50 protein-coding genes, 1 pseudogene and 1 riboswitch (1 of these 52 running past the window's edge) are annotated in these 57,671 nt (G+C 35.4%); of the genes and pseudogenes, 7 read left to right on the top strand and 44 right to left on the bottom strand.

Features of this window, described 5'->3' with window-relative positions:
• From JZO69_RS10750 to JZO69_RS10715, 9 genes and pseudogenes are all read right to left on the bottom strand, one after another.
• A protein-coding gene (locus JZO69_RS10750; protein WP_207112874.1) for a hypothetical protein crosses the window boundary here: on the bottom strand, positions 1-858 show its 5' end (the start). The gene continues 1,176 nt to the left of window position 1, outside the view; the window shows 858 of its 2,034 coding nt (coding positions 1-858); the start codon lies at positions 856-858; its stop codon lies beyond the left edge, outside the window.
• Complete coding sequence (locus JZO69_RS10745) at positions 842-1,570, bottom strand: PulJ/GspJ family protein (RefSeq protein WP_207112873.1); 729 nt, start codon at positions 1,568-1,570, stop codon at positions 842-844. Before JZO69_RS10745 ends, JZO69_RS10750 begins: the two co-directional genes overlap by 17 nt.
• A gap of 22 nt (positions 1,571-1,592) precedes the next feature.
• On the bottom strand, positions 1,593-2,279 hold the full coding sequence (locus JZO69_RS10740) for a type II secretion system protein (protein WP_207112872.1): 687 nt from the start codon (positions 2,277-2,279) through the stop codon (positions 1,593-1,595).
• Between the two features lie 485 nt (positions 2,280-2,764).
• Positions 2,765-3,679 carry a helix-turn-helix domain-containing protein gene (locus tag JZO69_RS10735; RefSeq protein WP_207112871.1) on the bottom strand — a complete coding sequence of 305 codons (915 nt, stop codon included), beginning with the start codon at positions 3,677-3,679 and terminating at the stop codon, positions 2,765-2,767.
• 1,332 nt (positions 3,680-5,011) lie between these two features.
• Positions 5,012-5,326 carry a YbaB/EbfC family nucleoid-associated protein gene (locus JZO69_RS10730; RefSeq protein ID WP_207112870.1) on the bottom strand — a complete coding sequence of 105 codons (315 nt, stop codon included), beginning with the start codon at positions 5,324-5,326 and terminating at the stop codon, positions 5,012-5,014.
• A 15-nt stretch (positions 5,327-5,341) separates the two neighbouring features.
• Positions 5,342-7,090: a DNA polymerase III subunit gamma/tau gene (gene dnaX / locus JZO69_RS10725; protein ID WP_207112869.1), complete on the bottom strand. Its 1,749-nt coding sequence runs from the start codon at positions 7,088-7,090 to the stop codon at positions 5,342-5,344.
• Between the two features lie 144 nt (positions 7,091-7,234).
• Positions 7,235-7,357, bottom strand: a pseudogene (locus JZO69_RS16870) (DUF3788 family protein); the annotation flags it as partial.
• A 16-nt stretch (positions 7,358-7,373) separates the two neighbouring features.
• On the bottom strand, positions 7,374-7,652 hold the full coding sequence (locus tag JZO69_RS10720; protein ID WP_207112868.1) for a YiaA/YiaB family inner membrane protein: 279 nt from the start codon (positions 7,650-7,652) through the stop codon (positions 7,374-7,376).
• Between the two features lie 119 nt (positions 7,653-7,771).
• Positions 7,772-9,274 (bottom strand): AcpB/EbpR/MafR family transcriptional regulator, encoded by a 1,503-nt coding sequence (locus JZO69_RS10715; protein WP_207112867.1) that lies wholly within the window; start codon positions 9,272-9,274, stop codon positions 7,772-7,774.
• A gap of 239 nt (positions 9,275-9,513) precedes the next feature.
• Between JZO69_RS10715 and JZO69_RS10710 the strand changes: the two genes are divergently transcribed.
• Positions 9,514-10,533, top strand: coding sequence for an immunoglobulin-like domain-containing protein (locus JZO69_RS10710; RefSeq protein ID WP_207112866.1), 1,020 nt, complete (start codon positions 9,514-9,516; stop codon positions 10,531-10,533).
• Between the two features lie 32 nt (positions 10,534-10,565).
• Here the strand turns inward: JZO69_RS10710 and JZO69_RS10705 are convergent, their stop codons facing one another.
• The 4 genes from JZO69_RS10705 to JZO69_RS10690 all read right to left on the bottom strand — a co-directional run bounded on the left by JZO69_RS10705 (position 10,566) and on the right by JZO69_RS10690 (position 15,271).
• A complete protein-coding gene (locus tag JZO69_RS10705; RefSeq protein ID WP_207112865.1) occupies positions 10,566-11,552 on the bottom strand; it encodes a LacI family DNA-binding transcriptional regulator in 987 nt (328 codons plus the stop codon).
• A gap of 14 nt (positions 11,553-11,566) precedes the next feature.
• Positions 11,567-13,048, bottom strand: coding sequence for a UDP-glucose--hexose-1-phosphate uridylyltransferase (gene galT / locus JZO69_RS10700; protein ID WP_207112864.1), 1,482 nt, complete (start codon positions 13,046-13,048; stop codon positions 11,567-11,569).
• 11 nt (positions 13,049-13,059) lie between these two features.
• Positions 13,060-14,049: a UDP-glucose 4-epimerase GalE gene (gene galE, locus JZO69_RS10695; protein WP_207112863.1), complete on the bottom strand. Its 990-nt coding sequence runs from the start codon at positions 14,047-14,049 to the stop codon at positions 13,060-13,062.
• A 61-nt stretch (positions 14,050-14,110) separates the two neighbouring features.
• A complete protein-coding gene (locus JZO69_RS10690; protein WP_207112862.1) occupies positions 14,111-15,271 on the bottom strand; it encodes a galactokinase in 1,161 nt (386 codons plus the stop codon).
• A gap of 160 nt (positions 15,272-15,431) precedes the next feature.
• Here JZO69_RS10690 and JZO69_RS10685 point away from each other — a divergent pair, with 160 nt between their 5' ends.
• Positions 15,432-15,599: a DUF3042 family protein gene (locus JZO69_RS10685; protein WP_010760505.1), complete on the top strand. Its 168-nt coding sequence runs from the start codon at positions 15,432-15,434 to the stop codon at positions 15,597-15,599.
• A 174-nt stretch (positions 15,600-15,773) separates the two neighbouring features.
• Here the strand turns inward: JZO69_RS10685 and JZO69_RS10680 are convergent, their stop codons facing one another.
• The 9 genes from JZO69_RS10680 to JZO69_RS10640 form a co-directional block, all read right to left on the bottom strand.
• Positions 15,774-16,418: a CPBP family intramembrane glutamic endopeptidase gene (locus tag JZO69_RS10680; protein ID WP_242586732.1), complete on the bottom strand. Its 645-nt coding sequence runs from the start codon at positions 16,416-16,418 to the stop codon at positions 15,774-15,776.
• A gap of 188 nt (positions 16,419-16,606) precedes the next feature.
• Positions 16,607-18,442 carry an FAD/NAD(P)-binding protein gene (locus JZO69_RS10675; RefSeq protein WP_207112861.1) on the bottom strand — a complete coding sequence of 612 codons (1,836 nt, stop codon included), beginning with the start codon at positions 18,440-18,442 and terminating at the stop codon, positions 16,607-16,609.
• A gap of 28 nt (positions 18,443-18,470) precedes the next feature.
• A complete protein-coding gene (locus JZO69_RS10670; protein ID WP_207112860.1) occupies positions 18,471-18,839 on the bottom strand; it encodes a DUF488 domain-containing protein in 369 nt (122 codons plus the stop codon).
• Between the two features lie 138 nt (positions 18,840-18,977).
• Positions 18,978-19,376, bottom strand: a complete 399-nt coding sequence (locus tag JZO69_RS10665; RefSeq protein WP_207112859.1) for a rhodanese-like domain-containing protein — start codon at positions 19,374-19,376, stop codon at positions 18,978-18,980.
• A gap of 15 nt (positions 19,377-19,391) precedes the next feature.
• Entirely contained in the window at positions 19,392-20,363 is a 972-nt protein-coding gene (locus tag JZO69_RS10660) for an ROK family glucokinase (RefSeq protein ID WP_207112858.1), read from the bottom strand.
• Positions 20,364-20,582, bottom strand: coding sequence for a YqgQ family protein (locus JZO69_RS10655; protein WP_010760500.1), 219 nt, complete (start codon positions 20,580-20,582; stop codon positions 20,364-20,366).
• A 16-nt stretch (positions 20,583-20,598) separates the two neighbouring features.
• Complete coding sequence (locus tag JZO69_RS10650; RefSeq protein ID WP_207112857.1) at positions 20,599-21,309, bottom strand: rhomboid family intramembrane serine protease; 711 nt, start codon at positions 21,307-21,309, stop codon at positions 20,599-20,601.
• A gap of 9 nt (positions 21,310-21,318) precedes the next feature.
• Positions 21,319-21,858, bottom strand: coding sequence for a 5-formyltetrahydrofolate cyclo-ligase (locus JZO69_RS10645; RefSeq protein WP_207112856.1), 540 nt, complete (start codon positions 21,856-21,858; stop codon positions 21,319-21,321).
• Between the two features lie 192 nt (positions 21,859-22,050).
• Positions 22,051-22,983 (bottom strand): alpha/beta fold hydrolase, encoded by a 933-nt coding sequence (locus tag JZO69_RS10640; RefSeq protein ID WP_207112855.1) that lies wholly within the window; start codon positions 22,981-22,983, stop codon positions 22,051-22,053.
• Positions 22,984-23,103: 120 nt separating this feature from the next.
• On the opposite strand from JZO69_RS10640, the gene JZO69_RS10635 reads away from it, so the two are divergent.
• A complete protein-coding gene (locus JZO69_RS10635; protein ID WP_207112854.1) occupies positions 23,104-23,643 on the top strand; it encodes an AAA family ATPase in 540 nt (179 codons plus the stop codon).
• A 53-nt stretch (positions 23,644-23,696) separates the two neighbouring features.
• Here the strand turns inward: JZO69_RS10635 and JZO69_RS10630 are convergent, their stop codons facing one another.
• From JZO69_RS10630 to JZO69_RS10600, 7 genes are all read right to left on the bottom strand, one after another.
• The gene (locus JZO69_RS10630; RefSeq protein ID WP_207112853.1) at positions 23,697-25,430 is read right to left on the bottom strand and encodes a Na/Pi symporter; all 1,734 of its coding nucleotides are present in this window, start codon (positions 25,428-25,430) and stop codon (positions 23,697-23,699) included.
• A 292-nt stretch (positions 25,431-25,722) separates the two neighbouring features.
• Positions 25,723-26,442 carry an MIP/aquaporin family protein gene (locus tag JZO69_RS10625; RefSeq protein ID WP_207112852.1) on the bottom strand — a complete coding sequence of 240 codons (720 nt, stop codon included), beginning with the start codon at positions 26,440-26,442 and terminating at the stop codon, positions 25,723-25,725.
• Between the two features lies 1 nt (position 26,443).
• The gene (gene glpO / locus JZO69_RS10620) at positions 26,444-28,279 is read right to left on the bottom strand and encodes a type 1 glycerol-3-phosphate oxidase (protein ID WP_207112851.1); all 1,836 of its coding nucleotides are present in this window, start codon (positions 28,277-28,279) and stop codon (positions 26,444-26,446) included.
• 17 nt (positions 28,280-28,296) lie between these two features.
• Positions 28,297-29,805 carry a glycerol kinase GlpK gene (gene glpK / locus JZO69_RS10615; protein WP_207112850.1) on the bottom strand — a complete coding sequence of 503 codons (1,509 nt, stop codon included), beginning with the start codon at positions 29,803-29,805 and terminating at the stop codon, positions 28,297-28,299.
• Between the two features lie 276 nt (positions 29,806-30,081).
• Complete coding sequence (locus JZO69_RS10610) at positions 30,082-31,554, bottom strand: helix-turn-helix domain-containing protein (protein WP_207112849.1); 1,473 nt, start codon at positions 31,552-31,554, stop codon at positions 30,082-30,084.
• A complete protein-coding gene (locus tag JZO69_RS10605) occupies positions 31,544-32,869 on the bottom strand; it encodes an FAD-dependent oxidoreductase (RefSeq protein ID WP_347401588.1) in 1,326 nt (441 codons plus the stop codon). Before JZO69_RS10605 ends, JZO69_RS10610 begins: the two co-directional genes overlap by 11 nt.
• A gap of 173 nt (positions 32,870-33,042) precedes the next feature.
• On the bottom strand, positions 33,043-33,957 hold the full coding sequence (locus JZO69_RS10600) for an LCP family protein (RefSeq protein ID WP_207112847.1): 915 nt from the start codon (positions 33,955-33,957) through the stop codon (positions 33,043-33,045).
• A 128-nt stretch (positions 33,958-34,085) separates the two neighbouring features.
• Positions 34,086-34,254: riboswitch (M-box (ykoK) riboswitch) on the bottom strand.
• 312 nt (positions 34,255-34,566) lie between these two features.
• Between JZO69_RS10600 and JZO69_RS10595 the strand changes: the two genes are divergently transcribed.
• Positions 34,567-35,064 carry a DUF4303 domain-containing protein gene (locus JZO69_RS10595; RefSeq protein WP_207112846.1) on the top strand — a complete coding sequence of 166 codons (498 nt, stop codon included), beginning with the start codon at positions 34,567-34,569 and terminating at the stop codon, positions 35,062-35,064.
• A gap of 129 nt (positions 35,065-35,193) precedes the next feature.
• Here JZO69_RS10595 and JZO69_RS10590 read toward each other — a convergent pair whose 3' ends face one another.
• The 4 genes from JZO69_RS10590 to JZO69_RS10575 all read right to left on the bottom strand — a co-directional run bounded on the left by JZO69_RS10590 (position 35,194) and on the right by JZO69_RS10575 (position 40,020).
• Complete coding sequence (locus tag JZO69_RS10590) at positions 35,194-35,586, bottom strand: DUF4809 family protein (RefSeq protein ID WP_207112845.1); 393 nt, start codon at positions 35,584-35,586, stop codon at positions 35,194-35,196.
• A 168-nt stretch (positions 35,587-35,754) separates the two neighbouring features.
• Entirely contained in the window at positions 35,755-36,801 is a 1,047-nt protein-coding gene (locus JZO69_RS10585) for a WxLIP family cell surface protein (RefSeq protein WP_207112844.1), read from the bottom strand.
• Positions 36,802-36,884: 83 nt separating this feature from the next.
• Entirely contained in the window at positions 36,885-37,487 is a 603-nt protein-coding gene (locus tag JZO69_RS10580) for a WxL domain-containing protein (protein ID WP_207112843.1), read from the bottom strand.
• Between the two features lie 34 nt (positions 37,488-37,521).
• Positions 37,522-40,020: an adhesive domain-containing protein gene (locus tag JZO69_RS10575; RefSeq protein WP_207112842.1), complete on the bottom strand. Its 2,499-nt coding sequence runs from the start codon at positions 40,018-40,020 to the stop codon at positions 37,522-37,524.
• A gap of 447 nt (positions 40,021-40,467) precedes the next feature.
• Between JZO69_RS10575 and JZO69_RS10570 the strand changes: the two genes are divergently transcribed.
• A complete protein-coding gene (locus tag JZO69_RS10570; protein WP_207112841.1) occupies positions 40,468-41,007 on the top strand; it encodes a DUF924 family protein in 540 nt (179 codons plus the stop codon).
• Between the two features lie 489 nt (positions 41,008-41,496).
• Positions 41,497-42,177 (top strand): hypothetical protein, encoded by a 681-nt coding sequence (locus tag JZO69_RS10565; protein WP_207112840.1) that lies wholly within the window; start codon positions 41,497-41,499, stop codon positions 42,175-42,177.
• A 65-nt stretch (positions 42,178-42,242) separates the two neighbouring features.
• Here the strand turns inward: JZO69_RS10565 and JZO69_RS10560 are convergent, their stop codons facing one another.
• The 8 genes from JZO69_RS10560 to JZO69_RS10525 form a co-directional block, all read right to left on the bottom strand.
• Positions 42,243-43,004: an alpha/beta fold hydrolase gene (locus tag JZO69_RS10560; RefSeq protein ID WP_207112839.1), complete on the bottom strand. Its 762-nt coding sequence runs from the start codon at positions 43,002-43,004 to the stop codon at positions 42,243-42,245.
• Between the two features lie 188 nt (positions 43,005-43,192).
• Entirely contained in the window at positions 43,193-44,104 is a 912-nt protein-coding gene (locus JZO69_RS10555; protein ID WP_207112838.1) for a hypothetical protein, read from the bottom strand.
• Positions 44,105-44,330: 226 nt separating this feature from the next.
• A complete protein-coding gene (gene rpmG / locus JZO69_RS10550) occupies positions 44,331-44,480 on the bottom strand; it encodes a 50S ribosomal protein L33 (RefSeq protein ID WP_002296119.1) in 150 nt (49 codons plus the stop codon).
• Positions 44,481-44,607: 127 nt separating this feature from the next.
• Positions 44,608-46,728, bottom strand: a complete 2,121-nt coding sequence (locus JZO69_RS10545; protein ID WP_207112837.1) for a peptidoglycan D,D-transpeptidase FtsI family protein — start codon at positions 46,726-46,728, stop codon at positions 44,608-44,610.
• A gap of 152 nt (positions 46,729-46,880) precedes the next feature.
• Entirely contained in the window at positions 46,881-48,821 is a 1,941-nt protein-coding gene (gene thrS / locus JZO69_RS10540; protein ID WP_207112836.1) for a threonine--tRNA ligase, read from the bottom strand.
• Positions 48,822-49,191: 370 nt separating this feature from the next.
• Positions 49,192-49,371, bottom strand: coding sequence for a 2-hydroxymuconate tautomerase (gene thmT / locus JZO69_RS10535; RefSeq protein WP_207112835.1), 180 nt, complete (start codon positions 49,369-49,371; stop codon positions 49,192-49,194).
• Between the two features lie 208 nt (positions 49,372-49,579).
• On the bottom strand, positions 49,580-51,052 hold the full coding sequence (locus JZO69_RS10530) for a L,D-transpeptidase family protein (RefSeq protein WP_207112834.1): 1,473 nt from the start codon (positions 51,050-51,052) through the stop codon (positions 49,580-49,582).
• Positions 51,053-51,518: 466 nt separating this feature from the next.
• Positions 51,519-52,370, bottom strand: a complete 852-nt coding sequence (locus tag JZO69_RS10525; protein ID WP_207112833.1) for an aminoglycoside 6-adenylyltransferase — start codon at positions 52,368-52,370, stop codon at positions 51,519-51,521.
• 157 nt (positions 52,371-52,527) lie between these two features.
• Between JZO69_RS10525 and JZO69_RS10520 the strand changes: the two genes are divergently transcribed.
• Positions 52,528-53,109, top strand: a complete 582-nt coding sequence (locus JZO69_RS10520; RefSeq protein WP_207112832.1) for a YdcF family protein — start codon at positions 52,528-52,530, stop codon at positions 53,107-53,109.
• 293 nt (positions 53,110-53,402) lie between these two features.
• On the opposite strand, the gene JZO69_RS10515 is transcribed toward JZO69_RS10520, so the two are convergent.
• The 3 genes from JZO69_RS10515 to JZO69_RS10505 all read right to left on the bottom strand — a co-directional run bounded on the left by JZO69_RS10515 (position 53,403) and on the right by JZO69_RS10505 (position 57,594).
• Positions 53,403-54,485: a WxLIP family cell surface protein gene (locus JZO69_RS10515; RefSeq protein WP_207112831.1), complete on the bottom strand. Its 1,083-nt coding sequence runs from the start codon at positions 54,483-54,485 to the stop codon at positions 53,403-53,405.
• A gap of 128 nt (positions 54,486-54,613) precedes the next feature.
• Positions 54,614-55,351, bottom strand: coding sequence for a WxL domain-containing protein (locus JZO69_RS10510; protein WP_207112830.1), 738 nt, complete (start codon positions 55,349-55,351; stop codon positions 54,614-54,616).
• A gap of 62 nt (positions 55,352-55,413) precedes the next feature.
• Complete coding sequence (locus JZO69_RS10505) at positions 55,414-57,594, bottom strand: hypothetical protein (protein WP_207112829.1); 2,181 nt, start codon at positions 57,592-57,594, stop codon at positions 55,414-55,416.
• Positions 57,595-57,671 lie beyond the last annotated feature (77 nt).

The raw sequence follows: 57,671 nt of genomic DNA, 5'->3' as shown, positions 1-57,671 counted from the left end.
AATTGAATTGCTGTCTTTCCAAAAATTCAAAAAAGTACCATCTTGAAGATCTACTAAAAAATTATTGGAACGTCCATAACTTGTTTCATAATTAATAAAATATTCTGTATATGGAAATAGCGGTTGATTTGATTGATAACGATAAATACGATCCATTTTGCGAATCCAAGTGTCAGCTGTAATCAATTCATCCCCGTTGGCAAGTGTTGGTTGATAATAAACATACCTCCAAGCATCTAATTTTAGAGCCTCAGCTCCTTGCTGTCCTTGTGTCCATTGAAACTCGTACACATAGTCGCCTTTAGAAGATGACTGTTTTTTCTGTCCATTTTTTACAGTTTGCTCCACATTAACCTCTATTTGAAAGGTGGTATTCGTATTGACTATTCCATCTTTTAAATCACTTGCTTCCATCGGCATCCAACCGCTTGCTCCGTTGTCCTCAGAAATAAATTTATATGGATTGATCATCGAAACAGTTGGTTCTGAAACCGTCACGGTATATGAAAAATCTTGCTGTTTCCCAAGATTACTTTTTTGAATGGGCTGATTCTGTAATTCTTTCGTTACCTCAGACATTTTATTATTTAAAACCGTTTTATCTAGTCCCAACTGAAGGTCTCCAGATAGCTTTGTTTCAATCTTTTTTTTGATTGTCATTGAAGCTTCTTGTAACGCATATTCTTTTACATCTTTCATCTTTGCCAGTTGATCCACCGCACTTATTTGCAAAAAATTATTTCTAGCTCTTAGAAAAATCCCCATCATCACAAGACTTACAATCACGATTGCTCCCAGTGCGTAGAGTAAGGCATACCCTGCTTCATCACTTTTCAGTTTTTTACCATCTGCCTTCACCGGGAATCTCTCCTTTCGCTTTTAGCTCATCACGATAAGTAAATTCTGCTTTTCGACTATATAAAATAGCTGCAGCTTCTTTTTCTTCAACGCCGCCTTTTCCAGTTAAATTTATTTCACCATTTTTAACATAGCGGTTAAAATCGATCGTTCCTTTATAAAATAAAATCGTCACACTAGTCTGGATCGTAAAAGTATCTCGATAATTTGGTGTCTTGAATTGTGTTTTCAAGGATTCATGTTTATTTTTTTGCTGAAAAATCTTGATTTTATACTCTTGATTTTTTAAACGATAAAAACGTGCTTCTGAATTTTTCCCACTATCTTTTGTGGCATCCAATATATCAGTAAGCCCGATTTTATTTTTCCCTTGTTCTGTTAAGGCGATTGGTTTTTGATTCGTTGCTTCTGAATCGAAAACACTAATGATTTGATCGGTCTGCCAAGGATTTCCTGAAGAAGCAGCTGTAGGAAACTTACCCAAATATCCAGCTTTTTCATAAAGGCCCTTTTTTTTCGATAATTGGTTTATTTGAGCTACGATATCATTTGCCGTTTGCTGGAATTCGACTTTTTGTCCTTGAATCGAAAATGCTTTCCCGATACTGCCGATGATTGCTCCAAAAAACAGGATTACGATTGAAAAAATGGCTAAGGTCGCAATCATTTCTATTAATGTCAATCCGTCTTCATCTTTCAGAATCCTGCTCATATTTTTCTCCTTCAACTCACTGCTAATAAGTGATCACCCAATTAAATAGTGTGTCTGTCATTAAATGTCCCGTTTTTTCATCATAAATTTCCAGCACCACTTCGACACCGTCCTTACGAGGATCATAGTTCTTTGAAGTATTTTTAAAATTCACTTTACACAGTACAAGATAATTATGCTGATTTACGGTTCCAATATATCTGCCTAAGTAGTTACTTTCTTCTTTCTCTAAAGTTCCTTCTTCTGCATCTTTCCACTTCTTAGGAAGTATGTTTGCTTTATTTGGATAGTTATACTCAATTTTACGTTCCTGTTGCTTTTTCTCTGCTTCATTCGTCTTATCAACTCTGTCAGTCAAATCAATCTCTTGCTCACCATAAATAGGAAGATGTCCACTATTTGTCTGAATCCCCGAATTATCGAGAATTAGATAGTTTCTTCTTATCTTTTGACTGTCTGTCAGATTCTGATTATCCCTAATGCTAAAAACATATTGATTCAATCCAGCTAGATCTTGCGTTTGCCCACGGTAGCCAATCCATTCACGAAGTTCATCACGAATATATTGCGCTTCTTTTTTCTTTTCGTTCAATTCAATCATTTGCTGATTTCGAACCAACATTGATGCTAGCAACATAAACGATGTTCCTAATATAACTACTGCTACTAAAACTTCTATCAGGGTCAAGCCATCTTCATCTTTTACCATTAAAGTGACTCCTTCCTAAAAAAAATAACATATATAATATATAATAATTCCATAAAACCCATACAACTATAGAACTATACAGCACTGTTACAAAATTAACAATCCGTAAAATAACTATGCTATCTAATCAAAAAATAAACATAAAATATAAATTTACCATTATTTTTAAATATTAAAATATAACCCCTTTTAATAAAAATAGGTTTAAAAAACGTTCTACAAAACAATAAAAACAAACGTATCAAATCTTTTAAATTGATTTAAAAACATCATGAGCAAAAAATAATAAAATAGTCACCAGTAAAACAGCTCTTACTAATATTCATTTTTTTACAATAAAATAAAAAAATGAATACAAATTGTTTTTAAATCACTAAAAAAAATTTCTCGATTTTTTTTGCACTATCCCTCTAATATTAAAAAATGATGAGAAAAAAGCAGTTACAACAAAACGTTTTCCGTCTTGTTGTAACTGCTTAAAAAATTTACTCTTTCAAAATCCCTATAGGGAAATCATTCTCATCTATCTTTACAATATTCTTATTAGTATAAGTTAAAATTTTTACCTCTTCTTTTATCGCTTTTAATGTCTGTTCGTCACCAACAAACTCAAGCAAAATAATATATGTTTGGATATTCTTCATATAAAAAGCTTCTCCCGTTATCAAATATCCTAGTAAATTCTTTAAATACTCAATATTCAGCGCTAATCTATAATCTGTTCTACTTATATCAAGAGCTTCCGTATTTTTCAAATATCTCTTCGCTCCAACAAAATCTTTTCTATATATTCTCGAAGTGATTAAATTTATAAGTATTTGACAAACAATTTTTTTCACTTCGTTTGTTCTTGCTGATTCATCTTCAATAGGGATAGTTCTAGAAAGTAAGTATTCTTGCTGACTATTCTTCATCAATAAAATTATATTGCTTATCAGAATGTAATCATATTGCTGATAATATTCCTTAGATTTCAAGTAATTAAATGCTTCATCCAATTCTTGTTCTGTAACAGAATCAATTTCTGTCCAAAATTTTGAAAAGTATAACTTAACACTATAGTAATTAACTAACTCCTTTAGACTCTTTTCTTTATTTTTGATTTTTTCATAGTAAAATATCAATTCTTTCCTTGTTGACTCATTATTAGGGTTTTCAGCACACTTATAAAAAAGTTTTTTCCATTCATCTTGTGTTTTATCTATTAAACATTTTGCGAAAAATTCTTCTGTTGTTAAAGACATTTTATTTAATATCTCAATTAAAGCCTCAACCTTTAAAGATTGCTTACCTTGTTCAATACGTGAAATTGAAGAGCTTTCCATATGGTCATTGACTAATTCTTTTTGCCTAAACTTCAATCTTTTTCTAAAAAAACTGATTGTTTTCCCTATATTCATTCCTACTCCCCCTCAAATCCTTATACGGATTTTTTCTCATGTTTTACCCTAAATAAATCAAAAAAATTAAGTTATTATCATCATTTAACCCGGTTGTGGGAATCAATAAGAAACAGACTTTATTTTTAACTTTTGAAATGATATACTTTACTTAATAAAATTTGTATATTCACAATTTTTATTAAGTATTATAAGGGAGGGAAGAATTTATGTTCAGATTAGGATTAACTATTTCTAGTGTGGTGTCTTTATATCAGTGGATGATAATTATTTAAAATAATTTCCACTTCATACTCAAATCTTGGGGAAGAAAAAATATGAAGTGGCATTACTCTTTTTGGCAATCCCATCGCCATTAACATTTTATCATATATTATTAACACTGTCATCACCACTTTATATTACTTAAGATAAGAATAGTAAAATCCAACCATTTGAACTTCATACTTTCTTAGTAATAAAAGAAGTGATGTTATTAATAAGATAATGATTTATGTTGAATTATCACAAATAAAGATTCGGTCAAATCTTTTAATATCCTTTTTCAAACCATACTTAAAAGTTAGTTAGTCAATAAAAAATAAATAGATATCTTAGTTTAAAAAAGTATGTTCAATATTTTCAAGCTCATTTCATTTTGGTCTAGTACTAAGTATAATATTTATTCTTTTAATCTAATTTATGTAATATAACTTCTTACCTTATCCCTTAATACAGTTACTCTCTCTATAATAAAAAAACTACTGAACCTCTCATTTCTGAGACAACAGTAGTTTTTTTAATTTATAATATCTCCATTATTTTAATTTATAACCCAGAGGTAACTGAACCAGTAACAAAAATTACTTCATAAACTAGTTCCAAGTGACTATATGAGTGCTTCATTTTAAGAATAGGTTAGGTAATGCGTAAGGTGATATGAATGAAGGAACTAAAATGTTTTCCCTATTTTACCACTGCTAGATTTCTATAAAAAGTTGAATTTGGACGATACACCTTTGTCCACTCATTTAAATTTCGTGCTTTAGTATCTTTCATCCATTCAACCCGTTTAAAGATGCCTCATTTGTAACCATTATATCTCCAGCCATAAGTCTACCAGCAACATTTCTAAATTGAGGTGCAACAAAATCAAATGGTTCTGGGATACTTCTATAATGTCTTTACTTTACCACTATTTTTACATTACACAACTCAGTAAGATAATTTTGTGCTAATTTTCCTCTTTTATTTTATTTTTCAGAAAACATTAAAAAAGGTAAAGAAAAACAGTAGAAACAAAACCTAAAATGGTTTGTTTCTACTGCTTCATTTAGCTATTTTATTTATTTCTTAAAATCCTGGCATACCCTTTGCGTATTTACCCATTGTTGCTTCTGTTTCTTTTTCTACTTTAGTCAATGCATCATTTACAGCCATGATCACTAGATCTTGTAACATTTCTACATCTTCAGGGTCAACTACATCTTCTTTGATTGCAATATCTTTCATCTTGCGATCACCAGTAAATGTTGCTGTAACTAGATCGTTGCTTGAAGCACCTACGAATTCTCTTACATTTAATTCAGCTTGTGCTTTTTCCATATCTTTTTGCATTTTTTGGACTTGTTTCATCATGCCTTGCATATTGCCCATGCCTCTCATCATAACTATCGTCTCCTCTTAATCATTTATTACTTCAACGAGCTCTGTGCCAAACATGGCGATTGCTTCGTCTACTACTTGGTTATTTACTTCTTGTGTAGGTTCATTTTCTACTAAAAGATGATTTTCTTCATTAACTGACTGCTCACCATTAGCTTGGTCACTCGGTGTTTCTTTATTTTGACTAATAAAAGATTGACGCAGTTTTGGCCAACTTTCTTTTGTGATACATACCATATCAGGTGCATAATTCACTAGGCGGCTTAAATTGTTATGAACAGCTAACTGCAACTCCTCATCATCCATTGCCCGACCACAGACAATTTCGTAATCAAATGCAATCACTAATCCATTAGGTCCAGCGGCAACTGGTTCGCTCGCTTTCAGCATTGCTCTTTGAGTGACTGACATCATCTGTAATAAGTCATCCCAAACGTTCTTCACATTCAGCAAATGATCTTTTGTCGCTTCATTCAACACTTTATATACAAGCTCAGTTGGGATACGCAGCGCATTTTTATTACTTGTTACTCGGGTTGTTTTAACGGGTTCTACTTCTTTTGCAGCAACACCATTTTTCTTCAATTCTGTTAATTCTTTTTGTAAATGCTCTATTTGCTGTTGCAAGACAGTGATTTCTTCAGTTGCTATCGGTTGTACATCTTCAGAAATTACTGTTGGTTTTTTTACAGATTTGGCTAACTTCACAGTGGCTACTTCTAAATAGATATTGGCATTATTGGTAAAACGAATATCATTTTGTGTATCACTTAAAATTTGGATCATCTGATAAATTTTTTCAGCAGGAGTTTGTTTGGCTAATTCTTTGAAGTTTTCTGTCAGGTTTCCGACTTTTTCTGTCAATAAATTAGGTGCCTGTTGAAACATCAGTAAATCACGACAATATAATAACAGATCTTCTAAAAATCTTCTTGCTTCTTTACCTGAACTCAAGATATTCTCTAAAGTCTCTAACGCTTGCTCCACATCTCCTGTGGTACAACTGGAAATATATTGATCCATCATTTCGTAAGTCAAACTACCAGTAACTTGCATCGCATCTTGCAAGGTCACTTTCTCATCACTGAATGAAATCGTCTGATCCAGAATACTCAAAGCATCCCGCATCCCACCTTCTGCTGCTCTACCAATCACATATAAGGCTTGCTCTTCAAAATCGACATCGATTTCTTTTAAAATATAGCCCATATGATCAACGATATCTTGGGTACTGATTCGCTTAAAATCAAAACGCTGCGTTCTTGAAATGATCGTCAATGGAATCTTATGTGGTTCAGTCGTCGCTAATATAAAAATAACATTTTGCGGCGGTTCTTCTAAGGTTTTTAGTAACGCATTAAAGGCACCTGTCGACAACATATGTACTTCATCGATGATATAAACTTTATATTCAGCTTGCGTCGGTGCATATTTTGCTTTATCACGGATATCACGAATTTCTTCTACTCCATTATTACTAGCCGCATCGATCTCGATTACATCATTCAACCGACCTTCAGTAATTGCAATACAGGTTTCACACTTATTACATGGTTCACCATCTACACTATGTTTACAGTTGATTGCTTTAGCAAAAATTTTCGCCGCACTTGTCTTCCCTGTTCCTCTTGGGCCGGTAAACAAATAGGCATGCGAGGTTTTCTTTTGTATGATCGCATTTTTTAATGTCTGCGTAATTGCTTTTTGACCAACAACGTCATCAAAACGCTGCGAACGCCAGACACGATACAAAGCTTGATAAGCCATAATTTACCCCTCCCTCGAAATTTCACTATCTTCTATTATACGTGATTTTTATGGATAAGGCATTAAAAAAAGCTAACTCATTAAAAAATTCTTTCAAAAAAGTGAGTGGGACATAACTCTTCGAGTCATATCCCACTCACGTAGAATCCGGATAAACGGTGGGAACAGAAGCAATCCCTTCGGAAATAAGCTGAAATTCACAAAAATTTGAAGAGAAATTTTCGTGAATTTCAGCTTATTTCTCGGGATTAAACACTTCTGTCCCATCCTCTCTCTTTATTTATTAAATATGTGTACTAGTTTCTTCTTTTTTTACTAATCCATCATTTGCACGGAACATTTGATTATAACGTTCTTCATCCTCTTGATTGTCTCTGATTACTTTTGAAAGTGTAAATGATGAAGAAATCAATCCAACTGATCCCATCAAATAGTATCCTTTAACCATCAATGGTTCTTTTAAGGTGTATAAGCCAATCAACATCAATGCCACAAAAAAGGCGAATGATCCCCAACTTAGAAAGACAAATGCAGGTGTATTTCTGTATGCTTTCTTTTTCATAATTCTCTCCTTTAAATATAATAATAACTTTTTAAGTATATCATTACCGATTATTAAATGACAATCCTTATTTTAATTTCAAAAAAATAGTTGACTTAAAAAGCCAATTCAAGAACGAATCAAGTATTTAAATACGCGATATCTTTAGGCAAAATCAATCTTCTTTTATCAATAAATTTTCGCAGATCCGTTAAATTTTTGAATGAGGGAATATCTTCGACGATCATATTAATGTCTTTATTGACCATATCCACCGCATAATTTGATACATACAAATCATATTTTTGATTTTTTTGAGCAGAATGGTTAGATACTTGTTCATAAAAATGTGTTTCCTGAATAGAGAGAGTCACTTTATTGCGGAAATTATCTTTTAAAACAGAACTAAGCAACTTAGCATGTTCTTTTCCTAAATCACTTAAAACCAAAACAGATACTTGATGCCTCATTTCATCTGTAATTTTACTAAGGTTTTCCCAGCGAATAGCCATTTCATGAAGGATTCCATCTAAATACATTGTTTTCCAAGGGAATTTCATTTTTGATTCAAGTACGCTTAATGCTTTTGTCACAACTTCAGTAAAAACAAGAAAATTTTGTTTAATTGCCTTACTTGAATACAAATATCGATCATAAACCATAAACTTTTTATAAGGAAACATTTTGTGTTTTGCATAAATGTATTCAATCAACCGAACAATACTCACTCTACTTTGTTCAGAAATCCGAATAGATAATGCATCTTTAATCGTATTAACTAATCCTTCCGCTTGATGAATAACATTTACTTTCTCTTGTTCATTATCCCAGCCGAAATCCCACCAAAAAATAGAATAACAGAAATCTTCGTACCAATTATCTGGAAGAGTTACATTTAACGGTTCTGCGATTGCTTCTACATCTACTTTGTATTCTCTAACATCAATTGCTGTTTTTACAAAACTATCGATTGGGTCTTTTCTAGATTGAATCAAAAAGCCTTGTCTTTCTCTAATAACGGTTACTGCAATCGAATACGCCAGATGAACAATTTGACTATCGTTTAGCTCCAATGCAAAATCCTTATTAATCTTATTTGATAATCTAAATGTTTTCTCTCGATCTAAATGAAATGGCCAATCACGAATGCCATAAACTTCTATAAAGTAACAGGTAAAGAAATAGCGTATCTGTCGTTCATCTTTCCCATGAATAAAGTATGGCGAGCGACTCATTTGAATATTTCGGTCCTTCAAAGCAGAACTGATTAAGTTTGATAAACGATACAAACTTGAATTACTTAAAAATAATTTTTTCTCCCAGTATACAGCAGGCTGCATTGGTTCAAAAAAGATGGATTCTAATAAAGAAAATGCATTTGATTCTTGAATAATTTCTATATAAATTTCATGAATTGATCGATGAGGTGAAGCTATCAACCGAATACCATGTTTTCGTGATGTCTCTATCGTTAGGTAATCTGACCAGCGATCTTCTATATACTGACAATCCAGCATAATTGTTTTTTTTGAGCAATCAATACTCTCGGCTAAATAATCAGAAGTTATCCAACCACTTGGTCCATTAAGTAAATTCAACAACAACACTCTTCGATGCATAGATGGTGACAACAATCTTTCCATGATCTCTCCTCATTTCATTTTTTAGATTTATTCTTCAAAATTTTCCATTAGTTAAGAAATTTTTGAAGAAATCCCCATTTAACAATAATTATAGCATCTTCTTTCGCTTTTTTGAACTAATCTAAAGCGCAACTCAATTGGTTTATTCAAAAACAGCTTTTATTATAAAAGTATAAAAACGCGGATTTAAAATTTATCGATAAATGGAAAATCTCACCACAATTTTGGAGGGATTCTACATGAAAAAAAACACAATCAAACAAACCATTATCATCGGCATCATCAGCATTTTGGGTGTAGCTTTATTTATCGGCGGATACATTTTTACAGATGCAACCAGTCGAGCACACAGCTTAAATACTACGCCTAAAAAAGAAACTATCACCTTAGTAAAAAATATTCCGACAAACAAAGAACTAAGACAATTATCAACTGTTTCTAAAGATAAACAAAGTAAAAAGAAGGTTGCTTCGGTAAATGTTGTTAAAGATACCACTGCTCCTACAATTACTGCACCTGAAGAAACCGTTGAGCAAAACACACAAGTCAATATCTATGAAGAAGTCACTGCTACAGATAATAAAGATGGAGATATTACGTCTAAACTATCTGCTGATGACACCTTAGATACATCCGTTGTAGGCACACAAACTATCACTTTTTCTGCAACTGATACTAGCGGTAACACTGGTGCGACAGAAAGAACATTTCATGTTGTTCCAAAAAGTGAACCTGTCGTTACGCCACAAGTAGAACAATTACCTGTAGAAAAAGAAATAACGCCTGTTGAGCCTGTTCAAGCAGCTCCAGTAAGTGCACCTGAAGTTCCAGCTGAACCTGCATCTGACGCAATGACTATTACAATGAACGGACAAACCATTCCTTACCAAAATGGCGGACAAGGCAGTGGTCAAAGTGTCATTGATTCAAATCCTGGCGGAGTCGCTTCTACATGGGGCGGAGCAGCTGTTCAATCAGGAGACGATGGACAAAACACACATTTTATCGGTCATAATCCTGGCGCATTTTCAACTGTTTTTTCATTGGGTGCAGGAAGTCAAATCGTCGTAACAGATGCAAATGGTACTCCTACCACTTACACCGTTCGGACAATGCTTCAGCTAGATGATTATGGTACAGAAGTAGGAACAGGAACGAACTATTGGGACCTTACTGTAGGGACTGGCGGCGGAGAACGTATTACGCTACAAAGCTGTGTAAATGATGATATCAACTTATTTGTAATTGCATATAAATAATTAAACCTATAAAAAAGAGCATCAACGGGAATTTATCTCGTTGATGCTCTTTCTATTAGTTCGGTCGCTATCGTTATTTTTCTTGCAACTGGAGCATGATCTTGTATGACGGAAAAAATCGTCTCAACAGCCAATTCTCCCATCCATTCCGTATGGACTTTAATCGTTGTCAGAGGTGGACTAACATATTTTGCCACACTGATATCATTAAAACCAATCACTGAAATATCCTCAGGAACTTTATACCCAGCTTCTTGAATCGCTTTTAATGCGCCAACAGCAAGTGCATCACTAGAAGCAAACAACGCACTTGGATAATCAGTCGGATGCTGATCTAAAAATTCTTTCATTACATCATAACCACTCGCAACAGTAAATGCCCCTTTTAAATTAAAGGCTTCATTTAGCAATCCTTTTTGTTTCAAGATTTCTTGAAAAATCGTCAAACGTTTATCTTCTAGTAATTCATGACTTCCACGAGTATATTCTTCACCAGAGATGATTCCGATCTTTTGATGCCCAAGCTGAAGAAAATAAGTTAAAACAGAAGACACACTTTGCTGAAAATCAATGACTAAAGAATTGTACCCTAAAGCTGATGCATCAAAATCGACAAATAAAAGATTCTCCTGGATTTCAAATAAAAAGTCTGCTTGTTCTTTATCAAATTTTCCTAAAGCTAAAATACCATCTGCCTGTATATTGTCAAGTTCCTCTAAAGTACGTTTGATCAATTCAAGCCCCAGTTCTTCTGCTTTTTTTTCGATTCCCAAACGGATAGAAAGATAATAAATATCCTCTAATTCTTCAGCTTCATCATACCACTGAACCAATAAGATTTTTGCCTTCGCGGTTTTAGGGCTTTTTTTATGTTTAGTATAATTCAATTCTTCTGCTGCTTCGAAAACTTTTTGCTTCGTCTCAAGTCCAACTGAAAGTTCAGGATCATAATTTAGCACTCTGGAAACTGTCGCAGGTGAAACGCCTGCTAATTTGGCAATATCTTTGATCGTTGCCATCTTCTCACCGCCTTCTATAAACTATCGATAAATCGTTTAAAGGCTGCTTGACCTTCTGTTGTTCGTTTGTAAACACCAGCATCTGCTAAAACACGGGCAAAGATTTGACCAACTTCCTTTTGAATGATCTCTGTTACATTTTCTTCGTTGAATGAATAAGTTTCCTTCATCTGATCTGCCCAATTTTTATGATAGTCTGCAAGATAGTTTTCCTTGCCTAAAACATAATTTTCTACTTCTTTGAGCTCTTCACCCAAACGAGGTGGCAAGACAGCTAGTCCCATCACTTCTATCAAGCCGATATTTTCCTTTTTAATATGTTGAACCTCTTTATGCGGATGGAAAATACCATCAGGATATTCCTCAGAAACATGATTATCACGTAAAACCAAATCCAGTTCAAACAGCTGCCCTTTACGGCGAGCGATGGGCGTTATTGTATGATGCGGCGTTCCATCTGCTGAAAATGCCCGAATCGACACACTCTCGTCAGAATAATTCCGCCATTTATCTAAAATCATTGCAGCTGCCTCGACTAAATCTTTTGAATTTGGACTTTGTAGACGAATTACGGACATAGGCCATTTTACAATTCCAGCATTCATCAACGGATAATCGCTTAACTCAAAATATTGCTCGATTTCCGCTTTCTCCATCGGAAACACATGACGTCCTGATTGATAATGATCGTGCGTCAAAATAGAACCACCAACGATTGGCAAATCAGCATTTGAGCCGACAAAATAATGAGGCAAGACTTCGGTGATTCTTATCAATCGATGAATGGTTTCTTTTGAAATCACCATCGGACGATGCTCTTCTGACAAAATAATCGAGTGCTCATTATAATATGCATACGGCGAGTACTGAAATCCCCAGCTTTCTCCATCTAAATTCATCCGAATTATGCGGTGATTGGTTCTTGCTGGATAATTTGTTCGACCTTTATATCCCTCATTTTCCATACATAAAAGACATTTAGGATAGTCCACGTGTCTTTCTTGTTGTTGAGCTACAATTTGTTTTGGATCTTTTTCTGGTCTTGATAAATTGATCGTGATCTCTAGTTGACCATATTCAGTTTCAGCTGGAAAAACAATATTTTTAGCAATCGCTCTTGTTTTGATGTAATCATTTTCTTTGCTTAGTTTATAAAAGTAATCTGTGGCATCTGCTGGATCTTTCTCATAATGCTGAGCAAAAAAAGCATTCACAACAGACGGCGGCGGAGTTAAAAAATCCATCAATTGTGCTTCGAGCATTTCTAACTCGGCAGGTTCCTCACTTACGACACCGTTTTTTACAGCTTGAACGACCAATTCGTCCAACAATTCTAAAGATGTTTTTTTCACTTCAGTTGGAGAAATAGATTCCAATGTCTCTTCACCGATCATCGCAAGTACTCGATTCTGTAAATAAAGTCGGTCCAACTCCATCCACCCACCAGCTTGTATCGCTAATGTAACAAAATCTGTAATTGTTTGACTAATTGCCACGATAGTTCCTCCTAATCTTCATATCCTTTTGGATGACTGATATGCCAGTCCCACGCAGTTTTAATAATCTGTTTAATATCTGTAACTTGAGGTTGCCAGCCTAAAATAGTTTTCGCTTTTTCACTCGATGCAACAAGTTTACTTGGATCTCCTGCACGGCGTGGCAAAACTTTAGCTGGAATTTCTTTACCCGTCACTTCTCTGGCAGCTTCTAGCATTTCTTTTACTGAATAGCCTGTGTTGCTACCTAAATTGAAAATATCACTTCTGTTGCCTTTTTGTAAATAATCTAATGCTGCAATGTGAGCTGCAATTAAATCTTCAATATAAACATAATCACGAATACATGTACCATCTGGTGTGTCGTAATCATCCCCATAAATACCTAAATAATCTCTTTGACCCAATGCAGCCTGTAAAATGATTGGGATCAAATGTGTTTCTGGGTCATGATCTTCACCGATTGAAGCATCAGATTTTGCACCAGCTACATTGAAATATCTTAGCGCAACATAACGCATACCGTATGCATTGTCGCACCATTTCATCATTTTTTCCATCATCAATTTGCTTTGCCCATAGGGATTTTCTGGATTTGTCGGCATTGTTTCAACAATCGGCATTTCCTTTGGTTCTCCATAAGTAGCAGCAGTTGAAGAAAAGACAATATTTTTAACGCCAAATTCTTCCATCACTTCTAAAACAATTTGTGTACCATACACATTATTATTAAAATACATCAACGGTTTTTCTACAGATTCTCCAACCAATGAACTTGCAGCGAAATGAATCACACCATCGATCATTTCTTTTTTGAATACATCCTGCATAAATGTTTTGTCTCTAATATCACCTTGATAAAATACAGCATTTTCATGAACAGCTTGTCTATGACCTGTCTGAAGATTATCGACAACCACCACTTCGTATCCTTTATTGATTAATTGATCTACTGCATGAGAACCAATGTAGCCTGCTCCGCCTAAAACCAAAATTGACATGTTCCTACCTCCTTACTTGAATCGATCAAAAAATATACTCGTTTTTTACGGACTCTTTATTCTACAGCTTTCTAGCACCATCATCAACATTTGCAACGTAAAAATCTGCCGGGTAGTGGACCTTTTCTTCATAGGATCGTCCGACTTGATTGATAAAGCTGTCTAATTCAGTTTCTTTTACTAAAGCAATCGCACATCCACCAAAACCAGCTCCTGTCATTCGAGCACCTAGCACACCCGTCTGCTTCTGCGCTGTTTCAACTAATGTATCCAACTCAACGCCCGTTACTTCATAATCTTCTTTTAATGATGCATGGGAAGCATTCAATAATTGACCAAATGTTTTTAGATCATTTTTAACCAACGCTTTTTTGGCTTTGATTGTTCGTTGATTTTCAGTTACAGCATGTTTCGCTCGTTTAATTAAACATTCATCTGCAATGATTTCTTTGTTTTGTTCAAAACGCTCTTCTGTTAGTTCACCTAATGATTGGATCGGTAAGATCGTTTGGAGACGGCTCAATGCTAATTCGCATTCTGCTCGGCGTTCATTATATTTTGAATCTGCCAGTTCTCTGCGTTTATTTGTATTCATGATCACGATTACGTACTCATCAAAATCAGCTGGTACTAATTCATATTCCAATGTATTCGTATCCAATAAAATTGCATGATTTTTTTGCCCCATACCAATAGCAAACTGATCCATAATACCAGAATTTACACCGATAAACTGATTTTCTACACGCTGACCAGTAAGTACTAAATCCAGCATCTTGATATTTAAATCAAATAGATCATTTAAAATCACACCTGTCAAAAGCTCGATCGATGCAGAAGAAGAAAGACCTGCACCATTTGGTATCGTTCCATAAAAAAGAATGTCCATCCCTTGTTCAATCGCATAGCCTGCTTCTCTTAAATAATGGATCATCCCTTTTGGATAATTGCACCAATCGTGGGTTTGGTTGTAGGTTAAATCTGTCAGAGACAATTCAATGATTCCTAACTCTGAAAAATTTTCTGAATAAAATCGAAGCTTTTGATCTGCTCTTTTTCTAGCAACACCATAGGTTCCGATCGTAATAGCTGCTGGAAAAACATGACCGCCATTATAATCTGTATGCTCGCCGATCAAATTAATTCTTCCTGGAGCAAAATACACTTTTTTTGACTCTATTCCAAATACAGCTTGAAATAATTCTTCTACCTCATTTTCCACGTTTGCCACCTCTTTATTCGTTTTAGTAAATTAATTATAAAACATTTACTAAACATTTACAAACTGTTTCATAAATGAGTTACTCATTTCAATCTATTGGATTTTTTTCTTACTTTAGTTCATAATGGAAGTGTGTAAATAACTGAGAGGAGAAATGTATATGAAAAAATTTATTTCAGGTATGCTTGTAGGAACAGCCGTTACTTGTGCTGCAGTTGTCGGATTCGCGGCTACTATCAAAAAAACAGTGCTTGACCCAATCGAAGAAAAAGAAGATATGATCGAGGAAAACCGTAAAAAAGCAATGCGCAAACGCATTTCTCGATAAAATGTAAAGCCAAACAAAACGCTTAAATCTTTTGAAAAAGTAGGAACCCTTTATCACCAACGAGGGTTCCTACTTTTTCATTGACTTACTGAAACGGACTAAAATAAAAGAACAAGCTAAAAATTGCCGAAATTTTAAAGCAATTTTTAACTTGTTTTTTTATCTAGACTATCTTTATTTACCAAATAACATTCCAATAAAACTCAAGCCATCATACAGAAAATGACAGATCCAGCTGACCCATACACTAGATGATTTTTTCCATACATAATTTAAAGCTAAACGGACAGGCATCAACGTAATCAAAAGCTGAGCAATATGAAAACCATATGCAGGAATATGCCAAAGCGCAAACAATACCCCACAGATCAAACTCGCCCATTTAAATGAAACACCTTTAGCTTCAAGTGCTAAGATCAAATTGGTACTTAATAATTCTTCACCTAGCAACATGATCGGGATTTGTGTGAAAATCATCTGTTTTGTCAAGACTTCGCTAATAGAATTTGTAGTTGTTTGCCCGATAAAAGTGTTAAAAATCACGCCAGAAACTACACCTACCGCAAGTACCAACGGAATTCCATACAATAAAACAGTAAATTTAAAATGCTTAAATTGTTCTAAAAAAGAATTTCTTAAAAAAACAAAACCTGCTAAAAAACTAAACGTGGCATTCCAAATAGTTCCTAAAAATTGGACACTGCTTTCTGGAAATAAGGCAGGAATAAATTGATAACTAATCGCGATAAATAGAGTAAATAAGAATAATAACTCCGGACGATTTATCATCTTTGTAGATTGTTCATGTGATTTTGTCATGCTGAAAACCCTCCTTTTTCATACGATCATTACTATGAATCTCCTTTATTTTATAAGAAAATTCTAAACTTTAAAAGAAAGTCGCTTATTTGAGACCAAATAAGCGACACGTTTGAAACCTTAAAAAAAGAGGGAGTGAAACAACTATACTTACTAAATAAATTCCCTTTCTAAAAACTTCCATACTTCTAGTTTTTAAAGATCGTTCCAGCAATCAGATCTGCTTCACGGAGATTCCACGCATCTGTTCCCGGTCTTGAGGTTGCTGCAGTTAACCAATGGACACCTTCTGTCGGAATACCGTAGCAAAACAAGCCTGGTATTATTTCTCCTTCTTTTGACTGTAGCTGATTTGATGCTCGCTCCACTAAAAGTGCACCCGTTCGATAGACTTCACCAGAAGCTAATTTCAATTCATGCAGACTTGCTATTTCATCCCTTAAAAGCTGTTTCACTAAAGGATTCAAACTATACTGATTCGCTGTTTTTGGCAATCTAGCCTCAATTAAAAAATGAGTTTTGTATTTTTTCATAGGAAATTTTTTCGAGTATCCCACATAACTACCTGCTTCAGTCTCTATCTTCATTTCCGGACCAATCAACGTTAGGATTCCAGCTTTGATCAGCGCTTTTAATTCGGCTATTCTTTCTAAAGGAGGACCTATCGATAAAAAAGAATTCAATGGCGTAAACCAATCCCACAACCATTTTTTGCACTCTTCATCAGAAAATAATTCATGATCCAACATAAAACGAACCTCATCACGTAAATCTTTTAAGCTATCTAAAGCAGCCGCAAAAGGTCCTGATAGTGTCCCTTTCTTTGCCATTATCAGATCCCAGTTTAAATACTCGAGAATAAAGTCTTGAAACGATTCCTCTTCTTCTAATTGTTGATCTGGATGCTGAACAGTCGACCAATTCCAAAAATCCTTTTTATTGATTCCGTATTTTTCTAGAACAGATTCAGCCCCTTTGGTTCGGATAAATTCTTCACTGAACCGCGCTTGGTTTACCTTAGGATAATTGGCAGCTACCAATGCTGAATAATAAGCAAATTCCACTTCTTTTTTTAAAAGCTCAAAAAATTGCTCAGCAGAAAATTTTTCTTTTCGCTTAAATTTATTTAAACTTTTTTCTTTTAAAAAACGCGGCTGATACTCTTGTCCATAGCCTTTTTGATTTCTTCCTCTGGCATGATAAGGAATCCCTCGACCAGACCCAGCAATGATTTGAGGTTCTCTTCCAGATGGATGATAAACTAATTCTCCATTTTGTTCTTCAAAAAGCCCACCACGCTCACTGGTCAGTAAAGTAAGGTAATCATCAAAAACTAACCCCAAACCTCGAACCAAGACAGGTTTATTTTCTGTGATTGCTTCAAGATATGCGTCTGCTGCATTTTTAGGGGAAGAATAAAATAATCGATGCTCACTTGCATAAGTCGCCAACTCTTTCTCGCTGCCGATCAATTCATTTTCCTGATGTCCCAACGCTAAAACAATAATATCCACAGTTATTTCCACTGCTTTTGTATAAACTAAAAACTTAGACTCTTGCATCTTCACCGCTCGGACTGTATCTTTGAAAAATTTGACCGATGTTTGTTCCGTCATTCTTGATTGAATATATTCATAGAACCACTTTTGATATAACCCGTAAAAAACGCGTGAACAGTGATCATTTGGGCCCAAACTTTCACATTCTTCCAATAATGCCACTCTGTTTTCAAAATTATGTTTTTTTATAAAACTCACAGCTTCACTTTGTGCCCATTCATATAAGTTTGGCCCTTTAGCTATAGGACCTTTCGTACTTAACGTTTCATCTGTAAATAAAGTAACATGAGAGGCAACTGAATTCATCAGTAAAGATAGAGGCTGATCTTCTCGCCACACCTTTCCTCCTGGACCGTACGGATCAAACATTGTAATTTGAATGACTTGTTCTCCTCTTGACCATTCGACAATTCTTTCTAAAACAGAAAGTCCTCGTGGACCACCACCAACAATTGCAATTTTCATTCTTTCCCTCCTTTCAAACGATTTTATCTTATTTATTTGCCTTTTCATGATCTTCAATCAATTCTTTTAGGACAACAGCATTGTTATATTTTTCCTCTTTTGCACTATAAATCAGAGTGACCGCAGCATGTTCTTTCACTATTTCCAACAATTGTTGAAATACTTCGTTGGCTTCACCAGATTCCAGTTCAGCTATAAATTTTTCTTTAAATTTTGGATATTTATCTGGTTCGTGATTAAACCATTGCCTTAGTTCTTTACTGGGCGCAACCTTTTTCAACCACAAATCCAATTGTTCTTTTTCTTTTGACATTCCCCTAGGCCACAAGCGATCGACCAACACTCGATAACCATCACTACTATCTACTTTTTCATAAGCACGTTTTATTTGAAGCATTTTTGTCACCTCATCTTTATTTTATCGTAATTAATCAAAAAAGAAACCATTTACGATTTTGATGTAGAAACAAAAAACACAGAGAAGTAAACGTCGTCCATCATTGGAACCATCGTTTGCTTCTCTGCGCTTTCTTTATTAAATATTTTTCTTCTTCGTTTTTCCGCTCCAGCCTTCATAGCCGCCTTTTAAAATATAAAGATCTTTATAGCCATTTTTACGTAATTGATTTGCTGTACGAATACTTAATGATTTTTTTTGATCGTAAAGATAGACAGGTTGATCTTTACGAATTGAATTCAATGTTGTTTTGATCGTTGTATACGGCATGTTGCGCGCACCAAGAATATGACCTGCATCAAATGAGTCTTTTTCACGGACATCAATGATTTGAGCTTTTCTCATACCTTCTTTAAATTCTTCTTCTGTGATTGTTTTGGCAGAGCGTTTCGCCATGATTCGAAGATACAATTCATTTGCTCCCATTGCTAATAAAATTGTTACTAAAATAATGTTAATAATCCATAAAACGTTCATTCCAAAATCCCTTTCTTACTCTTTCTCCATAAATTGTAATGCTAATGATGCAGCACCAATAACGCCGGCTTCATTACCTAACTCGGCAAGTTTGACTTGCGTGCTATTACGAACTTCTGGGAAAGTAAATTCTTCAAAATATGTTTGGACACGGCTGCGTAAAAATTCACCTGCAGCAGAAACACCACCGCCAATAACCACACTAGACGGATTCAAGGTATTTCCTACATTACCGATTGCCAGACCTAAGAAATAACACACACGATCCACTACCATCAAAGCAAATGGATCATCCGCTTTTGCATAGTCAAAAACATCTTTACTTGAAACATCTTGACCATCATCGATTGCTTGTTTTAACTGAGAGTCACCCGCATATTCTTCTGACATATGGCGAGCAACTCGAACAACACCAGTCGCACTAGAAACCGTTTCTAAACAACCTCGTTTGCCGCAAGTACATTCAAACCCGCCAGGATCAACGGTTACGTGACCAATTTCGCCAGCACAACCATTCACGCCATGTAATAAATTACCTTCAGCGATAATACCGCCGCCAACGCCCGTACCAAGTGTGATAAAAACAACATCTGGATTGTTTTCACCAGCACCTTTCCAGCGTTCGCCTAAAGCCGCTACATTGGCATCATTATCTAAAACAAACGGAATCCCTGTTGCTTCTTCGATTTGTGCTTTTACATTTTGCTTTTTCGTCCAGTTAAGATTATATGCCCCAACTACTGTCCCTTTTTTTATATCTACACTGCCGGGAGTTCCCATGCCGATTCCGATAAAATCTTCATGCTTCATCTCATAAAGAGAAATGCGGTGATTGATTGATTCGATGATATCTGGCACAATATGTCGCCCTTCATCCAAAATATTGGTTTCAATACTCCACTTTTGCTGAACATCTCCATCAGTTGTTAAAATCGCAAACTTAATCGTTGTTCCGCCTAAATCAATCCCAATCAATTTCTTATCCATTTACTCGGTTCCTTTCTCAGTCGCTCTGCTTTCTTCAATTCGATGTTCTCGTTGCAACACACTTCTCGCATGGAGATACGTGTCTCTATCAATCAAGTGACCTTCATAAATATTTTTTAATTCAATCATCATCAGCTCGATATCATAAATTCTAGCACCTACATAAATGTAAATACCGAATTGTTTAAATAACTGTTGCACATCATATAGCGTTTCCATTAAATGCACTTCCTTATTATACAAGTAAACCGAATTTTTTAAAACCCAGGAGTAGACAAACCACTAATAGAAATACAAAAATGATCCCAGAAATAATTCGTTCATGGATATTAAACTCATCAGAACGATCTGGTACAGCTAAAGCAGAGGCTACTAAAAGCCCGCCGATCAAGCCGCCAATATGTCCCATGATATCCACAGAACTGCTAAATAAATTAAAAATCAAGTTGATTCCGATAAATGTCGCATAGCGCTGAACCATAAACGAGATTGCTGGATTGTTTCTAAAATGACGCCCTAAAATCACAAAGGCTCCAAATAAACCAAATAATGATGTACTCGCTCCTGCAGAAATACTAAGTGGTGAACCAAAAGTAAAACTAACAATATTCCCCGCAATTCCACTTAGTAAATAAATAACAAGATAGCGCCAATGACCATAAATACTTTCAACTTGTGAACCAACATAATAAAGTGTCACCATATTCACTGCAAAATGCAACCAGCCAATATGTAAAAACATTGGGGTAAAGAAACGCCAATACTCCTGTAAATTAAGAATTTCTCCACGAGACATCGCTCCCCAACGAATCAAGACCATACTATTTTCTGAACCGCCAGAAATCTCCATCCCTAGAAAAACAATTGTTGTGATTCCAAGTAAAATATACGTGATCAAAGGCTGCTTCAATATTCTTTTGATTTTCATTTGTGTTTGATAATTCATATATTCCTCCTAGCTGATAAATAATCGTTTCACAGGTAAATCAAAGGATTCTACCTGCCAACTTTCCTGAATCTGTTCACTAAATACCAAACTACATGTTTCTCCTTGATACTGTTGGAGGAAACGATCATAATAACCTCCGCCAAAACCAATACGAAACCCCTCATGCGTAAACACAATTCCGGGTACAACTAACAAATCGATTATTTCAGCCGAAACTTCTGGTGCAGCGACAGGTTCTTCTACGCCAAATGCTGTTTTTTCAAAAATCGTTTCTGGCTCAACCAAATGAAACGTCAACTTTCTATCTTTCGTTGCTATTGGCATCAGCATTTTTTTCCCTTCTGACCAACCTTTAGACAGCAAAATATGGGTATTGAATTCAAAATCCAGCGGCTTGGTAATTGCAATTGTTTGCGCTTTTTCCCAACACGGATCATTGAACAAAGATTGACTGATTTCACGCTCTTTTTGCTCTTTTAGCGTTGGATGGTCATGCAGCCATTTTAAGTTCCTTAATCCCAATTTTCTTAAACGTGCTTTCTCCACATCCAACCCCTCCTAATTTAAAAATATAACAGGCTCCTTTTGTCTCAACAGAGTTTCTCTTTTTTCCGAGAGACAACCCTTTGCCGCTAGAAAGAAAATTACACCACAATCTATCGTTTTATTTACTTTCTTTGCATCTTTTGACCTTACTCTGTAGTTTATAGAAAAATAGTCCAAATAGCAAACAGATTTCTAGTTTTCTATGGTAAAATCTAGTCTTTTTTTCATCCAATTACTGATTGCTTTATATACCTCGTTTTTTTCATCTTCTAACAGAATTTCATGACGTAACTCTGCAAATAATACAAGGGATACATCCTTTATTCCAGCCTTGTCTAAATCTTTTGCGACCTTTCTAGGACCTTTGCCGAAATCACCAACAGGATCTTGCTCACCACTAATAACCAAGATCGATAAATTTTGATCGATCTTCTCTGCCCAGCCAGTACGATTAGCTCCATCAACTAAGCGAAATAGTGTATAGAAACCATTATTTGTAAACGTAAAACCTGTTAACGGATCATTTTCATAGCGTCTAACATTGTCCTGACTTTTACTCAGCCAATTAAATCTACCTGCTTCTGGAAATTGCTTGCTAAAATCACCGAATGCTAATTGATCCAGCCGTTCATTTGTTTTTTCCGGCGCAGTTAAGTTCAACGTATTCGTTAAAGAGAGCGCTACAGGTAGCAAGGTAGCTTTTTTCCCCGTTCCCATAAAAATGGCTCCGCTTATTTCTGGTTTATAGAATTGCAAATAATTACGCAATGCAAAAGAACCCATACTATGCCCCAGCATAAAATGAGGTAGCTTCGGATAATGTTCAGTTATCCATTCCTTGATCTGATGAATATCTTTCAATACAAAAGAAACAGGGTCTCCTTTACCAAAATAGCCATGTTTTGCAGCATCTTTGGTGACAGATTCGCCATGTCCCAAATGGTCATGCCCAACAACGACATAGCCTAGACCATTCAAATATTCAGCAAAATCATGATAACGTTCGATATATTCCGCCATTCCATGAATAATCTGAACAACTCCAATAGCTTCTTGTTCAGGTTCCCAACAGATAAAATGGCTCATTGTTTTTTGATCTGATGACAAAAAAGTATTATGCAGCATATTCGTACCTCTTCTCAATTGATAGTTTTTATTATAAAGTATTCTCAGTAAATGAAATAGTGAAATGAGCGTTTTCTTTTTTATTTTTACAGCCTTAGAACGTATTGAAAGGAGAAACGAATGAAAATCCAACTGATTGGAGCATCTGGTACTGGAAAAAGTACTTTAGGAGAATATATTGCCAAAAAAGAACAAATAAAATGGATCGATACGGATCGCTACCTTTGGAAAGACGATACCTTTACAGAAAATCAACCAATTGCTCAACGCTTAAAAATGTATCAAACTGATCATGAAAAGTTTGAGCAATTTATCGTTTCCGGCTCTGTATTTTCTTGGAATCCTAATGGTTTCGCTGATCGAGATTTATTAGTCTTTCTCACTTTAGATGAATCACTCCGATTCCAACGCTTGATCAAAAGAGAAATAGCTAGAGCTGGAGAAGATTCCCTTTGGCTAGATGAAAACGGTAATCAGACAAATGATTTTTTAGAGTGGTGTAAAACGTATTATATATCGAAAGATTACTCAAAAATCGGAACCTTTGCTGAACACAGTTACCAAATCCAACACTCTAATAGTCCTGTTTTAAAGATAAATAGTGATCAACCATTAGAAGATTTTTATCAAACAATCATGAAGACCCTAAAAAAATACTAATAAAAAAGCCTCTTACAACTTGTTTTTAAACAGCGGTCGTAAAAGGCTTTTTTTTATTCTTGTGGTTGTAATGTAATAACAGGATTTACTGAGTTTTCAACGGTGATTTCTTCTGTTCCATAGCGTTCGCCTAACACATACTTCGCCATGTGAATCGCCCGATCGCTCATTCGTTCTAAATTAGAGGCGGTATCAATAAACAACACACCATCGGCAGCACGACCTTTGCCGCTATTCATGATCGAAATATATTTTTTACGAAGCAATTTAACCATTTGATCAATTTGTTCTTCCCGATTCAACATATGTTCCGCCATTTTTTTATCATCATTTTCAAAAACGATCAAGGAATCACGAATATTCTTCAACACTTTTTCAAATAGATCTACGACATCTTCATCATATAATATCAACGTGTCTCTATCAGAAACTTTGCCGGCTTTTTTCTCTTTGGCTTTTTGTTTTTTTTCAAGATGGATTGCTTCGTTCAGATTTTGAATAATGTTACGACAATGATCGCCAATTCGCTCTAAGTCTTTTGTAAATTCCAACATCATCGTTTGTTCATGACTTTCTGAAATTGTTAACTCTGTAGCTGAAAGCTGGACTAAATACTCTGTCAAACGATTATCCATATCATTGATCGCCGTTTCATACTGATGAGCGTTTTCCTTATCAATAGTATCTTGCTTTTCATAATAGGCTTTCGTTGCTTCAAAAGCCCCTAAGACATATTCACCCATTTGTAACAATTCGATCTTCGCCTGATTCAATGCTAATGTTGCTGAATTTTGAATGATCGATTCATTGAGATTGGATGGTTTAAAATCAATACTTTTGTCTTTTCCTGGAATGATTTTTCGTACAAGCAACTCGATTTTATCAATAAACCAAAATTGAATCAGCAAGTTTGATACATTAAACAACCCATGCGCAACCGCAATCTGCATTGCTGGTTTTAAATGTAACACATCAGAAATACGTACCACGACCGCTGTAAATGGTGTTAGAAGCGTTGTAAAGATAATCGCACCTACTAGATTGAAAATCACGTGAGACGCTGCAGTCCGCTTAGCAGCAACGCTGACGCCTAAAGCTGCAATAACTGCTGTGATCGTCGTCCCAATATTATCTCCAAACAAAATTGGCAATACCGATTCGATTGCTAAGCTTCCTTGACTATACAATTGTTGCAAAATACCAATCGTTGCACTGGAACTTTGTAAAACCATCGTAAGTAATGTCCCGATTCCAACTCCTAAAACAGGATGATGAGATACATCAACCATCAAATCAGCGAATTGAGGTAAATCACTTAAAGGTGCCATACCATCACCCATTAATTTTAACCCGTAAAATAAACAACCGAAGCCAAATAAAATCTGTCCGACATTATTCACTCTTTCTCTTTTTGAAAAGAAAAGTAAAATCGAACCGATACCCATGATCGGTAATGAATACGAACTTAAATTAAATCCGATGATAAAAGCTGTCACAGTAGTTCCTACATTGGCTCCCATAATAACACCGATCGCTTGGCGTAAAGACATAAACCCAACACTGACCAGTCCTACAGTCAGAACAGTCGTACCTGAACTACTTTGAATAATGGCCGTAACGATCAATCCAGCTAACACTGACCGTAGCGGTGTAGAAGTAAACGTATTTAAAATTTCCCGTAATGAATCTCCAGCAGATTTCTGTAGACCATCTCCCATATACTTCATACCAAATAGGAAAATCCCTAATCCTCCGAGAAAAGGAAATAACATTTCTTGATAGGACACACTTTTTCCTCCTTTATTTGAAAAGCTAGATAGTACATATTATTTCCAATGAACTTGTTCAACTCAGACTAAAAATAGGAAAATCTAACTGAGAGTCTTTCCAAAAAATTTAGCTGACAATATTAAAAAATATAAAAACACCTTCTTTTTAAGAGTACAAAAAAACAAGCCTCTTGTAAATAAAAGATTCAATTATTTCACAATAAAGTTATTATGACGTTATTCTTTAACCAACAAAAAAGAAAAAAGAGCTGAAAGCCTATTGCTCTCAACTCTTGACTCTTATATATAATTAAACCATCAGCATGTAAACACCTGACGCTATTGCCGCTCCGATCACAGGTCCTACGATAGGAACCCAAGAATAACTCCAGTCTGAATCACCTTTCGTTGAAATCGGCAATAATTGATGCGCTAAACGAGGACCAAAATCACGAGCAGGATTGATTGCATATCCTGTAGGTCCGCCTAAAGACAAACCAATTGATAAAATCAATGCTCCCACAACTAGTGGATTTAATCCATCAGTAAAACTGTGTTGTGAAAATGAAAGTAAGCCTAATACTAAAACGAAAGTACCAATCACTTCAGTCACCATATTCGCAGGATAATTGCGAATTGCAGGACCAGTAGCAAACGTCCCTAAAATTGCACCTTGATCTTCTGTTACTTGCCAGTGAGGCAAATACGCTAGCCAAACCAAAACTGCTCCCACAACTGCTCCTAGCACTTGAGCGATAATAAAAGGAACAACCATACTCCATTCAAAACTTCCGGTCATCGCCATAGCAATCGTCACCGCTGGATTTAAGTGAGCAGGTCCCATATATCCTGCAACATAAACTGCAATCGTTACAGCCATCGCCCAACCAAAAGCAATCACGATCCAACCAGATGCCGCAGATTTACTTTTCTTTAAATTAACTCCTGCACAGACGCCATCTCCTAAAAGAATCAAAATCATTGTGCCTAAAAACTCACTGAAAATCTGTGTCATATTTGAAGTATCCATTTTACTTCGTCCCTTCTTTTAATGTACTCAAATCAGATTCTGCTATTAATCGGTTTAACTCATTTGTATAATATTCTTCTTGTTCTTTAGACCAACTATAATATCGACTCATTTCAGAAATTACACCTTGCTTGACTTCATCCAACGTATCTCTCATGAAAAGTAAATGATTAGTTCTACGAACGAGATAATCTGCTGGTGTAAGCACCATTTCATTTTCTAAGGCATAATGTAGCGCCAAAGTTTCAGCTAAACTTAAATTTGTTACTGCTTCAGTTGTAGCAATTTTTTCAAAAAGTTCAATCACGTTTGATCCATATAAATGAGTAAGATATTCTGATTCTTCCTGCGACAGCCCTTTTTCAACACCAATTCTAGCAAGTTTATTCAGTTCACTTTCCACATTTGCTACATCGATATCGCCCCCTGAAACGGGGTATGTTTTTGAATCGATCAATTGGAAGTCACAATTAAATTCTTCTTTCAAAATACGTTGAATTTCTTTCAAAGCGCCTTCCGCCATTTTACGATAATCTGTTATTTTACCACCAGATAAGGTCAATAAACCATCCTCTGAGCGCTCTAACAAACTACCACGTGAAACTGCTGAAGGATTTTCTTTACTTTCAGCTAGCGAATCTTCTAAGTGATTTAGGACATTTTCTACATCAAAACGTGTTGCTTCTTGCTTTTTGTATTTATCAACAATATCGATCACTTGATCGAAACTTTCATCAGAGACTTTGCCATTATTACCACCGTTATAATCCGATCCACCATTTTCTGAAATCAACGGTCTAAGACCTGCCCAGCTTGCTTCGATGTCATCGATTGTTATGTGAGCTTTAGGATAATGGCTATTCACGATTTCCAATAAGTAGTCGACATCTTCTTGTGTAACAGTAGGATGTTCATAGTCACCTTTATAATCCGTATCTGTCGTTCCAAAATACGTTTTTTTCTCTCTAGGAACTACGAATACCATTCGTCCATCATGTTTGCCTGTATCAAAATAAGTAGGTTGAGGTACATGTAATTTACTGCTATCCACAACAAGGTGAACACCTTTTGTCGGACGCATTTGCGGTACTAGATTTTCTTTTGTATCTAAACCGCGAACTTTATCTGACCAAGGTCCAGTCGTGTTGATGACGATTTTCGCTTTGATTTCAAACTGTTCACCTGTCAGCAAATCTTCTGCTTTTACACCAATGATTTTACCCTCTTCATTTTGAATAAAGCTAACCGCTTTGACCTTGCTGACCATCAGACCACCGTCAGATGCGGCACGTTTGATATTTTCAATCACGAGACGAGCATCATTGTTTCTAAAATCTAGATAAACGCCACCACCTTGTAATCCTTCACTTTTTAGTTGAGGTTCTCTTTCCAATACTTCTTCTTTTGTTAGTGTATAGTTTTCATACTTTGTGCCGATCACATTCGCCAAACGGTCGTAAAGATCCATCGCTACTTTAACTGAAAACATATTGAATGTGGCTTTTGGTTCGTCATAAATCGGTAAAAGCATGGGATCTGGTTTGGGAATGTGAGGAGCAATTGCCTGAACAACTGCCCGCTCTTGAACTGTATCTGCCACAACTTCTACATCAAAATTTTTCAAATAACGAATTCCGCCATGAACTAATTTAGTTGAACGAGATGACGTACCTTCTGCAAAATCCTGCATTTCGATCAGACCTGTTTTCATACCGGCAGCGCTAGCTTGTAAGGCAACACCAGCACCTGTGATCCCGCCACCAATAATCAGTAAATCTAATTCTTCAGATTTCATTTTTTCAATTGATGCTTGCCTGTTTTTGATTGAAAATGTCATACCACTCACTTCTTCCTTTATTTTGATTTATGTTTGAACATTTGTGTGGCAGCAACTGCTTGTTGCCAACCTTCGTATAAATCGTCCCGCTCTTCATCAGACATTTTCGCCTCAAACACTTGGCCATCTTCATAAAATTCTTTCAACTCATCTAAATCTTTCCAAAAGCCAACTGCTAAGCCTGCTAAAAAGGCTGCACCCAAGGCTGTTGTTTCTAAGTTTTGAGCTTTTTGAACAGAAGTATTTAAAATATCTGCTTGAAATTGCATCAATAAATCATTATTCGCAGCGCCGCCATCGACTTTTAAGATAGGAATAGCGATTCCTGTATCTTTTTGCATTGTGTCAATGATGTCCCGCACTTGATAAGCAACTGATTGCAATGTTGCTTTTACAAAATCTTCTCTTGTTGTTCCTCTCGTTAAGCCAAACACTGCTCCTCTTGCATCTGAATCCCAATATGGTGCACCAAGTCCTGTAAAAGCTGGTACAACATAAACTTCATTTTTGTTATGAGATTCATTTGCTACGGCTTCAGACTCTGCCGCTGTTTGAATCATCTTCAACCCATCACGTAACCACTGAATGGCTGAACCAGCTACGAAGATACTTCCTTCTAAAGCATAGTAAACTTTTCCATTGATTCCATAACCAACTGTTGTTAGTAAATTATTGTTGGAAAGCTGAGGTTTTTCACCTGTATTCATCACAATAAATGAACCAGTACCATACGTATTTTTAACCATGCCAGGTTCAAACGCCATTTGCCCAAACAACGCTGCTTGTTGGTCACCAGCCATACCTGAAATCGGAATTTCACTTCCATAGAAGTGATAATTCTTCGTCAAGCCGTAAACTTCAGAATTCGATGTTGCTTTTGGCAGCATCACACGTGGAATATTTAATATATCTAAAATATCTTGATCCCAATCTAAATCGTGAATATTGAATAACATTGTACGACTGGCATTTGAATAATCTGTTACATGGGTTTCTCCACCCGTTAATTTCCAAACTAGCCATGAATCGATCGTTCCAAATAATAGCTCTCCTTTTTCAGCTCGTTCTTGTGCTCCTTCAACATGATCTAAAATCCAGCGAATTTTTGTTGCTGAAAAGTATGCATCTACAATCAATCCAGTTTTTTCATGAATCATATCGCCATGTCCATCTTCTTTTAGTTGATCAGCGATTGGTGAAGATTGACGAGATTGCCAGACAATCGCATTATAGATCGGCAAGCCTGTTTGCTTGTCCCAAACGACTGTGGTTTCACGTTGATTGGTAATACCAATTCCGGCGATATCAGAAGGTTTAACACCAGACTCGATCAAAGCACCTGCAATCACAGATTGAACGGAATTCCAAATTTCATTTGCATTATGCTCTACCCAACCTGCTTTAGGAAAAATTTGTGTAAATTCTTTTTGAGAACTACCGATATTATTGCCTTTTTTATCAAAAATAATTGCTCTTGAACTTGTTGTTCCTTGGTCGATCGCCATGATGTACTTTTGTTCTGTCATTGTCGTTTCCTCCTAATTTTAAAAGCGTAGTAGGCCTTCTTCCATTTTTATCTTGTTCTTGAGAGGTTAGCCTGTCAAGTTAGCCACTTTTTTTGAAAACGCTTTATATTTTATGTACTTATAATAATCGGAAATGGTTTCATAAAAACGTCATCTTTTTTTTTATTTCAAAAATAAATGAAAGTTTTTCAAGATACGCTTGCTAGATAAGTAAAAAATAATATTGTGACTGGGACATAACTCTACGTGCCATATCCCAGCCACATTTAAACTAACTCATCTTTTACCATGTAGTTCGCGAATTTTCATTCTGATTTGATTGATATCATAAGTCGATCCTAATTCGGATAACACATAAACCTCTTTTACAGATCGATAATTATTTGGCTTCATGACATTTGTGATCATCAAGTCATATGTCCGTTTGGAATCATAAGGCTCAATTGTTAAACCATTCAAATTTTTCAAGCTTAAAACTAATACCTGCGTCATTACTTCTTTATACAGATGATCCATCTTCAAATCAATTCCGATACGTGTTTCTCCGACAATCTCAAAATCAATGGTTGCCAACACACTTAAATACTTCACCAATGACCATTCATGCAAGCTATTTCCTTGTTCATACTTCGTATCAAAGCATTCTAAGCTTTTATCTAAAAGAACATGTGAGAAATCTGCTAATTGATGACTAGAAAGATGCTGTTCTTTTTGCCATATATTTTCCCGATCAAACAACTCCAACTCTCCTTTAAAAAAATACAGTCGGCTATGAATCTGAGAAAAATAATAAAAAATCTTTTTCTCTAATTCTGGGAAAAATTTTTGTGGACGATAATATAATATGACATGCTCCAACACAAACGTATCCGCCAAAGAAGTTGGGGTACGCCGCCCTCGAATCAAACTATACGCAGCAAAATCTGACTGGGCTAAAACCGACATACTCGTTAAAAAAATAAAATGCAGTAAACTTTCTTCTTCATCGATTTCAAGAGGATAACGACTAAAAAAACGGATCACAAATGCGCGCAATGTTTTGAAAAAAGGATCTTGTTCATAGCTTTTACTTTTGCTATATAATTCTTTAAATACTTTTGACTGAACCAAGATTCTTTTTTTACTGATTGTCAGCCACAAGCTAATTTTCAATTTGCTATATTCCTCAAATGAAAGAGACAACGCTTTTTCTAAAGCTTCGATGATTCTGGAGTTTTGAACAGTTAGTGTTTTTTCTTGATGAATCTCATAAGGGGTTAAAAACCAATAAATTTGAAAATAAAAATAACGAATCTGCAGTTCTTCTCCTTTTAATTGTCCATTACGGATTTTAAGCTCAAACTCTTGCAGCAACTGATTTAATTCTTTGATTTTTCTGAATAAAGAAGACTCACTGATCATAAATTTGGTCGTTAATTGAGCAATCGTAAATTCTCGATAATGAAATAAATGATCAATCAGCTGAAACTTGATCGAAGCCCGAACATAATCATCTAAAACCTTACTGACAGAAAACTGATCTGACATGTGGATCGCCACCCATTGTCCATCATAAAATAACGAACAATCTTTTTCATAGGGTTTCAAATAATAGCCTAGCTCTTTTAAATCACTTTCAAAAGAAGCCTTTGAGACACCTAAATAATCCAATAGCTCTGTATCAGCTATACGCCCACCAGCTAAAATTACTTTTCTCAAAATACCAATTTCTCTTGCTTCTTTTTTATCAAGTAATTCTTCAATCTTCATCTGCTTCACTCCATAAACCACCTAAAGCCAACTGGTTCGTTATATCTAGAACGTTAGAAAAATAAGGATGATACAAAAAATCTTTTTGGTAAAATTCTTCCAACGTTTGACCCATTTGAATACCAAGAGCAAGTGTGTTGATTTTTTCTAAGATATTAGCTTTTGAAACTAATTGAGCACCTAGAATTTTATGGCTGTCGACTTCATAAATAATTTTCCCGGTGATTTTTTCATTCCCTAAAAATGAGGAACTGTATTGTTCAACCTGTGAGGCGGCAATTGGCTGCTCATGAAATAATCCTTCTGCTTCGGTCAAACCCGTACTTGCTATATAATAATCGACAAGTTTCGTCCCAATCGTGCGAATTGACCCAACAAATGGCGTTGTTGATTCTACAAGATTTTGAGCAACAACCAAGCCCGTTCTTACTGCATTGTTCACTAATGGGATATAAAAAGATTCATTCGACAAACTATACGGTACTTGAATACAATCACCAATTGCAAACACATCTGCTTGAGAGGTTTCTAAGTATTCATTTACAATAACTGTCTGATCTGTATGTGTTTTGATAAATTCATCTAAATAACCCAAATCAGGCCGTACATTCATCGCAAAAATAGCAGAATCACATGGTAAGCGAGATTTTTTCGTCTCTATTATCAAACCGTCTTCTGTATCGTTAATTTTCTCTACAGTCTCATCAAAATGAAAAACGACTCCTTTTGCTTCTAGTTCTTCTTGGACTGGCTGAATCATTTCTTGATCAAAATACTTAAATAATAAGTAATCCATCCGCTCAAACAAATGTACTTCTTTCCCTTTTTTCACCAATGTATCGGCTGCTTCTGCTCCGATCTGACCACCGCCGATCAAGGCTACTTTATCGCTTGTTTCCAATTGCTCGATTGCTTGTATAACGCCAGGTAAAAATTTATATTTTAAAACCTTTTCCGAATCACTGCCCAGAATTTTCTGTGACCATTGACTTGAACCAGTCGCTAAAATTAATTTATCAAACGACAAAAGAGATTCTGTCTCTTGTGTCTCACATTTGATGGTATGCTGCTTTGAATCTACACTGATCACTTTTGTATTTAATAATAAGTGAATGTTTTTGTCTGCCAATTGCTTTTTTGAAATAAATTGAGCATCTTCGATAGGCTCAATCACTTCATTAAAATAAAGATTGATCCCACCTGGTAAATAACCAACTGTTTGTTGTTTTTCAATTAAATAAATTTCAGCTTTAGGGTGTTTTTTTCTAGTAGCTAATGCAGCAGATACTCCGGCAAAAGAAGCGCCAATAATCACAACTTTCAAAGTCAGTCCTTCTTTCCAATGAATAAAACGTTTTCCTAAAGAATATCATATGCTTAATCACAACGCATAGAGATACGCTGATTTTATTAGTTATTTTAATAAAAAAAAGATCTGCTTACTCAACAGATACTTGAGTAGACAGACCGTTTATATTTAGTTACATATTAATTTCCCTTAAGAAAAGCTTGGATTGCTTCAGCATTCTGCTGCTCATCTAGCTCAATAACACTGCCAGACTCTGTGTAATCATTGAAGTTCCATGAACCTTCTACCGGAACTGAAAGTGATTTTAATGATTTTACTTTTCCAGATAAGAAATCTTTAGCTAAATCGATCAAGAGGTTAGTTGGGACATTGGTATCGATTTTACCAACTAGTTTTCCTGCAACTTGCGGCAATTCCCAAACTGGAATCAAATCTTTTGACTGATCGATCAATGCATCCATAACTTGCTGTTGACGTCTTATACGACCAAAATCTCCTTCTTCATCCATTCTAAAACGTGCATATTGTAATAAGCTATTTCCATGCAACGTCTGCTTGCCTTTAAATATATCGACACCATCTAGATTGATATCTTTTTCAGCTTCGATCGTGACTCCTTTTGGATATAGCTCGTCAATAATATCACTGAACTCTTTAAAATCCATCACCACATAATAATTGATTGGTAAATTAAAATTAGTCTTCAGTACATCTTTTGTCATTTGCGCACCACCGTAAGCGTATGCTGCATTTATTTTATCTTGTCCGCCATCAGGAAATGTTACATAGCTGTCTCTCATGATCGAAATCAATTTAGGCTGTTTCGTTTTTCCATCATAGTGCGCGACCATAAGCGTATCTGAACGTCCTTGATCCTCGTCATCATCTCTCGAATCATTTCCGACTACCATCACAGTCAGTTCTTTATCGCTTGTTTGCTCATCACCAGTAAAATTTTGGTTTTTATCAGAAAGTTTTGCTTCACTTTTTTCTTTCGCTGTTTGAAATGAGATCGCTGCATAACAGCCTGCACTAACGACCACTAGGAGAATTGATAATAACGTAATAATTCCTATTTTTACAGATTTTTTCATTGTTGATTCCTTTCTACAACTCGAATGTTTTGCGGTGTATAAAAAAACCTCCACCAAGAACACTCAGCGAAGGGATTAGATTACAGTAGTTAAAACTCACGACGACCGCCAGTTATTACAACTTACCTAGATCTTCTCTTCGTTGAGTTTTAGCACTATATAACGTAAAAAGCATTGCTTTTAGCTGCTTTGAAAATCGCCTTAATTCGACGACTTTTGTCCTACCCGTGCCTGTCTTTCGACATTTCTGAGCAGCAGCCTATGTTTATATAGGAGCCTCACCTAACAAGTATTTAATTCATTTTACACTATAAGCGTATCGCCTCACAAAGTCAAATTAAAATTGGATAAATTCCCGCCAAAAACAAGTAGCTAGAAAATAAAACTACCGATTACTCAGACACTTACGTAACTGATTCAGTTAGTTACAATGATAAAATTACAGATAATCTTTATGGTTTCTTAAACATTTTTGCTTTTTTATTGATACTTCAAATAGATACCCGCTCGCAACCAACGTGATCTTTTGCCTATATCTCATGATTTAGATAGACATTTTCTGTAATATCTGTTTCAATGTTTAGAAGAACATACCTTTGGAGGATATAAATGGATAATTTTTTAGAGAAACAGCAAGAATTCTTTTTTAATTTTTTAACCGATAGCATTGATAACTTTTTATTAGATCACTCGGATGAAACATTTTATGCGTTTGCCCTGGACTGCAATATCCACGAAGAAGGTGAGATAAATCTCTGCTTTAATACGACAGAACTTTGGCAAGAAACAACCGACTACTATACAGCTAAAGGCTATAACAATCAGCAAATCGAACAAATGAAGTACAATGCCGGCGACTGGGATGAAGATCAACGTTTTACTTCTCTTCATTTATTTGATGATTGGGTGGAAGACGATGAAGATATCGAAACTGTTCTTGAATGGCTTTGTCAGCAAATGCTGCTCTTACTAGAAAGTGAGACTTTTCAGCGCATTCCTAAAACAGACGATTTCAAACTGTTAGTTTATGATCATGATGAAGATCCGTCTGACTCACACGATCGATTTGAAAAAATATCAGTTATTGACTATTTTCAAATCGACTAATGAAAAAGAGAATCAAAAATATGACGAGGACCTAACTCTGTGAGTCATCTTCCCCGTCATATTAGAAATTCGATAGCTAGTAAAAGCAAAAACAACTCATTTTGCTCTGTCCTCTACAGCACTTATCTACTATAATTTAAAGTCTAATTCTTCGATGTTGAAAAGTGTTGTCAAAATTTTATTCACTTTTTCAAATAAAGCTTTTTTATCGATCATTTGGTCCGTCGTTTCAATCGTTGTGTTTTCACTGAAATACGTTAAATGATCATATTCTTCTTTAAGTGTAACTTGGTGATCTCCTTTTTTATAAAGAATAAAATCATCTAAAACATCTGTTTCGTATTCTCTTTTGTACCCATTTTTTAAAACAATCGTTGTAATCAAAGAGTTGACTGATAACTCATCTAAAGGCATTGTTTGTTCATCGATCATCAAAGTATAATTTTCATCTTCAATAATTCCACAAGCATTGCAACCTCCATCCAATAAATTGACCGTTTTGGTGAGTATCGCTTTTTTCATTTTTACAGATCCTTTCCTTAGCTTCCATTATTTCTTTACATATTATAGCAAAGAATGACACCTAATGAAGCCTTGAATAGGTTAAAAAATGGTTAACATATAAATAACTTGATCAATAAAAACAGCTTATTTTTTGGTTAAATCCAGAAAATAGGCTGTTTTTATTAATTAATTCTGTTTTTTCTTACGCCACAAAATATATCCTTGAATAAGGACGAGTAAAGCTAATAAAACAATCACTAAAATCAACCACATAGGAACTTTACTTACAACCTTAGTTTCTTTATTTTCTTCATTGATTACCTTCGCTTGTTCCCTAGTAATCTCAAATTCATTTTCAAATGCCCATTTTTTCCCCTCTTGATTGATCAGCGTTTTACTGATATATTTTCCGGGTTGTAACTGTCTTTTGATTGGCACTGGAAAATCCATCACAGAATCTGGCGCCATTTCCAACGCTTCTTTTTCCAACTTGATCAAAGGAGTCTCTTCCCCTTTTTTTCGAATTTCAAATTTTAGGTTCATTTTCTTTGAAATTGCTGCATTTTTATTGCGAATCGCATGGATCACTGACATTTTTTTTCCTTGTTTAGATTTCGCTACTTTTACTGAATCCATTTCATAATCAGGTAAAACCGATGTATCTGTCTCGTTCAAGACAACACCGACAACATAATGAAATCGCTGATTGATGGTCACATCTCTATTTTTAGTTTCGCTTTCAGGTAAATTTTTGGTAAAACGCAGACCTCCTACAATAACACCATCATATTTTTCCTTTGGCATTTTCAAATGAAAACGAGCAATTTTCGTTTCATATGGTTGCAAAGAAATATTCGTCTCAAGAACCTTGATCAACGATTCAAAAGGATACTTCAAGCTTTTATCTTTGACACCTTTTAATGTGTAATCAATCATCCCCTCTTCAGTTGTCGTTGCATTTATCGCACTGACGGAGACAGAAATAGGTGCATCTTCTGGATTAACCAATTTAACTTGTAATTCTTGCTCCTCTTCTGGAAGCATCTTTAAATCAAAATATGATTTATTGATATCAACTTGATTTTGCGGAATAACTGCTTGTACATAAAAACTGTTTGTTTCTTTACTATTTTCTTGTGCAAAACCAGCTTTTGTATTCCATAAACTAAATAAAAAAATAAGTCCGATAGAAAATAATATATGAATCATTTTTGACCTAGAACAACCACTCATCTAAATCACTCCTTTCATTTAATCAGAAAAAAGAGTGGAATAAAATACTGCTCATCCCACTCTTTTTAGATCACGCTTTGATTCTATGGCGCATCCGCCAATGTCCAGTCGATCGTAGAGGTATGTTTACCAAGTGTTGCCATTGCTGCTGGCACTTCTAGTGTCACGCCTGTGTTTTCAGCATCTGGCCAAGTGAATGTCCATGTTCCAGCACCTGCTCCTGCTGCAGCCGTTGCAAATGGTGTCGCAGTTGCAGCTCCGCTCATTAATTTGACTGTATTAACTGGTGTTGGTGCATCTGCATCACTATTTGTGCCTGCTTGTGTATTTTTAAAATTCAAGCTGGCATTCGGTAAAGAAGCCGCAGCGGAACTGTTTTTAAAACCATTTAATTTTCCACTAAGTTTCCAGCCGACATTCGTTCCACGGGCATCAGAAACAACTACATTAATCGTATCAGGATTTGTCGGAATATAAGAAGCATCATTTACCGAGATCGTTTGTGACGCATAGCTGATTGTAGAAACAGCTTCTAAAGTCAAAGCCCCTGGTGTAAACGTAACATCCAAATCAGTTGCTTTATTAATATCAGCAGCTGATGCAGATTGACCTAAAAATAATGTACCAAAAACAATCGATAAGAGTAACATTTTGGAACCAGTAGTAACGAACGTTGTATTTTTCATTTTCTACACCCTTTCTTTATTAAAAAATCCTATTTTATTTGGCACCGACAGAAACAATGGTTCTACCACTTGCCGCTGACTCAGTACCAAGTGTTGCCGCTGTATTAAAGGTAATCGACGTACCAGCTGCTAATTGACGACCAGAAATATCTAGTGAAAATGTTCCGTCAGCATTAACTGGCGTTTCTTCATAAACATTTCCAGGGAACCTCACTCTCACTTTAAATTGAGTCCCTTCTGGAGGATTAACAATTTTAACAGTCCCTTTGATTGCTGTATCGCCAACAAAAATTGGTGCTACAACTGGTGTAGGTACAACATAACCTTCTAAAGATGGGATCTTACCGACAGCAAAAACCACGCTATCACTTTCTTTTCCTTTTAAAGATTGAGCATGTTCTGCAACAGTTACTAATCTCAGTGGATTACCTTCTTTCAAGTTTTTATCTGCTACAGGAATCGAAAAAGTTCCATCAGTTTCAATCGCTACTTTTCTCACAGAACCATCAGAAAATTGGACTTGCATAAATAATTTAGTCCCTGCTGGAACATTTGTTAACGCAATTGAACCTGTGATCACTTTACTTCCTTCATTAACAGTTTTGAATTGCGGTTTTGGAACTTGGTAGTTTTTAAACGGATCCACGATGACTTGTTTGATTTCTGGTTCACTGACATTTGTTCGTTTACCATCACTCGCTTCAACAGTTACTTTCAATAAGTCGTTCCCTTGAGGTTGATACTTACCAAATGGAATCGTAAAGCTGCCATCTTCATTGATTGAAGCAGTTAAATTAGTGCCATCAGGTAATGCCACTTTCACAGTAAAATTCACACCATTAGGTATAGGCTGACTTAGATCAACACTCCCACTAAGACTAAGTGCACCTTCTAAAACATCACCAATCACTGGTTTTGTAACCACATAATGTATAAACGGATCAGCTAAGACCTGTTTGATTTCCGGTTCACTGACTTTTGTTTGTTTTCCATTACTTGCTTCGATCACTACTTTTAATTGATCATTACTTTGTGGTTGATAGCTACTAAATGGAATCGTAAAATTACCATCACTATTTACTGTACCAGTCAGATTAGTTCCATCTGGCAACTCGACTTTCGCCTTAAAAACCACGCCTTCTGGTACTGGTTGAATGATTGATGCATTTCCTTTGAGACTTGTCATACCTTCTATAACATCCTCAACAACTGGTTTTGCAATTGGGTATTTCACAAATGGATCCGCTATTACTTGTTTAATTTCTGGTTCACTAGTTTTGCTATATTGACCTACACTCGCTTCAATTACAATTTTCAGCTGATCATTTCCTTGAGGCGCGTAGTCATCAAATGGAATTGCAAATGTTCCATCTTCATTCACCGTTCCAGATAAAATCGTTCCATTAGGCAATTCAAGTTTCGCTTTAAAACTCACACCTTCTGGAACTGGCTGTGTAATCGCTACACTTCCATTCAGACTCGTTACACCTTCTAAAATATCTTCTACAACTGGTTTTGCAACTGGGTAATCAGCTAACGGATCTTCCTCCACCTTATCAAAATAAAGATTAATGGCATCACCATTTGCATGAATCGTATTCAGTAATTCTAAATCAATAACTGGTTTATTCACTGCCATTGCAGTAACTTTCGCTTTTTCAGCCGTTACATCAGATACTTTAGTAGAAAAATCGAAAACAACATCTCCAAGTACATTCGCTTGTAACGCCTGTGTTAATACATCAGATGTACCATTAGCTATTTTCCCTACAAGATCAAGTAACCCATTAACAGCTGGTTTTAGTAAATTCAGTACGGGATTTAATATTGCCAAAAGTCCAGTAAATTTTAATCCGTCTACTGCTTCTTTTAATGGATTAAATAAATTAGCATACGTTGAACGAACATATTGTCCTAACCCATCCGTAAAATCGACCATGACATATTTTCCATCTGGTGATAATTTCCCTTCAACTGAAGCATGGTAGCTGCCTAAATCTTGAAGAGTATTAAGCCCTTCAAATGCTTTTTCCAATGAATCTAATTGTAAGCCTAAAGGTTTTGCCAACCCAAGTAACTTAGTCACTAAACCGCCTACATTTAAAATTAAATCCTTGACCACAGGAACATCCCCAGGAACGATAGGAAGAAGTTTGGCATTCGCATTGATTACAATTGGTCCATCGATCTTACCACGTAATTCTTCTGGAATCGCAAAAACAATAACCTTTGGTGATACTAAACCAACATCAGCAACAGCTGTTCCCTTAAACGAAAGGTCTAAATCATATGTAGAATCTTCATTTTTTTCCAACTTGACACCATCATTGATGATTGTTCCATTGTTGGAAGATAATTGTGTTCCTTTTAAAATACTGACATCTGCTAAATCTGCCGCATTTGCCGACTCAGCAGCACTCACTTTATACTCACCATTGTCCCTAAAAAATAATAGTGAACTCGGAATGACTGCAGCAGATAGTAATGCTGTAGTCCCCACTAACGTAATTATAGAACGAAAACGCTTTTTCATAATTGCCTCCTTTTGTTTATAGATAAATATGTAATACATGATTGCATTGTAAAGAATACTATCTATATAATTTTATTTCAAATAATTAGATTGTAATTATTGTTTAAAAAGATATTTAAATGGTTAAAATCACATGACGTTTTTATTTACTAAAAACCTCTCGTAAAATACTTGTTTTTTATTTCCAAAATCAAGAATCATTCTAGTGTTTTTCATTTAGAAATTACTGTAATTTTTCAAATAATCAACAGAGAAACAACAAATCTAACTTTATTTTTAGAAAAGAAATATCGCCTTTTAAGCAAATAAAATAACGATGACTTTTTTAAATAAAAATATCTTTATTTTAATTTATTCATAAAAAAACAAAATACCCTACTTAGCTTGAATATCCCTTCCTATGTTAGAATAAGGATACAGTAGCTTACTAAAAAAGGAGGTCACAATATGGACTATCAAGAAGTACTTACATTCTGGTTTGAGGAATGTGAACCTAGTCAGTGGTTCAAAAAAGATTTTACTTTTGATGCTCTTATTAAAGAAAGATTTTCAACGATCCATGCCCAAGTAGCCCAAGGAGAAAAATCAATTTGGCGGAAAACCATCGAAGGACGTTTAGCTGAAATTATTGTATTAGATCAATTTTCTCGAAACCTATTTAGAGATGATCCACAATCTTTTGCGTATGATGGCATGGCTTTGGTGTTAACACAAGAAGCGATGGCTACAGGAGAATTGGACCGATTAACCACTCAGCAACGGGCATTTTTATTTATGCCATTGATGCATTCCGAATCTTTAGTTATTCATGAAGAAGCCTTAAAACGCTTTACTGAAAAAGGAATGGAGCACAACCTTGAGTTTGAAAACAAACACCGCGATATTTTGGTTCGTTTTGGCCGCTATCCACATCGCAATGAGATATTGGGTAGATCCTCAACTGAAGAAGAAATTACCTTTTTAAAAGAACCTGGATCTTCATTTTAATAATAAAAAAACGAGCCTGAAAGAAAACTAAAAATCAGTTTTGTTTCAGGCTATAAATACGAATAAATGATGGGAGCAGAAGCAACTACTACGCTTCGATCACTCCAAATTCTAAGTGATAAAGCACTAAATTTTGAAGACTTCGGAAATAAGCTGAATTTAACAAAAAGTTGAAGAACAATTTTAAAGTTATTTTATTCATCGAACAACTAACTGTACACAAAATAAATCGAGCTAAAAATATCAAACGTAATCTTACTAATTGATAATCATTCATCTTACATATAAAAATAAATACTTCATAAAGCAATCCTCACTCTTAAATACAGTCAATTCAGTAAATTTATTCTTGCTATTCTTTTATTGTTATTAAAAAAACTCAATAAAGAAATTGCACCAATCCGTGCCAAAAAACGCTTGACTATACTATAAATAAAACATATTATTTAAAAGAAATTCAAATATTATGCATAGAAAGAAGATAAAATTTTGAGAAATATATTTAAAAATAAGCCGTTACTAACCATTGTAAGTATTTTATTAATCAGTACATTTACACTCTTTAGTTTAAAATCTGCTGCGGATAAAATCGTATTATGGGGCGGTGAAGAAAACGTTGAAAAAATCAATAACAACCTAGACCAATTAGATACTATGCTAAGTTCAAAAGAAAAAAAGATTACTGATCTAGAAACTCAGCTTAGCCAAAGAAGTAGTCAAGTGACACAAACTGAAGCTGAGTTAACAAATCTAAGAACTCAAGTAACTAATTTAACCAACGATAAGAACCAAACCCAAGGAACGATCACATCTTTACAATCACAGTTAACAAGTAAAAATGGAGAGATCCAACAAAAAATCGCTGAACTACAGCAAAAAGATAGCCAAATTCAGCAAAAAATAGAAGAAGGAAAACAAAAAGAAGCCGCTAAGCAAGTAGAAGTTGATACAAAAAACAAAGAGATCGTGACGTTAAACCAAAAAATCAGTGATATAACGAATGAAAAAAATACACTTCAAGCCCAATACAACGATTCTCAGCGCAAACTAGTCGACGCAACAAATCAAATTAGCAGTCTACAAGACTACGTTAAAAAACTAGAAAAAGCAAAAGATGATGCTGCTTCCGTCACTGCTAAATCGGATAAAATCATCAACCAACACAAATAATTCATAAAAAATAGAGCCTGACAAAAACTAAAAATCAGTTTTATCAGGGCTCTATTTTAATAAAATTATCTAACTAATTCTTTCTCAAAAAAAGCTGACACACTATCCATCATTTCTCCTTTGACTAAGTGTCCTTCACCCTCGCCTGTCATAAACTGGCTATTCTCAGCATAAGGCTCACCCTCAATCATTTGATAAAAATCAGCCATATCTTCATAAGGAATTTTAGGGTCTTGCGTTCCATGCCAAAATAAAACCGGACGCTGCGCTAACTTTTCAGGGACTTTAGAAAGATCATAATTTTCTACCCAGCTAAGTAATAAAGGTAAATCATTCGGCACGAAAAAGTCCATTTCAGCCGACCGTTCCATCACTCGTTCGATGTATCGTAACGGTTTTGGCGTTCCCATCATACAAGCCGCAACTTTAATTTCTGGATGCTGGGTCAATAAAGCACATGTCGTGATTCCACCCATTGATACACCACCAACGCCAATCTTTCCATCCTCGATCAACTCTTGTTTCTCAAAATGACGCACTAACTGTGCAAACTCGATAACATTGTATTGAATACTCGACCAAAAGGTCACTGAAGGAATCGGTGAGATTGGTCCTGTTTTTCGCTCACCATGATTCATCGCATCAGGCAAAATCACCCGCATCCCTTTTTTCGCTAATTTTCTAGCTTGAGTCAATGATAATTCCTTCGCTGATTGCCAGCCATGATAATAAATGACTAATGGTAAAGCTTTACTTTTATTCTCTTCTGAAACAACTTCCAAGACTGGAATTTTTTTGATATATCTGTGTCGAATACTGATTTTCATATCATTCTCTCCTTAAAAAGGTTCCTTATTCACTAATTATACACCTTATACATAATGATACTACTATCTTTTCACTTACAGTCATTTCTCAAATAATCCAGAGATATTCTTAATATCCGCCTATTATGACTTTCCTTAACAAAAAAACTTACTCATTAAACAAATCAAACTTTGATGATTAGAAAAAGCTATTTATATTTCAACCTTCTTCTTCTCCTCTTTATGACAACTCTTAATCGCAGCAGAGTAAGAATAACAATGATCACACCTAAAGTCCGAATGAAAATTCTCGTGAGCAGTGCAAGAAATCCCTCTTCATTTTTAGTTACTTTGTACGTATTTTTTATCGTATTTAATGCATCCTTTGTAATGTTATAGCTTGTTTTTCCTTCTTTCAAAATATCACAAGCATCCGCATAGTTTCCAAATCCATCACTAGCCCTAAGATACATCTTTCCTTCAATAGCTGTTCGATTTAGATCAATAGTAAATGCACCATTTTGATCAGCTGTGACCTCTTGGTAATGGTATTCATCATTATCAGTATAAAAAAGCTCGATTTGATATGTATTTTTTGATGCTGGCATTTTGATTTCACCAGAAACCTGATTATTTTTTTTATCAAAATTGACCTCTGAAAAAAAGATTGTCGGCTGATTACTACTAACTAAATATGGGACATTTTTGTAATGATAAATAACGCCCTCTTCTGAAGTAAAACATAAATCCGTTGAATAGATACCTATCTTATCTGTTCTCACAGGATTATTTTCATAATACATATCTCGAATCTTGATTTTATCCCGATAATAAATCGTTTCAATAAAGCCGCTATAAACAGTTGTCGGACCATTCAAAACAAAATGTGAAAAACTTTGATATGGACTGTTAGCAAAAGGAAATACTAAATAAATTTCGCCCTTCTTCTTCTCGCTATCTGTTGTTTTTCCATTTAAAATCTGTTTACGAGAATACCGACTTGTTAAATCAGTAGAAGAATCAAAACTTGATTCTGTAGAAGACTCCCCAACTTCCTCCCCATTACAGATACTAGGTAAAAATAAGATGAATAAACTAATAACCAACATAATCTTTTTCATGAAAAACTCCTTCAACAATCTTGTGAAGAATCAATAACAAAATAATACCTAACAGATATTTTAATGAAATGTTCTCTAATACTGGATGTTTAAAATAACTAAAGTTACTCTCTATAAATTATAAAGAAAACCTCGCATAAAGCCAAGTTTATTTTTAAATTTTCTCTTCACAAAAAAAAACGCTAAACTCTTATTCAATAAAAGTCTAGCGCTATGATTCAAAAGCTTATTTTGTTTCACGGTGTAAAGTAACTTTTCTTTCACGTGGGCAATATTTTTGCTTTTCCAAACGATCAGGATTGTTACGTTTATTTTTGCTTGTTAGGTAGTTACGTTCTTTACAAGAAGTACATTCTAAAGTAATGTTTACGCGCATGTGTTTTCCCTCCTATATCTAATTTCGAATTTCTAAGATATTTCTTAGCCTCAAATATCATATCATGTTTGTTCATGAATTTCTACCCTTTTTACGAAATTTGTAAAGGAAAACTACTTTACAAATCTTATTGTTGCTTATAATCAGCATAAGCATTGACAATCGCTGTAACCATTGATTGGTTTGGTCTTGTGCTTTCACTCGTTAAATGAGGTAAAACAACACTCACCGCAATTTCTGGATCTTCTACTGGTGCATACGCAACAACGTTACTATTAACCGTAACATTATTTCCTACATTGGTCTCAGCAGTACCCGTTTTGGCAGCAATATCAAGCTTAGCGCCTTGCATATAACGACCAGTGGTAAATATTCCATTTCCATGTACAACGTCATAAAAACCTTGTTGAATGATTTTCATTTGCTCTGATGAAATATCGACTTTGTTTAGTTCTTTAGGCTTTATTTCTTCCTTTAGATCACCGATCGTCCCATCTGATTTATTATCATAGATTCCTTCAACCAAACGCGGTGCAACACGAGTTCCACCGTTTGCTACAGTTGAAACATATTGGGCTAACTGCATTGCTGTGTAGGTGTCATACTGACCAAAAGATAAATCAAGTAAGTGTCCTGGCATAGGTGCATATTTAGGATCATCGAACGCTGTATTAGATATACCTGTCGTCTCTCCTGGTAAATCAATGCCAGTAGATACGCCCATTCCGTATTCACCGAATGTCTTACGTAAAACATCAAACAATGTTGAATCGCCAGTTTGATACGGTAATATCATATTGTATTGATAGTCTGTTTTCATCATTTTCAAAACTAATTTCATCATATACGCATTTGATGAATATTCTAACGCTTGTTCTGCGTTAAGTGGAATTTGATTACCAAGAACCTTGTTAAACACAGAAGATTTCTGCTCACTTCCATAGATTTGTAGCGGCTCGTCAATCAATACATCATTTCCTGAAATCACGCCTTGCTCGTACCCTGCTGAAATAGTTGCTCCTTTTACTACTGATCCTGGCTCGAAAGCTTTATTGATCGTAGCTAGTGGATTAGACGTCAGCTCATTAGTCGCCTTATCACGATCCAACGCCACCATTGCCATAACAGCGCCTGTTTTAGGATTCATTACAACAACATATGCGCCATCAGAATGAGCTGCATTTCCTGTAGCCAATAGTTGTTGATACTGCTCTTTAACAACCTCTTCGATTTTATTTTGAAAATCCAAATCGATCGTCATTTTTAAGTTTTCACCTTTTTTACCTTCTGAAATTGGTGTCTGTGTAACAATTTTTCCATTACTGTCTAGAGTGACTTCTGATTCTGATTTACGTCCTTGCAGAATGTCCTCGTATTGTTTTTCCAAATAGCTAGTCCCAACACGATCATTTGGCTCGTAGCCTTTTGCTAAATACTCATCTGCTTCTTCTGCTGGCAAACCTGCTTTTTCAGAAGATACTTGTCCTAAAATACTTTTCAATTCATTCCCACGAGGATAATCACGATCCCAATCCATTCCAGTTGACACTCCAGCGATTTCTGAAGTATTCTCACCAATTATCGCAATTTCATCTTGGGTCACACCTTCATTTTTGATAAAAGCCGTGTTCAATTCTTGTACGGCATTCATCCGCTTAAAGATCGTTGCAGCTTTTAGCGTATGCTCGTCAAAATTGATTTCTTCTGGCGTTACTTTATCCACTGTTAGTACATACAAGGTTCCTTGATCTGTGATCTTATTACCTTTTTCATCTAACTGATCTTTATCTGTTAAACGCTTTTGAGCTGCTTTTAAATTTTCAGGATCTGCTAACCAATAATCTTTTTTGTCTCGCTCTGTTAATTCATCTGCAGGTACATCAATCAGCTCATTTACTTTACGTGCAATCGGTAAAAGATCTTTTGTTTGAACCTTTTTCCCACGTGTATACGTAATAGCTAAATTCGCCTTATTTCCAACTAATAGATTTCCTTTAGCATCATAAATTTGTCCCCTTGGTGCACTGCTTTTGATTTTCAACGTCGAGTTCGCATCAGCTTTTTGCGCATACTGCTGTCCTTCAGCAATTTGTAAATAACCCAATCGAACGATCAACGCTACAAACAAGCCAAAAATCACAAAGAACAATAAATTTAACCGAAACGGTATATGGGATTTTTTATTCTTATGCGTGATTGGTTCTTCATTATCTTTTTTTAATTTATCTAGAAAACTCATTCTTTTCATTTATCCTAGTCCTTCCATATGAGAAAAGTCTTGCCCCTCTATTGTAACGAAAAAATGCAAAAAAAAATAGAGGGAATCCTCGTACTAAGAAAATATTTAATTTTTAATGAATAAAAATGGACAAAGCGAGATTGCCTTGTCCATTTCTTTAATTATCTTCTGCTATAATTTGCTACATCAGCAACCATACTATCTACAAAGATATTTAAATCGATGACTTCTGTTTCTTTGCTGCCATAACGACGGATATTAACAGTTGCGTCATCCATCTCTTTATCACCGACAACGATTTGATATGGAATTTTTTGTGTTTGAGATGCGCGGATCTTATAACCCATTTTTTCATTACGATCATCTACTTCGATACGTAATCCTTGCTCTTGTAGACGTTTTTTCACTTCATATGCATAATCTGAATGTGCATCAACAGATACAGGAATAATAGTTGCTTGAATTGGTGCCAACCAAGTCGGGAAAGCGCCTTTGTAAACTTCAGTCAAGTAAGCAACAAAACGTTCCATTGTTGACACAATACCACGATGGATAACGACTGGGCGATGATTGTTTTCGCCGTCTTCTCCTACATAAGTCAGATCAAAACGTTCTGGTAATAGGAAATCTAATTGAATTGTTGATAACGTTTCTTCCATTCCTAAAGCAGTTTTCACTTGAACATCTAGCTTCGGACCATAAAAAGCCGCTTCGCCTTCAGCTTCAAAGTATTCCAATTCCATTTCGTCCATTGCAGCTTTCAACATTTCTTGAGCTTTTTCCCACATTGCATCATCGTCAAAATACTTATCTGTATTATTTGGATCACGATAGCTTAAGCGGAAACGATAGTCTGTTATATCAAAATCAGCATATACTGCAACCATTAGTTCTAATGTACGTTTAAATTCTTCTTTAATTTGATCAGGACGAACAAATGTATGCCCATCATTTAATGTCATTTCACGTACACGCTGCAATCCAGATAACGCACCTGATTTTTCATAACGATGCATCATTCCAAGTTCTGCAATCCTAATCGGTAATTCACGGTAACTATGGATATCATTTTTATAAACCATCATATGATGAGGACAGTTCATTGGACGCAGAACGAGCATTTCGCCATCTCCCATATCCATTGGAGGGAACATGTCTTCATGATAGTGATCCCAATGACCAGAAGTTTTATATAAATTAACATCTGCCATGATTGGTGTGTAAACATGTTGATAACCTAAACTAATTTCTTTATCTGTAATATAACGTTCAACGGTTCTTCTAATTGTTGCTCCTTTTGGCAACCAGAAAGGTAAACCCGAACCAACTTCTTGAGAAATCATAAATAAATCTAGTTCTTTCCCTAATTTACGATGGTCACGCTCTTTGGCTTCTTCACGCATTTTGATAAATTCTTTTAAATCTTTTTTATCGAAGAAAGCTGTACCATAAATACGTTGCATCATTTGGTTGTCAGAATTTCCTCTCCAATAAGCCCCAGCTACTGATAATAATTGGAACACTTGGATACGTCCAGTTGAAGGTACATGGACGCCACGACATAAATCAACGAAATCTCCTTGATCGTAAACAGTGATAACTTCATCTTCTGGAAGCTCTGAAATCAATTCAACTTTGTATGGATCGTCTGCAAATAATTCTAGCGCTTCACTCTTAGAAACAACTTTACGGACGATTGGATTGTTTTCTTTTACGATTTTCATCATTTCAGCTTCAATTGCTGGTAAATCTTCTGCTGTTACTGGGTTTTCACCGTTATCTGTATCGTAGTAAAAACCAGAATCAATGGCTGGACCAACACCAAATTTGATTTTTGGGAATAAACGACGTAAGGCATTAGCCATTAAGTGAGCGGACGAATGACGTAAAATACCTAGTGCATCCTCATGATCTGGTGTTACGATTTCGATTTTTCCATCTTCTTCGATTGGGCGAGTTAAATCTATTAATGTGCCATTGAATTTCCCTGCTAAGGCTTTTTTAGCTAAACTGTTACTAATACTTTTAGCGATGTCTAACGTTGACGAACCAGCCTCAAATTCTTTGACTGCGCCATCTGGAAAAGTAATTTTGATTGACATTTTTGTTTCCTCCTTTAGTAAATTATGATTGAAGAGATCGCTTTGTTTGAGTCGGCTTTTTAATTTTACAAAAAACAAAAAGTCCTAGCACCTGATAGTAATATCAGATACTAGGACGAATATTTCGTGGTTCCACCTATTTTTAAACACAGCAAACAGCCATGTTCCTCAAGCGTGTTAACGGTACGGCCGCCTCTGTTTCGACAAAGGTTGGAAAAAGTGGTCATTCCTTGTGCGGGTCTGGAAAATTTTCAGCCAAGATTTTCCTCTCTAAAAGACTGCTTGCAAGTTCAGTTGTCTTTCTCATCAATCATTTATGTGTTAATTTAAACACTTCTTTAAATAAAAAGCAAGCATTTCTTAAAAATGATTACTTTTTCCATTGCCCGCCTTGTGCATAACGATCTTTTTTCATTTCATTTACGATCACATGGATGTTTTCTTGCGGCGCTCCTGTATTTTTAGATACAACTTCTGTGATTTCTTTAACCATGTTTGTTAATTGTTCTTCACTTCGTCCTTCGATTAATTCTACGTGAATAAACGGCATAAGCTTTCCCTCTTTTCATTTTTTCAATTCACCATTATTTTACCACCAATTACGTATTAAAGAACATTTTATTCTTTAGCATTCAAAATAAACATTGATGCATCTTGATTCATAAATACTTTTTCTCCATAATAAAAAGTTCTATTAATTACCTTTCCGCATTTTTAATCTAAAAAAAGAAGCCCAAATGGACTTCTTTTAATTATTTTTAAACTGGTTCCCCATAATCAACAGGTTTATCAAATTCTCCGGGTGCACTGTCATAGATATGTCCATAAACAATTACCGGCATTCCTGCATATGCTCCATTAAAGATTTGAGCAACTGCGGCTCCTGGTGTATTGATACAGCCATTGCTTCCGAAGTTTGTTTTATAAGCTTCTTTGTTCCCGAAGTATTCTGCTTTATAATCTGCATCGTGAATACCAATTTGTGTCACTACACCACCAAAACTCTTCAACGGCATCCAGTATTTTACTGGTACACTGTATTTTGAACCATCTAACATTTCACCTTCTAATTTTGTATCTGTATCTTTATACAAAATCGTATGGAAACCTGGAACTGTCGCTGTTCCTTTGTTATAACGACCTGTGATAACATCCGTTTCAACAACTTTTACACCATCTTTAAAGAAATACATTTTTTGATCATTTAAGTCAATTTCTACATAATCTTTATTTACGGTTGATGATTGCGTTACATCCCCATCAATTGGTACTGTTATCGCTTCGGTATCTTTATCACTATTGATTGCTTGAACAAGTAAGTCTCTCGTTTGCGGCATATTGATATCCCAACCGTAGCTACCGTTGTTTTTATACTTAGTTGTTACACCATGAACATTTTTAAAAATGATTGGTTTAAAGATTGAACCATATTTTTGATTTGTTTGTTCCACCCAAGCATAAACTTTATTCGGGTCAACATTTCCCGCTGTATCCATAAATGATTGTAATTCTTCTTTTGTCAGTGCTAGCTTCTCACCATTGATATCTAATGTGATGGCTTTATTTTCTTTTTTGGATAACACAGCTAGTTTTTCTTGCAGGCCTTTATCTTCTTTGGTCACTGCTGGCTTTTGATAAAATTCTTTTACATCATAAACATAATTGCCTTTGTTTGCTTCAACATCTTTTAATACTTGATTCATCAAGGCTTCTTTATCGACCGTTGTCCCAAGTTGCTCCGGTACGATTTGATATGTACCATCGACTTTTTCGATTTTAGCGTCTTGACTTGGTGTACCTTCTTCAAAAGTGAGTGCATTTAATTTATTTTTTAATTCTGTTTTATAGTTTTCATTGATTGGTAAGCTGATCGAATGATCTCCAATGTTTTGTTTTAAATATTCTTCTGTGATTTCATACTTTTCAGGTAATTCGATTTTTTCTTCTTTGTCATTCACTTTGATAATGACAGATTCTGCTTTATTCAGCTCTTCCAGTTTCTTTTTCGCATCTTTAGCGTTTAATAAACTGATATCAACGCCGTTTGCTTTCGCTGTGATAAAGAAGTGTGATTGAAAATAGACAAGCCCGCCAGTAAATACTAGTGCTAAACAAATCAGCAAACCAACTACTGGGACTAGCCATTTCTTCTTTTTCTTATTTGGGTGATTATTATTTTGGGGTGCCCTTGCATTTTTTGCCGAGCGGCTAACTGATTCTTCATTTTCCATTGCGCTATCTTCCTTTTTTATGATTTATATGTTTACTTTGATTTAATGCTTTTCCCTGTCTTAGAAATAAAATAAAGAGGATGGAACAAAAGTTACTTCTGATTCCACCACTTACCTAGATTACATGTGACTGAGACATGATTGTCTGAATATTCTTCTATTCATTCTTATCGGTAACTTTAATTTAAAGCTAGTTTAGTTAACTTTCCCTCAATCTTCAATTAATTTGCTTACGTATGAGAAAAAATTCATGTTTTTTATGTATAAATGCTAGTTTTTAACTTTTTCTACTTAACAGGAAACAACAGCCATCAAAATTTGATACAGTGCACTTACCATTCTACCACACATCATGGTGAGGAAAAAAGACTATTTGCCAATATCTTTGACAAAATTCTAATTTATTTACAATAAACTTTAAACTCTAGATTGAAGTTCATCCTTTATATCTAAAAGATGTATTTTTTTAATGAGCAACGCTGAAATCTGTCGCATATTTCATGACTTTTTCCGCTGTTTTTTGATCGTAAACTAAGTTATTCTTTTCCGAAAATAGCTGAGCATAATGATCAAACTGCTTTTGTAATGAGAGCAATGCTGACCAAGCTGCAGAAATACTTGAGACATCCATTGTTTTTAAGATAGCTTCATATTGTTCTTTTACCAAGTAATTAGATAAATACTTGTAGTTTTTCCCCACACTAAAATGATAGCCTTGCTCTGACCCGACATGCCAAGAAAGTAATCGTAATAATTCTTTTTGACAATTTTCGTTTAAATGATCTGCTGCATAAAACAATTCATTGCGGCACAAGCCTTTGGCAACATATGTACTGACCCACCAAAATTCATTACAGCAATCCGAAAATTCTGCCTGGTTAGGACGTTTGACCCAATAATCTTGATCAGTCGCTTCTGTTAACTTCGGTAATATTTGTACTTTATCCAATAAAATTTCCGCTAAACGATCCCCTTCATTCCAATTATCCGCTTGCTCTTTTGGACAAAGAGTCAAATCTATCCGATTGCCATCTTCAAACAACATTAAATAAGTAAATTTCCCATTTCTTTCTGGTGGAAACAAGACCATATTTTCTGGAGTCTGCATTATTAATCTCGGTCCAAATCTATCGATCCATGACGAGTCTTGAACTAATACTTCTACTGATTCAACAATATAAACGATATCATAATCTTGAAATAAGTCTTTGGGCGCATTTTTATTAGTTCGTGAACCGGTTATACCCACAGCCAGAACATTAGAGTCATTTTTGGCTACTTCTAAAATCAATTGGAACATTTCTTCTTCTGTTCTCATAAGTTCCTCCATTTTTCTCGTTTACATAAAGTATAAGACAAGTCAGATGATTATGTTATACTTTCCCTTAAAAACGTTAAAAAACTTTAAAAAAAGTAACTACACACACTATTCCGCTTTTTTATCTATTACACTAGATAAGAAAGGTTGTGGTGTTATGAAATGGGTGAAACGAATTATGTTGATTATTATAAGTTTAGGCATTATGTATACTGGGCTGATATTTTTCTTGATTTTAAGCGGAACAAAAGACCAAGCGACAACAACGCCTGATACTGTGCTTATTTTAGGTGCGCAGGTAAAAGGTTCTTCAAAAGAAAATGCCTATCCAAGTACTGTTTTAAAAGAACGATTGGACGCGGCTATTCCTTATTTAAAAGAGCATCCTAATGCAACAGCTATCGTTTGCGGTGGACAGGGTTCTGATGAACCTGATAGTGAAGCCAATGTAATGGCTGAATATTTAAGAGTACACGGGATTTCGCAAAAGCAGATATTAACTGAAGATACCTCCACACGTACCAAAGAAAATATTCAAAATGCACAAAAGAAACAAACACTAGGCAATACCGTTATTGTTACTAGTGATTTCCATATGTACCGCTCTAAATTACTAGCCAAACGTTTAGGAATTTCTGAAATAAGCGGACTTCCTTCGGTTTCTAAATCTTCTGCTAAATTTAAAACATATGTTAGAGAAATCTGTGCGCTAGGCTACGGACTGCTTTTTGATCATTAATTTTGAAAATTTATTTATTAAATCCTAATTGTTAGATAACTTCATTCAGTTTGTTTTCCAAGTACTGTTCCTCTTCTTTTGGAAATGCTTCTGAGAAAAAAAGGACCCGTCCTTTGGGGAAGGACGGGAAAGGAGTTAAAAATGAAAAAGTGTTTTGTTAGGGTTGTTGTTGGTATATTTATATAATACTAGGCAACTATGAAGAAAATGTGATGTTTTTTCTTATTTTTATTAAATAAAAAATGAAAAAATTTTCTACGGTAATAACCTGTAGCATCAAACTATAAAGCCTCTTATTTCTCAGGTTTATCTAGGTTCTTTTTTAGTTCCTCATATTTTTCCTGCTGTATTTTTTGTTCATTTTTTATTTTTTGATTAAAATAGTAAATAATCCCTAAAATCACCGCTAGAACTCCTGCACCTATTCCGACAACAACAATCCATGGAAACTGATCTTTTTGATTTGGAGGTAAATTGATCGCCGTGGCATTATATTTTTTAGCTTCTTTTTCCTTTATTTCAAATGTTCTCTCCCATGTCCAATCTTTATACCCATCATTTGCTTTGATTTTAACCGTATAATTTCCTGCGACAAAAGGCTGCTCCTTCAAATCGATTTTGTAATTAAAATTTGTATTTGGCGCCATAGTTAAGGATTCTTGATGATTTTCATAGCGAGGTTTTGTCTCATCTTCATAGTAAAGTTTGGCATCCACTTGTAATTTTTTAATCATTGCGGCTTTTTTATCTTGAATGTTCATAGTAACTGCATTATTGCCATTTATTTGTGTCGCTTTAACTTCATTTAACGCTAATTCTGGTCTAACATCTTTATCTGTCTCGCTCAACAAAACACCTACAACATAAGAAAACCGATTTCCCACTGCTAAAGCACCTTGGCTCTTTGTTTCTTTCTCTTGTTTTTGTTCGAAATATAGACCGCCTAAAACATACCCGTCAAAAGGATTTTTAGGAATATTTATCACGCATTCAACTATTTTAGTTGAATTTTTTGGTAGAGTAATTTCTTTGGGGATTGTTGCGATCTCACTAAATGTAAAATCTGCAGACGAATCCTTTTTTGTATCGTTATAAGAATAATCAACAACTCCATTATCATTTGTGATCGCTGAATTTGCTGAAGCATAAACAGTAATATCCTCGTCTGTATCATTTGTTAGCTCTACGCTAAGTGTCTGAGTCTCGCCTGGCACCACTCTTAAATCAAAATAACTGATTTCCTTACTGCGTTGGTTCTCGGGTAAAATTGCTTTAACACTAAAATCGATCTCACTCGCATGACCGATTGATCCGGTAGTGAATGAGAACAATAAAAAAATAATAGCAAATAAAAATGCCGATAACTTCTTATTCATAGTTAAAACTCCTTTATAACTCCTTATAATTATACTGAAAAGAACGCTATTCATATAAACAGGTTCTTTTCAGTATATTAACTATATAATCACGTTTCTCAAATCCTAAAATCAAGATAACTTACCTCTTAGAGTGGACTATCATTTAATGTCCAAGTCAGTGTCGTCTTATATTGATCATTTGCAACTTTTGTTGTTGTGTTAGGCACGGTCAATTTAACCCCCTGTGCAGCTCCGGCTCCTGATCCAAAGGCAAGTGTCCAAGTTCCCATCCCTGTAGAAAGTGCTGCCGTTGCAACTGGAGAAGAAGCTGCACCTGTGGGATCTAGTGTGACAGGTACAGTCACTGGTGCAAGCGCAATCAATTCAGTAGAGTTTGGTGTCGCAGCAACTAAACTCATTTGAGCATTTGTTAACACAGCGGGTGTACTATCCGCTGTTTGGAACTGCCCATTTTGTTTCACTGTTAACTTCCAGCCAAGGTTTAACCCACGTTTATCCGTTACTTGAGCATAGTTAGGAACACTGATCAATGTCGAAAGTGAGTTTTGAACTTGATCCAGTTGCGCATAATAGGTTGCATTTGCAGTTTGAATCACTTTAGTTCCAAAATGAAAATTAGATACATAGTCCAAACTCAATGGGCCACCTGTTCCCGGTTGATGCGGGTCACCTGGGTTAGGAGTGACGGGCGAAGTAGGATCTGTTGGATCGACAGGTGGTGTTATGGTTGTATCTTGAGAGAAACTAATATCTGCGTTTGACGTTAAAGCCCCCACATTAACTGCTTCCCCAACTGCTCCTCCAACAAAACCAAACGAAATAAGTATAGCAACAGTAGACAAAGAACCTAAGATCTTTTTCATTTTTACTTCCTTCTTTCCATTTTTATTTTAGCTTCTTATTTTTATAAGAAGCAAAAGCCAGATTATAATGGAGCGTCTGATAATATCCATTGTAGTTGTGCGGTATATGATTCATTTACATTGATATTTACACTAGGAGTAAGGTTCAAAAATACACCATTTTGCTGATTCCATGAAATAACAACATTATTATTATCCGGAGACGTGTATGCATATGCTTCTGAAGCAATGACGGTTATTGGCCTATCTTGACCATTTTTTCGATAAACAAATGCTTGATTGATAGTTTTATTTGTCGTTGTGGATTTCATCGGCTGATTTTCTCTCACAAGTAAGTGCCACTGACTCTTAGCTACACGACCGTCAGCAACAATTAAAGATGTATCCACTATACTTGGACTATATGTTGTTGTTTTGGTTGGCACAGGTATATTTTTAAACGAAATTTGTTGGGGCGATTGAACAAAACGTAATGTGCCATCTCCTACTGAGATCGAGTTTGCATTATTTTTTGGTGTAATCGCTATCCCACCACCGTCAGCTCCACCAACTATACTAGAAAAAGGCAACGATTGTCCGGTCATATTTTGAGCTACAACTCCTGTATACTGCAGTTTAAAACTCGTATTTGGCTGCGTAAAATTATTTATAGGTAGAGCATTTTGATAATACCAATACTGCATGTTTAAATTAGAATCTGTTAAAAGCTGCGTTCCTAAGACTGGTGTTTGTACACCTGTATTTGAAGTTCTGGTCAGCGTCACTGGGCTTAATTGTGTTATTCCATTTGGAACATACGCTTTTAACATCTGCTGACTCCACGTTGCTGGCTGATTGGTCAACGTTGTTGTTAGTGTATAGCGAATTGTTTGCCCTGTAACAACAGAAGGTGCCGCTTCCCAATTTCCTTGCGCATTTAATCTTTCAACCGTCTGTACAACTGAAATAGTTGGCGTTAAATAGGGAACCGTTTGGCTGTAACTTGTACTTGTCACTAAAACCAAACCAGTTCGGTTACTTAATCCTTGAACAGCTAAACTGACCGTTTCTCCACCATTAAACATTGGCAAATTTGAAAACTGAAAACTGCCATTTGCATTCAGTGGGGTGGTATATACTGCTCCTCCATTTATTTGCAGTGCTACTTGATAAGTACCTGCATTCGTTTGTACTGCTGTTCCTGAAAGTTGAGTAGCACCTGGCGTTGCTGCAATGGATGTCACTGGTTGGATTGGCCAACTCACAGCTTGTATGGCAGAAGATGGACTTTGAATGTAATTACTTGTTGTCTTTGATTGGGCAATAATAAGTGCTGAAACACTATCACCATATTGTAAAGCTGAAGCTAAAACTGTGCTGAAATTTCCAGATGTATCAACTGGTATACTGTTAATTATTATCGGTGCAGATGTTCCGTCAGAACGTGTAATGGTTAATTGAACGGTATAGGTATATGCACTATTTTGAGTTTGTTGGATCTTACCGCTCACAGTCGATTGTAAATTTAGAAGTGGGGTATTCAAAATAGGCGCTGTGACATTAGGAACCCCTGTCCCTATTGACATTGAGGGTAACGCAATAACACCTGACTGTGAAACATTACCTAAAACTAAATTTATAATATTCAATCCATCCGTTGATGAACCAAAGACCCCTTTGATAGCATAGTTTACACCATTACTTGCGGGAGGAATCGTGATGCCGTTTTGGTACAAAGCTGCCACGTCGAAACTGAAACTAACTGCCCAGCGGCTACCTAACAAACTGACAGTGTTAGTAGGAAATGTTACATAGACTGAATTGTAAGTACTACTATACGCCAAAGAAAATCCATGCGTAGTATCGTGAATATCATACGATCTACTTCCAACGAGTGCAGCTGGAAGCGTTGCTGTTCCAGTAAGTAGTGATAAAAAACTCTGTTGTTTTGCAGTACTGCCATTGATTTGATTTGCTATCTCAGCGGGTAATTGAAGCATGATTATAGGTTGTCCACCTAACGATAAATCTAAAGTCGGTGTATAAGTATATGTCATTGTGATAATTGATTGTCCAGTACTACCAGTTGCATAAGTTCCGCTAAGTGCACCTGTTCCTACAGTAACCAAACGTTCTTGGATATCATTCACCATCTCAGATTGCTCATTCACCATTTCATCTTCTGCGAAAGCTTGATATACATTGATCTGTAGAACGCTCGATATCAATCCTACAAAAAATAGAAATAACCATTTACGTTTCACACTAACGCCTCCCATCAACTAGCACTTGTTTAGTAAATCTCATTTTTAATATTGCTAAATAATAAAAAAATATAATT

This window comes from Candidatus Enterococcus ikei, assembly GCF_017316105.1.
Taxonomy (GTDB): domain Bacteria; phylum Bacillota; class Bacilli; order Lactobacillales; family Enterococcaceae; genus Enterococcus_L; species Enterococcus_L ikei.
The sequence above is the reverse complement of the archived record's forward strand: the minus strand, read 5'-3'. Positions and strand labels throughout refer to the sequence as shown.

Bases quoted from the DNA above. Each gene is read 5' to 3' on its own strand.
- JZO69_RS10525 (WP_207112833.1), bottom strand. From the start codon at position 52,370: ATGAGAACAGAAGAAGAAATGTTCCAATTGATTTTAGAAGTAGCCAAA.
- JZO69_RS10720 (WP_207112868.1), bottom strand. From the start codon at position 7,652: ATGAAAAAGAAAGCATACAGAAATACACCTGCATTTGTCTTTCTAAGT.
- JZO69_RS10600 (WP_207112847.1), bottom strand. From the start codon at position 33,957: ATGAAAAAATCTGTAAAAATAGGAATTATTACGTTATTATCAATTCTC.
- JZO69_RS10595 (WP_207112846.1), top strand. From the start codon at position 34,567: ATGGATAATTTTTTAGAGAAACAGCAAGAATTCTTTTTTAATTTTTTA.
- JZO69_RS10515 (WP_207112831.1), bottom strand. From the start codon at position 54,485: ATGAATAAGAAGTTATCGGCATTTTTATTTGCTATTATTTTTTTATTG.
- JZO69_RS10570 (WP_207112841.1), top strand. From the start codon at position 40,468: ATGGACTATCAAGAAGTACTTACATTCTGGTTTGAGGAATGTGAACCT.
- JZO69_RS10655 (WP_010760500.1), bottom strand. From the start codon at position 20,582: ATGGAAACGCTATATGATGTGCAACAGTTATTTAAACAATTCGGTATT.
- JZO69_RS10635 (WP_207112854.1), top strand. From the start codon at position 23,104: ATGAAAATCCAACTGATTGGAGCATCTGGTACTGGAAAAAGTACTTTA.
- JZO69_RS10745 (WP_207112873.1), bottom strand. From the start codon at position 1,570: ATGAGCAGGATTCTGAAAGATGAAGACGGATTGACATTAATAGAAATG.
- JZO69_RS10740 (WP_207112872.1), bottom strand. From the start codon at position 2,279: ATGGTAAAAGATGAAGATGGCTTGACCCTGATAGAAGTTTTAGTAGCA.
- JZO69_RS10530 (WP_207112834.1), bottom strand. From the start codon at position 51,052: ATGGAAAATGAAGAATCAGTTAGCCGCTCGGCAAAAAATGCAAGGGCA.
- JZO69_RS10580 (WP_207112843.1), bottom strand. From the start codon at position 37,487: ATGAAAAATACAACGTTCGTTACTACTGGTTCCAAAATGTTACTCTTA.
- JZO69_RS10560 (WP_207112839.1), bottom strand. From the start codon at position 43,004: ATGAAAATCAGTATTCGACACAGATATATCAAAAAAATTCCAGTCTTG.
- JZO69_RS10675 (WP_207112861.1), bottom strand. From the start codon at position 18,442: ATGAAAATTGCAATTGTTGGTGGTGGTCCACGAGGACTTTCTGTTTTA.
- rpmG (WP_002296119.1), bottom strand. From the start codon at position 44,480: ATGCGCGTAAACATTACTTTAGAATGTACTTCTTGTAAAGAACGTAAC.
- JZO69_RS10625 (WP_207112852.1), bottom strand. From the start codon at position 26,442: ATGGATACTTCAAATATGACACAGATTTTCAGTGAGTTTTTAGGCACA.
- glpO (WP_207112851.1), bottom strand. From the start codon at position 28,279: ATGACATTTTCAATCAAAAACAGGCAAGCATCAATTGAAAAAATGAAA.
- JZO69_RS10705 (WP_207112865.1), bottom strand. From the start codon at position 11,552: ATGGCAACGATCAAAGATATTGCCAAATTAGCAGGCGTTTCACCTGCG.
- JZO69_RS10545 (WP_207112837.1), bottom strand. From the start codon at position 46,728: ATGAAAAGAATGAGTTTTCTAGATAAATTAAAAAAAGATAATGAAGAA.
- JZO69_RS10670 (WP_207112860.1), bottom strand. From the start codon at position 18,839: ATGCTTCAAATAAAACGTGCTTATGAAAAAGTAGATAGTAGTGATGGT.
- JZO69_RS10590 (WP_207112845.1), bottom strand. From the start codon at position 35,586: ATGAAAAAAGCGATACTCACCAAAACGGTCAATTTATTGGATGGAGGT.
- JZO69_RS10585 (WP_207112844.1), bottom strand. From the start codon at position 36,801: ATGAGTGGTTGTTCTAGGTCAAAAATGATTCATATATTATTTTCTATC.
- JZO69_RS10665 (WP_207112859.1), bottom strand. From the start codon at position 19,376: ATGAACGTTTTATGGATTATTAACATTATTTTAGTAACAATTTTATTA.
- JZO69_RS10520 (WP_207112832.1), top strand. From the start codon at position 52,528: ATGAAATGGGTGAAACGAATTATGTTGATTATTATAAGTTTAGGCATT.
- glpK (WP_207112850.1), bottom strand. From the start codon at position 29,805: ATGACAGAACAAAAGTACATCATGGCGATCGACCAAGGAACAACAAGT.
- thrS (WP_207112836.1), bottom strand. From the start codon at position 48,821: ATGTCAATCAAAATTACTTTTCCAGATGGCGCAGTCAAAGAATTTGAG.
- JZO69_RS10640 (WP_207112855.1), bottom strand. From the start codon at position 22,983: ATGCTGCATAATACTTTTTTGTCATCAGATCAAAAAACAATGAGCCAT.
- JZO69_RS10650 (WP_207112857.1), bottom strand. From the start codon at position 21,309: ATGAATTATCAAACACAAATGAAAATCAAAAGAATATTGAAGCAGCCT.
- JZO69_RS10715 (WP_207112867.1), bottom strand. From the start codon at position 9,274: ATGGAAAGATTGTTGTCACCATCTATGCATCGAAGAGTGTTGTTGTTG.
- JZO69_RS10510 (WP_207112830.1), bottom strand. From the start codon at position 55,351: ATGAAAAAGATCTTAGGTTCTTTGTCTACTGTTGCTATACTTATTTCG.
- JZO69_RS10685 (WP_010760505.1), top strand. From the start codon at position 15,432: ATGAAAAAATTTATTTCAGGTATGCTTGTAGGAACAGCCGTTACTTGT.
- JZO69_RS10555 (WP_207112838.1), bottom strand. From the start codon at position 44,104: ATGAAAAAGATTATGTTGGTTATTAGTTTATTCATCTTATTTTTACCT.
- JZO69_RS10660 (WP_207112858.1), bottom strand. From the start codon at position 20,363: ATGGATAAGAAATTGATTGGGATTGATTTAGGCGGAACAACGATTAAG.
- JZO69_RS10575 (WP_207112842.1), bottom strand. From the start codon at position 40,020: ATGAAAAAGCGTTTTCGTTCTATAATTACGTTAGTGGGGACTACAGCA.
- JZO69_RS10710 (WP_207112866.1), top strand. From the start codon at position 9,514: ATGAAAAAAAACACAATCAAACAAACCATTATCATCGGCATCATCAGC.
- JZO69_RS10610 (WP_207112849.1), bottom strand. From the start codon at position 31,554: ATGAAGATTGAAGAATTACTTGATAAAAAAGAAGCAAGAGAAATTGGT.
- dnaX (WP_207112869.1), bottom strand. From the start codon at position 7,090: ATGGCTTATCAAGCTTTGTATCGTGTCTGGCGTTCGCAGCGTTTTGAT.
- JZO69_RS10680 (WP_242586732.1), bottom strand. From the start codon at position 16,418: ATGACAAAATCACATGAACAATCTACAAAGATGATAAATCGTCCGGAG.
- JZO69_RS10730 (WP_207112870.1), bottom strand. From the start codon at position 5,326: ATGATGAGAGGCATGGGCAATATGCAAGGCATGATGAAACAAGTCCAA.
- JZO69_RS10735 (WP_207112871.1), bottom strand. From the start codon at position 3,679: ATGAATATAGGGAAAACAATCAGTTTTTTTAGAAAAAGATTGAAGTTT.
- galE (WP_207112863.1), bottom strand. From the start codon at position 14,049: ATGTCAATTTTGGTTTTAGGCGGAGCAGGCTACATTGGTTCTCATGCA.
- thmT (WP_207112835.1), bottom strand. From the start codon at position 49,371: ATGCCGTTTATTCACGTAGAATTAATCGAAGGACGAAGTGAAGAACAA.